Here is a 57255-nt window from a genome sequence, read left to right on the forward strand (position 1 = left end):
TGCTAATATTTTTTCACGCTCTGGAGTAGTCATCTCTTTATAGTCGTGATCAACACGAACAATGGTCCCTTCAGCAAGTGAGTATACAGGTGTATTCTTCGTAACCGGTACGCCAATCGTAGGTGTATAGAAGTCAACTCCTTCATGAATCCCATTGCGGTATGTTCGGGCTGCTCCCGGGATCGATGAATCACTTTTTTTCATCTTCGATCCTTTGATCGGAGTCTGAACAAATGAGAGGTACTCAGCCATCTCATCTGCACTCATCTTTAAGATCTTCTCTTTATTTTGGGCATATGATTTCGTATCACTTGAATCAGACGAGGGCTGGAATACTCCTTCTAAAAACGATTCTGGGAGCCAGAAATCTTTTTCCTCCCAACGCATATTTCCACCGGTAAGTGAATGATAAATTCCATTTCGCATATAGACTGGAACATTGCGCACCAACTGATAGTTATCTTGGTTTACTGTCAATTCAACAATACCGTCTACTTCCCTACTCTTCGCTTGAATCAACTTTGATTGAACGAGATTCGTTAATGGGTAGTAACTAATTCCACTTATCTTTTTTGATGGTAGACTTTTCATCTGTTGTACGGCAGGAATCAATGTTCCCTCGCTTTTCTTTGACGAATTTCCCGAATCCGCTGTCTTAGCTGTAGATTTAGTAGTAGTTTGCTTGGATGTTAACCAAGCATAGTTATTGGGCGGGAGTAGTACAAGTAGAATCGTCAATAAAACTGCTGCTATATAAATAGATGGCCTTTTCATCAATATCTCCTTTTTTATATACATAAGTTAAAGAAACGAACAAGCGTGTGGAGATCTATCCTACACGCTTGTTTTGTAGATAAAAATAAAGTAACACTGCATCGATTAATATCCAAATTACGGTAACACAATATCATTCACTATCATAGCATAGCGAACAAATCTGCTCTAGTGTCCAATATGTAACATATCACGATCAAAATACCTCACTCCACTGCTGAATAAACGCTTCTAAGACCGCTTCAGTTTGCTGATAATGATCTAAGTCTACATGTTCCGACAACATGGATTCCAGCTCTTGGTAGTATTCAGTGCTCTGCTTACTTGCGAGCGCTTGTAGGCGTTGAAACTCTCTCTGCCAAGCTTGCTGAAAATGAGACCTACACTTCTCTTCCATCGCGGTTATCTCTGGAATCACGATTTCCGCTAAACGCTGTTTCATCGATTCCCTCATTTGAAACCGCTCTTTCTTTTCAAAGAAGGCTTTGGCATTGCGGTAATAGGACAATTGCTTCCCAAAGTCAGATACACTTATATTCTCCATAACTCCTATTAATTCAGGCATAGCAAAAGAAGCAGGAACCTCTGTACTCCACTGAAAGCCGGCAGGATAAGTCAACACTATCTCACCTATGTCACGAATTTGTTGCTCCAGACGAATACGCATCCAGTTCTCAATACGAAGGGTAGTAGCACGATATTCTTGTAGCAAATCATGTTGCAAGAACTGGATCAGCTCTAGTAAACATGCATGCAGTTGTCCCTTGATATCTCCTAAGTCTTCGCGCAAAGAACCTGGATGAAAAATTGCCTGGAATTCGTCTTGAAAACGCAATAACCAACGCTTCTGGACATAGTAAAAGAGTTCATGGATCTCCTGCTGCAAGGCTTGTTGGTCGGTTCCAGTCTCATAATTAGTGATGAACTCCTGAACCTGTATTCGTTCTTTCTCTAATTCGATCTGGCGGCTTTGCTTTTCTTTAATCCCGATTTGAGTGGTTTGGATGATCTGTTTGGTCATTTGAAGTGCTCTTTTTACATCTTGAAAAATGTTGTACAGAGAAAGGTTCATCAAATCATGATGAACAAACTGCACGAATGCTTGTTCAAATGGTGCAAATCCAGAATCCTTTAGAAATGCGTGTGCTGGTACTGAGGATTGCTCGCTAGACTTTTCCGATAATCCCCATAAGCTTGAAATAGCAAACATCCTAGGCTCACGAATCCCAAAGGTTAATAGCTGACGCTGTAAATACGTTTGAACTTCTGTCAATTCCTCTTTCGACCTTGCTAAATCAGCGGCATTGGTGATAAAAAACATCTTATCCATTGCAAAGGAATCCTTGACTCGTCCCAGTTGAATTAAGAACTCCCGATCCGCTTTGGAAAAGGCATGGTTATAATACGTAACAAATAAAATCACATCGGCACTCCGGATATAATTAAACGCAACTCCTGTATGTCGTGAGTGAACCGAATCTGCCCCAGGCGTATCAACCAATGTGATCCCTTGTCTTGTAAGTGGACAGTCATAATAGAGATTTGCATACTCGATGAAACAAGATTTCTTTTCATTGGCCACGTACTCTTCCATCTGCTGTAACGAAATTTGAATCTCACTTCCCTGATGGAGTGTAAACCACTCGATTCCCTCTTGAAGCGCTTGTAAAAAAGGAATCACTGTTTTCTGACTCGGAGTCATATTCTTCATTTCTAGTAGCAAAGGAATCTTCTGTATCGCTTGGTCAAGATGTAGTGCCTCTTTATGAAATAAACGATAGATTGCCGCTAGCTCTGCAAGTAGCATTTCAGCCGATTTTACTTTTAGTAACACCTGACCATGTACATTTCGATCGTCAGGAGGACAGATTTGATTTATTGTTGCTGTCATGGGCCTCGGGGAAACAGGAAGAATTTTAGCTCCAATCAAAGCATTGGCAAAAGAAGACTTACCTGCACTAAATGCACCAAATAAAGCAACGGTAAACTGTTTCTTTTCAGCCCGTCTACGCTTACTATGGATTTCAGCTAAAACCGTCCGTACTCCGCGAATCTCTTGCAAAGACTCCTCTATTTCGTTTACACACTGCAAAAACAATCCGTTTCGTTCACTGCTGTTTGTAAACGAAAACAATTTCGAAAGGGTAGTATGTACTTCTCCATGCTCTTCATCCGCTATAGGCTTTACTTCTTTGACAATGGTAGGTACGTCTTCTTTCATTACCTTTTGCCATACAGAGTCTGCTGACGAAGATATTGGCGCTCCTTTTTTCCGATCTTCTATCCATGAAAAATCAAGAGCCTCTCCCAAATGAGGCTTTAACCACAGTTCTTCAAGTAGCGTGCGCTCTCTAGTAAGCTCTAGATCCATTTGATCCAGAACATCCTTAGCCTTCTTGACTCGTTGCAAAAAACTCGCTTCTTCGTTTATTTGATCCTGTTCGGTTTTGATTTCTTGCTTTAATCTGGGAATCATCAATTCATTCTGCCAACGAAGAGCCAAGTTTCGCATCAGTCGCTTCACTTGATTCGCTACGTCTTCTGTATAAATCAATACGGTATTTCCGGTTAAGCCAGTCCCTACCTTGTATACATCCTCCAATAACGACTGATTCCACTCAAGCTTCTCTGTCATAATTTGTTGACCTATCTGCTCATGAAATACGCCCTGTTGCTTGCAAAACTGGATGATATAATTACGTATATGTAACTCTAACTGTGTATGCACCGTCTCCTGTAACTTCGTAAAAAATGTCTCCGCTCGACGCTGCTTCTCTTGCTCCGTCTTGCCAGCAGAAAATAAGAAACCTACCTTAAAGTTTTCTTGTAGAGATTCCAGATAATCCCTACCTAACTCACGTACATCGGAAGGCATAAGATATGCGTTTTTACAAATCTCATCTATCCCTTTGACAAAAGATAATTCCACCTCTTCTAATCGACGTGACAACCTAGCTTGCCTGTCGCGATACTGTTGAATCTTTGCCTCTATCTCGTCATCCGAAACTCCACTATCTTCGATGATCCCCCTCCACGAGCTACGTTCCTCCTGTCTATCATCTACCAATTGTCCCAAATACTGCTCCATCAAATACTTTGCCTCTGTCTCTACTACTTGCAGCCCTAGCTCTGCGCGATGCTCAATCCATTTACCTAAATCCGATTTTAAAGAATCTAGCTCATTATATTCATGGTTCAAGTCACGCAAGGAAGTATAGTAGATTCCTTCTACTTGAAGATCCCAGTTTTCAAACGTCTGCTGTACACTTTGTTGATAGTTTTCAAATGATAGCTCCTGATCGCGATGTTTATCAATCTGATTAATCACGATATAAATCTTCTTATTACGCTCTGCCAGTCCTTTTAGAAATTGTAAATTCCCTTCAGATTGTACATGGTTGTAATCCATCATAAACAAAATGAAATCCGCCATATGTAAAGTTGATTCTGTCGCAATCCGATGGGCATCATCCGTAGAATCCACTCCTGGTGTATCTAGAAGGGAGACCCCTTTTGGCAAAGAAATCGACTCCTTCGAAATCTCTACCGCCACGATATCTTCACCATTTTTACATAACTCTCGTAAGTCTTCATCCATATAAGAGCCAGCAAACGTATACCTTTCACCACTCGTTAAGACAAGTGTTACTTGATTTGCTCCATTTCGGATCTCAACTACGTTAGCACTGGTTGGGATCGGACTGGTTGGTAAAATCTGCTCTCCAAATAATTCATTCATCATGGAAGACTTTCCAGCAGAAAAATGTCCACAAAAAGCGATGCTAAATTCTTGATAGAACCACTTATGCATCAAGTCTTGTAACTTACTTGCATAATCAATTTGACCCTTCTCACTCATTCTTCGAGACACGTATTCTAGTTGGTATAATATGCTCTCATGTTGTTTTTTCATCATCAATTTCCAAACTCCTAGCAAGCGATTCTTTTCTCTCTATCTTAAAACAACTCACGTTTTAGGCCAATAAAAAAAGAGGGAAGATCCCCTCATTCAAGTATGTATGATTTCAAATAATTGCATACCTATTATACCCTATGACATTTTCTCACGTTGTAACAAAAATAAAATCGTATCAAGCTTCTCTTCCATTTGACGTAGTCGTGTATAAATTGATTTTTGGGATTGTGTTTCCAAATGGATGCCGTCATTGGCAACTGCTAGCGGGATATCTTCTACTAGCGTGCTCCGAATTTCGACATAACGTATCTCTTCTACTACTTCTACCAACGCATCTGTAATCAAATGGAAATATCGATTCCTTAACCACTCTGCCGCAAATGCACTCGATGTTTCCAAAACAAAGGTGTTCTCTTCGACAGTGGGATGAATGCTACAAAACCATGCTTGATAACTGGGCTGACTCACTTTTTCTTTAATGATCGTAAGAGCCTCGGCCCATATCACTCGAGCATCTAGCGAGGTTTGTAAATCTGTCATAGATATAACTGTCTGATTCATATTCATCCACCTTTCACATCTCCCAATAGCAGTTTACCACTTTTGGTAAATAATTGAACAGCAGTAATTTGGTATAATGTGAAAAAATTTGCCGAAAGGAAAAAATACATAGGAAAAATCCTTGTAATCACTGGGTTTCCTTTGACAAATTTCCCGAAATAAAATGTTATACTTCGCTATCACACCTATTTTTCAGAATACACAGACCACCTATAAATCTTCTGTACATCCTAAAATTTTCCTATTCATCTATCATCCATAAGTTTTCCGGTTTCATCCTGCACTCCTAGGGGTAAAGCCCAGATAACTACTTTCCTGTACATAGATTAAGTAGGGACAAGCTCCATCAATTGTAAGGGGGAATCAATTCATGCGTGAACGATTTGCAGATCAAGAAGCGATTCATTATGTACGAAATCTAGTATCACACAATAAATTGGATCATCAGTTGCCATTACTTGGAGAAGGCCTGAGCGGCAAAGTATACAGTCTCGAAGATTATGCGATCAAGGTCTACAAAGACGACTACAGTGAAAAAGACGACTCGTATATGTTACATCATCTTCAAGATCACTCTGCCTTTCCAACACTCCACCATCACGAAGACAAATTTATGATTGTGGATCGCATTCAAGGTAACACCTTGGCAGATAGTATCAAAGCTGGCGAGAAGTTATCAGAGAATCAATTTGCGCAAATTGAAGACATCGTAACAGATCTATACGATCACGGGATCGTTGCCCAAGACCTTCATCTCAATAATATGATGATAGATCACGACAGCAACATTAAAGTAATTGACGTGGGTCGATTCTTCCACACCGATTATCCTGAACTGTATCAAGATATTCTAGAAGATCACTTGAATCTCACTCAATATCACATGGGCTTCTTCTCTTCTATTAAAGACAAATTAAAAAAGAAAAAGTACTATGGCTCTTCTTCCCATCGTCGTTACCGTAAGCATTCGTCCTCTGACTACCGCCGTCATCGTCATCACAGCTCCTCATCCTCACATCGGAAACGCCATTATTATGGGTCCTCCTCTTCCCATCATCGCAGACATAAACGCAAAGGCTTCTTTAGCTTCTAACGTGAAACAGCCCCCCAGAGTCAGGTAGCCTTGGGAGGCTGTTTTTTATAAATCATATTTTTTTATCTTCTTCAATAAGGCGGTATGGCTCATTCGTAATTGTCTGGCAGCTTGGCGAATGCTACTATGCTGTTCCAATGTACTTTTAATAATTCTTCTCTCCGTCTGCTCCACATGAGGCTTTAATCCAACCATCTCAATCATTTCACTTGGGTGCAATCCCTTTCGACTAGGTGATATCAAAACTCGATGAATTTCATCCTCGTGATCCGGGCACAGATAGACACTACGTTCCATTACATTTTGTAACTCTCTTACATTCCCTGGCCAGTCGTGCAGATATAGCTGTTGGCGGGCGTACTCTGATAAATGCAATACCGGTCGTCTCACCCATTCGCATGTTTTTTTCAAAAAGTAATTCGCCAGTAATAGGATTTCACATTCCCTCTCTCTCAGTGGGGGAATCTCAATCGGAATCACATGCAATCGGTAATACAAATCCTCACGGAACTTTCCCTGCTTCACCCATTCCCCTAACTTTCGATTCGTTGCCGTAATCAAGCGAAATTGTAACGGGATGACTTTATTACTCCCAATTCTTCTAATCGATTTTTCTTCTAATACCCTCAGTAGTTTCGATTGCAAGTGAAGAGGAATCTCCCCCACCTCATCTAAAAACAAGGTACCGTTACGAGCTGTTTCAAATAATCCCTTCTTCCCCTCTTTAGAGGCGCCTGTAAAAGAGCCTGCTTCATAACCAAATAACTCACTTTCAAGCAATTGCTCTGGAATCGCCGCACAGTTGATCGGGATAAAGGGACCGTTTGCTCTTAAGCTTTCGTAGTGAATTGCCCTAGCAAACAGCTCCTTTCCTGTCCCACTCTCTCCAGATAAGAAGATCGTCACATCGCTTTTAGCTACACATCTGGCTGTCTGAATACAATTTTTCATTCCTTTGCTCTCATGGATAATCTCTTCAAAATGCGTCATCTCCGAGCGTTGCACAGATTGAATCCACTCATTTACTTGTTGCAGATCACGAAACACCACAACCCAACCTTGGGAATCATCATATTTTTCTGACATACAGATCGGATAAAAGTCTGCAACGACTCGAATTACTTGATTTCCTTTCATATATATGGTCAAAGGAGAGGTTTCTTTTTTCATCAATCTCTCACAGTCTGCCTTCTTCATCCCCCATAAAGTAGGTAATTCCATTCCTTTGTATCCTTGTTCATCTATTTGTAGGAGAGTCTCCGCGGCTCGATTCATCGTGTTCACTCGCAGATACGAATCGACGAGGATCACTCCATTACTAATCGTAGCAAGTGTTGTCTTCAGTTCATTTGCATGTAATTCAGAGGGTAAGAAAGGAATTACATGTACCTTTCTTACTCCCGATGTCTGAGTAATATGACGACACAGTTGATCCTGTAAGGTAGCAGGAAGCGAATTGGTCTTTAGATAGATAAAATGAGGTCTCACTTCCATCTTGACAATGTCTAATTGAAATGATAGAAATGATTCCATGACATCATGGGTAATCCCCAACCGATTTTCGGTCTCAATCTGAAAAGTCATCATCTGCATAGGAGATCATCCTTTGAGTCGAATTTTATAACTATTGTAACAAAATTTGACTCTATTTCGCATGACCTTCTATCTTTCCATCGCTTGACAAAGATCTCCGATAATATCTTCTACCTCTTCTATTCCTACCGAAAGCCGAACAAGTCCATCGCTAATTCCCATCTTCCATCTCTCTTCTTGCGGTACACCCGAATGAGTCATCGATGCCGGATGCTGAATCAACGTATCTACATCACCCAAGCTAACCGCTAAGCGACATAAATTCAATCGATTTAGCATGTGAACAGCCGCTTCATAACCACCTGTTAATTCAAAAGCGATTACACCGCCGAATCCCTTCATTTGCTTCTTAGCTAGTTGATATTGTGGAAAGCTTGGTAAGCCGGGGTAGAATACGCGACTGACAAATGGATGAGACTCTAGAAATTCTGCCACCAACTGCGCATTACAATTATGTTGTTCCATTCGAAGCGCCAGCGTTTTTAGCCCTCGGAGCAATAAAAAAGCATCCATAGGAGCGAGAATGCCCCCCAAATCTTTTTGTGTCGTCATCTGGATTTGTTTCATCATATCACGGGAGCCCGCAATCACACCTGCCACTACATCCCCATGACCCCCAATATATTTCGTTGCACTATGGATGACAATATCACATCCATATTCAATAGGGCGCTGTAGATATGGGGACAGAAAGGTATTATCCACTGCTGTATAGATCCCCTTTTCCTTGGCAACTTTTGATACCATTGCTAAGTCGATTAACTCCATAGTTGGGTTGGCTGGGGTCTCTAGGTAGATTAACGTCGTATTAGGGCGAATTGCCTTACGAACCTCTTCCTCATCCCTCATCTCGATCAAGGAGACCTCGACTTGATAGCGTTCTTCCATCAACTTTAATAAACCAAATGTACATCCATACAGACTACGCGAGCAGAGAATGTGATCTCCAGTCCTCACTATTCCCATCAGAGAAGCTGATATCGCCGCCATACCAGAACCAAATGCTAATGCTGAATCGGCTCCTTCTAATAAAGCAATCTTCTGCTCCAATAACTGTACCGTTGGATTTGCTAAACGAGTATAAACATATCCCTCTTCGAATCCAGAAAAACGATTGGCACCCTGCTCCACACTTTCAAAGACAAACGTAGATGTCTGGTAAATAGGAGGTACCAATGAACCTATCCCCCCTGCTACTTTTGTCCCATCACCATGAATCGCTTGTGTAGCAAATCCCCACTCTTTTGGCACCATTTCCGTTAACAGCTCACTCATTATGATTCCCCTTTCGTGGTTGATCCTTTTCAACATAGAATGATGCAAGAATCATGCCAAAGGGAAACGCACGGATCATCACGAATATAGGTAACTATAATGGTTTGATTCATTTCCAATGGTAAGAAAAGATACCACATCAAAAAATTGAACATAAGATGGTGAAGATCATGACACAGTTTTTTCTAGGATTAGGCTCTTTTATTGCTGTGATTTATCTCATAGCAATCTGGTTTCAACACCAGAAAATCCATCACATTTTAAAAGCACTACCCATTCTCTGTTGGAGCCTTGTAGTTGGGATAACGCTCCCTGATGGAGAACCTCTTGGCTACTATCTATTAGCTGGACTTCTATTTTCAGCTCTAGGTGACTTATTTTTACTTAATCATGACAAACATTTCCTAAAAGGATTAGTTAGCTTTTTTATTGCACATGTGGTGTATGTAGTAGGGTTCACCTCTATCTCAACGAGTGAGACCTCCTTTTTATGTCTGGGAATTTTGCTATTGATCGCACTTCTTTATATGGGTTTTCTTCGTCGAATAATCATGGAGGAGTACTCATCAGTTTCATTTTTTCTATCTGTTTGTGCATATATCCTTATGATTACAGCGATGGTTTATACGGCTTGGCTTACATCTCAGTATTGGCTCATAGTAGGTTCTCTGCTCTTTTATATATCAGACTTTACACTCAGTTGGAATAAGTTTGTCCGTCCGTTTAAGAAAGCAGACGTAGTAATTATGGTTACTTATTATGGAGCTCAAGTTAGTTTGGTTGTTGGGTATCTCTGCTTCTAATAGATTAGGAGGTAGACGCATGATTCAATCACATGGCGGTACACTTGTCTCAAGAGAACTATCTAGTGAGGAAAGGAAACAGTGGCTCCAAAAAAAGGGAGAGTATCCTGTCATAAAGATCTCAGAACGTACGTTCTCAGATCTTTATTGCATTGCCACAGGCGTGTTTTCACCCCTAACTGGATTTCTTACCGAAGCTGACTATGATAGTGTTCTTACGGATATGCGTTTAAGCAGTGGACTTGTATGGTCAATTCCGATTACCTTATCCATCCCGCCGGAGCAAAAAAATGAGATCTCTTCTTCTGAATATGCCTTTCTCCAGCGAAAAGATAAAACCATAGTGGGAGTAGTCGAGATAGAGAGCATCTATCAAGTAGATCAACAGAAGGAAGCACAATCGATCTATCGTACAACGGATCCCAATCATCCTGGAGTTTGTAGTTTATTGCAGCAAAGCTCTCTCTACTTAGGCGGTTCGATCTGGCTATGGGAACGCCCTCAGCTCGATCCTTTTACAAACTATCATCTCACTCCTTCCTATACACGAGGCTATTTTCAAGAGAAGCAGTGGAACACAATCGTAGGGTTCCAGACTCGTAATCCGGTTCACCGTGCCCATGAGTATATTCAAAAAGTGGCCCTTGAAACGGTGGATGCTCTATTTCTCCACCCACTGGTTGGAGAAACAAAAGCAGACGACATACCCGCAGAAGTACGGATGAAAAGTTACGAGACGATTCTCAAGCACTATTATCCTACAGAGCGTGTGCTTCTTGGTGTCTTCCCTGCCTCTATGCGCTATGCAGGTCCACGAGAAGCGATATTCCATGCAATAGCAAGAAAAAACTATGGCTGTACACACTTTATCGTTGGACGTGATCATGCTGGGGTGGGAAGCTATTACGGAACATATGATGCACAACATATTTTCAAAGAGATCTCATCTGATGACCTCGAAATCAAACTCTTATTTTTTGAACATAGCTTCTACTGTCGACGTTGCTTGGGGATGGCTTCATATAAAACATGTCCTCACTCTGATGAAGATCATGTGATCTTATCTGGTACCAAGGTACGTCAGATGCTAAATACAGGTGAGGTCCCACCGCCAGAGTTTTCCCGTCCCGAGGTAATTCGTGTTTTAATGGATGGATTAGCGAATCAATAACCGCTTTTGTTTGTCTGAAGGACATGTATCTGCCTCTACTCACAAATTAGTCAGATACATGTCCCTTAATCCACCCCTAAAAAAGAACAGCCCTAACACAAACTGTTTGGGCTGTTCCATAAGTCGTTTTACATAACCAGCAATCTCACTGTTTCATCCTTGGATCAAATATATCACGTAAACCATCACCTAATAAGTTAAACCCAAGTACCGTCAACGCGACAGCAACTCCTGGAAAGATCATCGTCCATGGGGCCAGTTGGATATATTGGCGGGCGTCTGCTAGCATCGTCCCCCACTCAGGCTCTGGAGGTTGTGCTCCTAGTCCGAGGAAGCCAAGTGCCGCTGCCTCGATAACGGCCGTGGCAAAACCAAGCGTTCCTTGCACCATAATCGGTGTCCAACAGTTAGGGAGAATATGAAAAAATAAAATACGACGATTCTTCATCCCCATTGCCCGAGCGGCTAGAATATAATCCTCTGATTTTACACTAAGCACTCTCGAACGCATGAGCCGACCAAACGTTGGAATATTAATAATCGCAATTGCTAAAAGGGCATTGCTCAAACTTCGTCCCAACATGGCTACAATGGCAATCGCGAGGAGAATGCTTGGGAAAGCAAGGAGAATATCAAAAAAACGTGAAATGATCGTATCTCTCCATCCTCCATAAAATCCGGCAACCAACCCGAGGAGGCTCCCCACCATAATCGATCCCGAGATAGCAAAAAGTCCCACCCATAGAGAGATTCGTGTTCCATAAATCACACGGGTAAATATATCACGCCCCATTTCATCCGTTCCAAACCAATGTTCCACAGAAGGCGCTTGTAGGAGTGCCTGACTTCGAGCTGTATATTCGTAAGAAGTAATAAACGGAGCGAGAAGGGCAATAAGTAAAAAAGATAGTACGATGACACTTCCAATCACCGCAGAACGGTGTCGCAAGAAAGCTCGCACGAAATCACGAAAGGGTGACTCCGCGATTTCCTTATCTGGAGCAATCGGAGGCTCAGGCTTCGTAAATGGTACTGGATGCGTATGTGTGCTCAACGTCTAGTCCCCCTTCCCATATTGGATCCGCGGATCAACCCATGCGTATAACAGATCAACAATTAAATTAATCAAAACGAATATCGTAGCCAAAATTAAAATTCCCGATTGAATAACCGGATAGTTCCGTGCATTAATCGCATCGAAAATATAACGACCTACACCAGGCCAACTAAAGATAGTCTCTGTGAGTACAGCCCCACCTAATAGAAGTCCTAACTGTAGACCAACAACGGTTAACACAGGGATAAAAGCATTCTTCAGGGTATGCTTATAAATAACCCAAAACTCACCTAACCCTTTTGCACGAGCCGTTCGGATATAATCGGAACGCATCACCTCGAGCATACTCGAACGGGTCATCCTCGCAATAATCGCCATGGGAATCGTCCCTAGCGCTACAGCAGGCAGTATTAAATGTAAGAGAACATCCTGAAAAGCATACCAATTCCCCTGAATCATGGCATCAATGGTATAAAAGTTCGTGATTGTATTAAATTCCATTCGTGGATCAAGTCGTCCATTAGAAGGGAATAAACCAAGCTCCTGAGCAAAAAACCATTGTTCCATTAAACCCAGCCAAAAAATAGGCATCGATACGCCTATGAGGGCAATTAGCATAGCCGTATAATCAAACCACGAATTTTGTTTCCATGCAGAGAGGATTCCGAGATTTACGCCAAAGAAAACAGCAATCAGCATGGCAACCACTGCTAACTCCGTTGTCGCCGCCAAAAATGGTTTTATCTCCTTGGCAATCTCTTGTTTGGTTATGAGGGAAGTTCCCAAATCCCCTTGTAAGATGTCTTTTACATAAGTGAAATATTGAATATATCCTGGCTTATCAAGTCCTAGGTTTTCGCGAATCTCTTGTATCTGAGCTGGTGTCGCTTTATCACCCACGATCGTTCGTGCAGGATCACCTGGAATCGCATGAACCACTGCAAATGTAATAATCGACATTCCGATCAACACGGGGATGAGCATAATAATTCGCCGGATTATATAGGAAATCATGAGTGGTTCCCCTCTCTTTTCCGTATAAAAAGTGACATTGCATGTCATTGCAATGCCACTTTTTATGCTTGTTATTTTCCGATAGATACGTTCAACAGTTTGTCAGACCCAGTTGGATGCGGAATCCACCCCGAAATCTCTGCACGGGCAGCTTCTGGAACAGTGGCATGAACCAATGGTACCCAAGGAGCATCTTTCTTAATGATTTCTTGTGCTTTTTGGTAAAAATCAGTCCGAGCTTTTTGATCCGTTGATTGCTGAGCCTTAATGAGGATATCATGCAAGGCATCATTTTTATAAAAAGCAACGTTTCCTGCATCAGGAGTACGTGTATTATCTTTATCTAGCAGGACGTAGAGGAAGTTATCTGGATCCCCATTATCTCCCGTCCATCCGTAGAGAGCCATTTGATGCTCCCCTTTTCCTACACGGTCTTTATAAGTCTGCCAGTCATACGTGACAATCTTAGCCGTAATGCCGATTTTCTTTAAATCCTCTTGCATAAACTCAGCCACTTTTTTCCCATTTGGCATATAAGGGCGTGGTTCTGTCATCGCATAAAATTCCACTTCAAAGCCGTTTGGATAGCCTGCTTTTTCGAGGAGTGCCTTCGCTTTCTCTAAGTTGTATTCATAGTCTTGAGTCTCTTTGTTAAATCCCCACACTACATCGGGCATCGGATTCACTGCTGGTTTTGCATATCCCGCAAAGAAACTATCAATGATGCCTTTTTTATTCGTTGCAAGGTTAATCGCTTGACGCACCTCTGGCTTATCAAATGGCTTCTTCATCGTATTCAGTGCCAAATAACCAACGTTCATCCCTGGACGCAACTTCAGCTGCAATTTCTTATCTGCTTCCACTAACTTCGCATCATCAGGATTCAAACCATCCATCATATCGATATCTCCTGATTTCAAAGCGGTAAAACGTGCCGCGTTATCAGGAATCGATTTAAAGATGACTTTATCCATCTTAGGTAAGCCTTTTTCATAGTAGTCAGGATTTCTCGCAAGCGTAATGCTATCATTCTTCTTCCACTCAACGAATTTAAACGGCCCTGTCCCTACTGGTGACTGATTAAATTTGATACCCTCTGGGTCCTTTTTTATTGCTTCTGGAGAACCGATTCCAAAACTACTCATCGCTAAGTTATTGAGGAATGGACCTTGTGGTACAGCCAGTTCAAACTTAACCGTATTTGCATCGACCGCCGTAACCGCTTTCATAACATGACCTTTATCTCCTTTGAAGCCACCAAACATGTAACCGTAGTAAGGGAAATCTCCCTTATGGTACGGATTTTTTTTATCCATCCAGCGTTCAAAGTTGAATACTACGGCTTCTGCATTAAACGGAGTTCCATCGTGGAACTTGACCCCCTGCTTCAAGGTAAATGTCCACGTCAATCCATCCGGCGTTTTTTCCCATTTCTCAGCAAGCCCTGGTACTACTTCCGTACTATCATCTTTATAATCAACCAAAGTATCCAAAATCTGCTTCGTAACCTTTAAGGACTCCCCATCCGTTTGTTGACTTGGATCTAGGCCAACCGAATCTGCACCACGTCCATAAATGAGTGTTTTGGACTTACCACTTCCCGCATTCGGGTCTTTCCCACCACAAGCAACCAAGAAAGAAGTAGCAAGTAGTGTCACAGAAAGAGAAAGAATGAGACCACGTTTTTTCATACAGAAACCTCCTTAGAATAGTGATACAGCATCAATTCCAAATCTAGGCCCGTCACCTCCTTGATGAAATGCAAGCTTACTATGTATCTACAAATGGCAGGCTGAAAAATGACCTCCACCCTGATCCGTAAACTCTGGGCGCACTTCTTTGCAAATATCCATCACATGTGGACAACGCGGATGAAAAGCACATCCCTTAGGCGGATTCGCTGGGCTGGGTACATCTCCCGATAAAATAATTCTCTGCTTCTGGAAATCTGGATCTGGTACAGGAACAGCTGAAAGCAATGCTTGCGTGTATGGATGAAGCGGCTTCTCATACAACTCATCCCGATCTGCTAACTCCACTAAACGCCCTAGATACATAACGCCTACTCGATCACTAATATGCTTTACCACACTCAAGTCGTGGGCGATAAACAAATATGTCAGCTCAAACTTTTCTTGCAAATCAGCCATTAAATTCAGCACTTGCGATTGAATCGACACATCCAGAGCAGACACAGGCTCATCCGCGACAATTAGCTTCGGTTTTGTGGATAAAGCTCGAGCGATGCCGATTCTCTGCCGCTGACCACCGCTAAATTGGTGCGGATAGCGCATTGCATGAGATTGATTCATTCCAACCAGATGTAGGAGCTCCTGAACTTGTTCCTTCCGTTCCTGTCCATTCCCCATCCCGTGAACAATGAGTGGCTCTTCTAAGATATTGAATACTTTTTGCCTAGGATTTAGAGAAGCAAATGGATCTTGGAAAACCATCTGCAAATCACGACGTACCTTCCGCATCTCTTCCTCACCCAAAGCAAGCAATGATTTCCCCTCAAATGTAATCTGACCCGATGTCGGCTCATGAAGACGTAGGATCGCTCGTCCAGTGGTTGATTTTCCGCAACCACTCTCCCCTACCAAACCTAACGTCTCACCCTTTTTAACATAAAAACTAACATCATCGACGGCCATAATCTCACCTGTTTTTTTGCCTAATAACCCTCCCCGGATGGGAAATGTCTTTCGCAGATTATGTACTTGTAGCAGCAACTTCCTTCACCTCCTGATGCAAAAAGCAACGACTAAGATGACCTTCTTCCACAGCAATCAAATCAGGAGAACTCTCACGACAAATATCCATCACATACTCACAACGCGGAGCAAAACGACATCCTCGCGGCATCTGATGAGGATTAGGCACCTGACCCGGTATAGAATAGAGACGATCTCTTTTATCCTCTATCTTCGGAATCGAATTCATCAAACCCTGCGTGTATGGATGCTTTGGATTACGAAACAATCGAAAACGGTCCGTCTGCTCTACGATTTGTCCCGCATACATCACTACAATTCGGTCACACATCTCTGCAACGACTCCTAAATCATGTGTGATGAAAAGAATGGATGTCTCAAATTCTTTGTTTAGATTTTTCATAAGATCAAGGATTTGCGCTTGAATCGTAACATCTAAAGCAGTAGTCGGCTCATCCGCAATCAGTAGTTTCGGATTTAACATCATCGCCATTGCAATCATCACCCGCTGGCGCATTCCCCCAGATAGCTGATGAGGATAGTCATCCAATATTCCTTCACGGCTAATCCCCACTTGTTGCAACATCTCTAGGGCTTTCTTACGCGCTTCTTCCTTACTCACTTTTCGATGGATACGCACTACTTCCATTAACTGATTTCCTACTGTAAAGAGTGGATTTAAAGAAGTCATCGGCTCTTGGAAAATCATCGCTACCTGATCCCCACGAATTCTACGAAGCTCTTTCTGGGAAATCTTCGTAAGATCCATTCCCTCAAACTGAATCGATCCTGCCACAACTTTCCCAGGTGGCTGAGGAATCAGGCCCATAATTGCTAAAGATGTAACACTTTTCCCACATCCAGACTCTCCAACCAAACCGACTACTTCTCCTCTTCCTACTTCAAGGCTGACACCGTCAACCGCTTTTACGACCCCTTTGTCGGTAAAAAAATGTAATTGTAAATCGGCAATCTCTAATACTGTCTGGGTCACTGGATCACCTCGTTTATTCGCTAACACACAAAACAATAAAATGTAAATATAAAGATAATAGATAAAAGTATGTATATGACAAATATTAAAATGATATCTATTGTTCTATATATTATCACAATAACATTCTTACTTTCGACAATTTTTTTTATGAATCTCCGTTGAATTTGGTTAAAGTTAACCATAATATACACAAGAGCTATCTACACATCTTCAGTCCCATGCTCTAGAGAGGCGATACTTTGAAGTTACGTGTCATGACCTTTAATATCCATCATGGTAAAGGAACCGATCGCAGAATCGATCTACAACGAATTGCTAAAATCATCGCCGATCATCAGTGTGATGTAGTTGGTTTAAATGAAGTAGATTGCTATTTTTCAAAAAGAAGTCATTATGTAAATCAAATAGATTGGCTGGCCAAGTCACTCGGCATGAACTATGCTTATGGACATGCTATTTCCTCACCAGCCAAGAAAAGAGTAGAACATAAACGATATGGAAATGCGATCTTATCGCGTTATCCCATCTCCTTCGAGCAAAATCACCTATTCCAATATCCAACTAGACTGATGGAAAATCGCTCCTTGCTAGAGTCACACATCCAACTTCCTAGTCAAACATTACATGTGTGCACCTCGCACCTTAGTCTAAACCCCTGGATTCATCGCAAGCAGGTTAACTATATTCTCCATCATTGCTTAGAACACTCATTACCCACTATCGTAATGGGAGATTGGAACATGAGGCCGAAATCGAAACCATGGAAAAAGGTTACATATCACTTCACGGATGTCTGCAAAGCAAACGATCCCACTATGCGATATGCAACCTTTCCTTCATTACGCCCTAGAACCCAACTAGATTATATCTTTGTCAGTCGTGACCTCTTTGTTCAAAGTGCAGAAGTGGTTCAAAGCAATCCCCTTGCTTCAGACCATCTTCCCCTACTCACAACAATATCCCTCAGCCACTAGTTACATGTTGGAGCAACTGCAGTCGTTGATCCTGTCCATACATAGGCATCACTAACCCACTGTCCGTTACCGATGCGATCCCATATATTCGTGGTTTTCGATCTACCTGTGAAAGTCGTACCTGTGGCCGTACATGCTATAGTTACAATCTCTCCATCATTCTTCGTGCCCACGATCGGATAGTTACTTCCCGGTCCAGATCTCACATTCAGCGTGCCACTCCCCACTACATCCACAATCCCTTGGTTCTGGTCAAGTGCTCCGTAATTATACAATCCTTGACCTGGATAACGAACGGTACTTCCATGCATCGCGTACCCTCCATAGGCGGAATTACCCGACCAGAATACCCAACCACCGATCTCACGCCCATTTATCGATACATATGCATTATTGTAGCGGAGTGCAAAGTGTACGTGTCTTCCTGATGCATATCCCCCACACGATACATCTGTGCCCGTATACCCGAGGAATGTACCTGCATCCACCCATGACCCATTCGGCCGGATATTATTCCACAAATGATAGTAATCAGTGGCAAAACCGTTCGCATGAATAATTCGAACCCAACCCTGTCCACTTCCACACATAGTATATGCATTTCCTGAACCCGCTGCCAAAACTTGTTGATTCCCCCCTGCTAGATCTAGGGAGCTATAAGGAGTATTTTGTCCACTATAACCATGCGGTCCACCTGTTAACGTCCAAGTAGCCCCTAAAGCAAAAGGCAACCTCAATTGATCTTGATCCCCCATAATCTTGACATCACTACTACGATTAGCAAACACCTTCTTTTCATTGCTATTCACGACCGTACTAGGCGCATCTTGTAACCAATTCTGGAATAATTGACTCCCCTCCAAAGCCACCTTCCATTCGGCACCTTCCATCTTCGCAACATAAATCCAACCCTCTGGATACGCCCCTTTTTCCTTAGGTGCCTCAATGACAGCTGTACCAAACACCCATTTCTTGTCTATGTCCTTTCTCTGAACATTTACCTGCGCACGACTCTTCACATCCGAGACAGAGACAGAAGCTTTTTTTTGCTGAGTCATCTCTTGCGTAACCGCCTCTGTCAATTTTGAAATATCGTCTTCGCTTATTTTAGACGTTGTGACATTTTCCCAAACAGGAACCGCTACAGTCGGCATCAACACTAACAATAAAGCAAGCCCAATGCACCAATACATCCATTTCTTCCTCATCTGATTTCCCCCTAAATGATTAATCTTATTAATTTTAAAATTCATTATATTGATTATATTGGCAAATGTTGTTGTTTTTAATTCATCTATTTTTATTTATTACTTTCAAACTCGCATGTAAGTAAACGTATAAGAACATACTACAAATGCCATTTAAAGGGAGGAAACAACATTGGATATACAAAGAGCAAAAGAAATAATTGCTTCCCCGGAAACTATACTTGTGAACTACAATGGTAATTCGATCTGGATTGACCAGGTAAGTGAGGATGGCGTTACAGCTACCGTTCATATACAAGGAGAACATCAAGAAAAACAAAAAGTTAGACTTTCCGATCTAAGTGAAGTCAATCATTAGTTTGATCTATAAAGAAGGGAACGGCCAGATCAGCTGCCAGTTCCCTTCTTTATTTTTTCAATCTGCATCATAATCATTTTAATAATTATAATTAATTTCTCTATATTTGATGAAATTAGATAAATATAATCACACAACAAAGAATTATTTACGCGCGAAAACCTATAAACAAACTAATATTTATTCATAAAATAGTATATTAATCAAATATAAATCACATTAAAATGTTTTATTTATGTTGTTAAATAAAATCATTGAATATATATGTGAAATTTAATATGATTATTTAGTGCAACTCGCCCATAATTAAATAAATTTCTATAGCATTTTCTATTGTTCTTTACTAAATAACTATCAGAGGTGATAATATGAAAAAATTTGGCCTAGCTTGGCAAATTTTATTTGGGCTGGTTGTTGGTGTAATAGTAGGTGCCATTTTCTACGGAAACCCTACAATTGAGACATATCTAAAGCCGATTGGTGACGTCTTTATTCGACTAATTAAGATGATCGTAATTCCAATCGTCATTGCCAGTATCGTAGTGGGTGTCGCTGGAGTTGGGGATACGAAGAAGTTGGGAAAACTAGGCGGTAAAACCATTCTCTATTTTGAGATCATTACCACCATCGCTCTCGTACTCGGATTGCTACTTGCTAATATTTTCCAACCAGGTGCCGGCATTAAGATGGATGTACTGCAAAAAACAGATATTCAAAAATACGTAGACACAACCCACCAAGTAGGAAGTCATGGGTTTGCAGATACATTTGTAAATATCGTTCCAAGTAACCTGTTCGAATCCTTAGCAAAAGGCGATATGCTCGCTATTATCTTCTTCTCCGTCATGTTCGGACTTGGTGTTGCCGCCATTGGAGAAAAAGGAAAACCCGTTCTTACCTTCTTCCACGGTGTCTCGGAAGCTATGTTCTCCGTGACCAATCAGATTATGAAGTTTGCTCCGCTCGGTGTGTTTGCACTAATTGGTGTAACCGTTTCTAAGTTTGGTATTCAGTCCCTTATTCCACTTAGCAAACTCATTATCTTGGTATATGCCGCAATGATCTTCTTCATTGTAGTTGTACTGGGAATCATGGCACGCATCGTAGGCATTAACATCTTCCACTTATTCCGCGTCTTAAAAGATGAAATTATACTTGCTTACTCTACAGCAAGTTCTGAAACCGTTTTACCAAAGCTAATCGAGAAGATGCAGAAGTTAGGATGCTCGAAGGCCGTTACATCCTTTGTTATTCCAACCGGTTACTCATTTAACCTTGATGGCTCTACTCTTTATCAAGCGATCGCAGCACTATTCATCGCTCAATTATATGGAATTCATATGCCAATTAGCGCCCAAATCACACTTCTTCTCACACTCATGGTCACTTCTAAAGGAATCGCTGGAGTACCAGGTGTATCCTTCGTTGTATTACTAGCTACTCTTGGGGCAGTCGGAATCCCAGCCGAAGGACTCGCTTTCATCGCCGGTGTAGATAGAATCATGGATATGGCCAGAACCGTCGTAAACGTATTTGGTAACTCCCTAGCCGCCATTGTTATGTCCAAGTGGGAGAAAGAATATGATAAAGACAAAGAAACAGCTTACTTGAAGGAATTAAATATCATTCCATCCAAGTAATGCATTCATATTTCACTACAAAATAAAGACGCCATTTATCCTCTATTAGGGAAACGGCGTCTTTATTTTGCTTTGTTCACTCATCTATCGATAGAATAGTAAACAGCTACCCAAAAACTTAAACAGCAAACAACGAGTTCTTCATATCTGGAAATAACCGTAGCGATGATTGATTTATGTATATTACCAAACCAGTACATACGACTCACAAATGAGCAACTTTTAATCGAGTAGGAGGGGGTGATTAACCCCCGACCTCTCACACCACCTAGCATGCGGTTCCGCACTAGGCGGTTCATTTAAGTCTGACGAGTCCAGTCATATTTTTGCTCCATGGTGAATGATTTTGAACGAGAGGTAATTTCTCTGATCTTTTCCTTCGCTCTTTTAATACTCTCCTTGGCAATACGTATTTTAGGTTGGTGGTGATGAGTAAAGCTGAATCCTAGAAACTTTCGTTTCCAGGGCCTCCATACCGAACGAATCTATGCCCGCGCTTTTCCAGTTCTTTATCTAATACATCTAGCATGATATTAGATAATAATGGGCTTAATGGGCCACCTTGTGGGACGCCTTGTTCATTGGAAACTCGTAAGCCATTAACCATAATTCCAGACTGCAAATACCTACGAATCAGTTTCAATATTTGCTTGTCTGTTATCTTCTTTACAAGTAAGCTCATTAATTTGTCATGGCTCACTTGATCAAAGAACTTCTCAAGGTCTAGATCTATTACCCATCGATAGCCTTCCTCTATATATCCCCTGGCTTTTCTAACTGCGTCATGTCCACGTTTTCCGGGACGGAACCCGTAGCTACAATCTGAAAAACCCGGATCAAATAAAGGTGTTAGAATTTGAGCGATTGCTTGTTGTACGAAACGGTCGAACACAGTAGGTATACCTAATAACCGAACGCCACCGTTCGATTTCGGGATTTCGATTCGACGGACGGGCAACGGTTTTGTAGGTTCCATCTTCGATGGAAGAACGGATAGAAGTCCAATGTTCCTGGATGTGTTCTCGTAGGGATTCTACTGACATTCCATCCATCCCATGGCTACCCTTATTCTTTTCCACTTGTTTGAGTGCTTTCAAGAGAGTTTCTCTTGAAAGTAGCCGTTTCATTAACATCGATATAACCTTCCTCGTGAACGCTTCATTCTATTTGTGCCATTCCTTACTCCACCCTCCAAGAGTCCCCCATGGACTTTACCACTTCCTCCTCTAGGCAAGCCTATTATAGGTTGTCTGTATCAATGTAAAGAATGAACGCTTAGTGAATCGTTCTTCCTAAATGTTCAGCCCTTCCCTTTTCAAGTATCCTCTACTCAGGTACTATGGCATCTGCTGACTTCTGCATGTTCAGCTAAACCTTTCGATCTAGGTTACCCTGTGGACATGGCTTGCCATGCAGATCTCCCCGGGTAAGAACGCAGTCTTTCTCTCCATCTATCTGTCTCATCTACTCTCATTCGCCTTCGGTAGCAAGGACTTTGTCTTGCTATGCAGACTCATCCAACGAATACTAGCCTTGTATGAGATTCGTGTCCTCAGATCGGAGATTTGCTGACGGCTTCCTTCAGATTCCACCTCACGGTGGACACCCTTGCCTTAAGCTAATGGCTACTGCTACCTTCACCATTCGGGACTTTCACCCTATAGACTACGCCCATGCCGGGCGCACATATAAAAGACCGCTAAGAAAAATCTAGCGGTCTTGTTTTCGAACAAGTCAAAACTCGTACACACATTACTTTTCTCTCTTCTTTATTCTACTAGCCATTTTAGCACCCATTTTAATAGATGGAATTTCAATGAAATAGTAGCAAAGACTAGCAACTAATAATGAAACCACAAAACTTAGCAATAAAATGGAACTGGTTGGTATCAAGTTAGCCAATAAATGTACCATGAACAGAATAATGGGGAGGTGTACTAGATAAAGACTGTAAGAAATTTTCCCTATGAAATGAATCGGCTTCCATTTTAAGACGTTTGTTGCTCTGATAGAAGCTAAACTGATACTTATGAATATGACTGATCCAATAGCTGTAAACCAATCATCTATAATAAAATTATGAGCAAAAGAAACATTGTAAAACAGGAAGCTATATGAATAGAAGCAAGCCCCTAGTAAGAACAGAAACCCTTTAAATAACGTATTTTTCTCTTCTAACCAATCTACAATAGTCTGGTAGTATTTAGCCAATAACGCCCCTACCATAAAGATTCCAATATAATGAATCGTATAATCTAAGCTTGCTACTTCTACCATAACGGAAAGAAATACTGCAAAACAAAGTACACTCTTCCAATTAAGTCGTAGCACAAGCATCATAATGAACGGAAAAATGATAGAAATTCTCATTTCATGAATAAGCGACCAAATAACGGGGTGAAAATCTCTTGTATCATAATTTCCTATGAATAAAATATGATTCCAGATATCTTGTATTGCTATTTCTTTATTCCATCCACGTGAAACGAAATCACTACCACCCTGTACCACCTCTCCAATGAAAGGAAATGCTAATAAGAAAGCAAAAACCAACGTTACAATGTAAGGAACGTATATTCTGAAAAAACGCTTTATCACATATGGAATGTATTCTAATTTAAAACTCTCTCGATAATAAGGTAAGGCTAGTACAAAACCACTCAACACAAAAAATAAAATGACTGCCCCATGTCCATCAAAAAAAATATGTAGTGGACTATATTTAACTATATTCAACCAAAAATAATCCGTATTTTGACTCGTGTTTGGCTCAAAATATGGAAAAATATATAGCAGATGACTGAAAACCACTGTCAAAGCAGCTATACCGCGTAAAGAATCCAATTGTACTAAGTGCCGTTTCATTTACTGACTCCTAACTAAATATACTATTTCGAAGTACCACCAACATGTTAATACATCAATTTAAAAAACGTTGAGAAGGTACTATTTGGGTCGATTAAATTCCATTTTCATATTATACTTTTCTCATCATGTATAAATCTATCCTTTTATGTCGGCGAATGTTACCGGTCACATAACCTCTATTCCATACACCTCTAATGACTAGTTCAGTAGCCTCTATTGTAAACAAGCTAATTCTAGTGCAGAATATCAAACTCAATTCTAATCCTGAGCGGATGGCGCGGACGGCACTACGGGACCTCAAGGACCAGCAGGGCCTACTGGACCACTTAGCAGTGATATATTCCAAGCTTTTTCTATAATTCCTGGTGTTACTACAACAACTAATAATGGTGTTACCTTTACTCAACTTGTAACAACTTCTCCTGCATATACTTTTACTGCTCCTAGTAGTACCATTACTATAAATCAAGCTGGACTCTACCGATTCGATTTTTCTGCATTCGGAAAATCCACATCGTCGGCCACAGGAACAGGAATGGCATATGGAATAGGTATAAGTGGTGGATTCGCCGTAAGTCCACGATTTGGTGCCGAAGCACCAGCCACAGGAAACAATGTTCTAGTTAATGGTAATTCATATCAAACAGTAGCTACTGGAGCAGTTGTCCGATTATTAAATGCTGTCACAACATCAGACATCCTAGCAGGCGGTTTTGACGGAAGCTTTGCTGCCAGTGCAACAATTTCGATTGAAAAATTATCCTAGAGCGTGCTGTTCTTTAGTTAAATGAAAAAATGGAAGTATTAGAAGCGATACTCATAGTTAATAAAACAAAGCCTTTGAGAGGTTATTATTTCCTTTTGTAGGCTTTTTTGTTAATTGTGTTGAAAGAGATTTTCAAAGCAGTTCGAATGCAATCTTAAATAATATTCAATACACATGCTACCTTCTCAATCGCCTCTTTCTTAACCCGATAGTAATTCCGCTTACTCCAACCATCATGTTCTTAGTAGCTCCTTCAATACGCAAAAAAATGGGGATTAATTCAAAAGAACCCCACTGACGAGGCCACAAGGTTCTTGAGTAGTACAGAAAAAGAACCTCTATATATTGCTTACCTCCTTGCCATCTTCACAGGTATGCGTATGGGGGAGATTCTCGGATTAAGGTGGCAAGCTGTCGATTTTGAGAACAAAACATTGAGCATACAGCAATCCTTAGCTAAAACCAAAAATGGGCTGATATTTCAGGAACCAAAATCTAAAGGATCTAAAAGGCTGATATCAATAACTGATGACGTAGTCCAAGCCTTAAAAAAACATAAATTAGAGCAATCAAAGCAAAAGCTACAACTAGGAATGTCATATGGGGATTTTGATTTGGTTGTTTGCACCAGCCTTGGAACCCCCATGATCCCCGAAAACCTTAGACGGCACTATAACAGAATGATATCCGAATGCGGAATTAAAAAAATCCGTTTCCATGACTTACGACATACCCACGCCAGTATCATGCTACAACTTGGAGAACACCCAAAAGTGGTTAGTGAGAGGTTAGGACATAGCCGTACAAGTGTAACTTTGGAAATATACAGCCATGTAATCCCAGGTATTCAAGAAAAGGCGGCCGAAAAATTTAGTCATGCGTTGTCCAAAAAAGGATAAAAAATATCAATGTGGTCAAAATGTGGTCAATCAAGGTTTTTTTGCCCTAATCGTAAAAAAGACAAACAAAAAACCTTGATTTCTCAAGGATTAACGTGGTGGGCAGTACTAGGATCGAACTAGCGACCTCTTCCGTGTCAGGGAAGCGCTCTCCCACTGAGCTAACTGCCCTAGTCTATCTAGGTTTTTATGGTGGGCCCAACAGGATTTGAACCTGTAACCAACCGGTTATGAGCCAGGTGCTCTGCCGTTGAGCTATAGGCCCGTATGTATTTACGGAAAATGGCGGAGCTGACGGGATTCGAACCCGCGATCTCCTGCGTGACAGGCAGGCATGTTAGGCCTCTACACCACAGCTCCACATTGGTTGCGGGGACAGGACTCGAACCTGCGACCTTCGGGTTATGAGCCCGACGAGCTACCACTGCTCCACCCCGCGACATTATGATTGATTCATATTTTTTCTAACTTGTTTCAGCGACAATTAATACTATACAACAGAATGGATAATCACACAAGTACTTTTTTAAAATTTCTTAGTGTCTCCAGATGTATTTCACACCAAAACGCCCTTTTCTCGAGCGAAATACTTCCACAGTATCAGGGCTTTCGTACCCGTATAGCCACCAATCTTCTTGCATTCGTGTCGCTAATACTTTTGCTTGAAAACGGGATTCATATAATTTTGCGCAATAAATCCATTGATCCATCTATATCTCCTCCTAGCTGTAGTGTAACTCAGATAGTGGGAAATATTCCTAGTGATACAGCTGTTTTCATTTAGCAAATCTAGACTAACGCACAATTTAGGTGAACGTCCAAACGGGCTTATAGAGATTAACATAGTATATACAGAACAAGCAAGTCACTTGTTCCACCAAATTCCCTCCTCAAATGGCAACCGAGTACAGGGCAGTACTCGGTTTTTTTATTTTGTTAAGATCATTGAAGTATCACCATATATGGTACACCTTCATCCTACTATGAGATCAAACGGATTAATATGTGTCTATGGCTGAATCGCATTCTTCGTCTTCATCACGAATTCGATGGGCTAATCTCCCAGCAGCAGCAGCAGCAATCGCACAGACAATGTCATCTAAAAATGTATGACAATGTTCCCCGCTCTGATTATCTAGACTTTTGATAATGCCTATCTTTTGTTTATCTAAATATCCAAAGGTAGTAAGAGCAATGCTTCCATATCCAAATACGGATCCTAAAGCTAATGTCTCATCACAGCCAAATAACCCCTCATCGGCTTTGACAATACTTAGTAGCGGTTCAGAAAGTATGTTTTTCTCAGCTAAGGTATCTAGTTCGACTCCAACTAGAATCGCATGTTGTAATTCTCTTTTTTCTAAAACAGCCATTACACTTTCCAGACAAACCTCTTTCCGAAGGTCCGCTTTATAAGGGACTTGCATCTCATAGACGATCTCAGCAATAGCCTCCAAAGGAACTCCTCGCTCCGTTAACTTATTCATCACAGCTTGATAAACCTCACTACTATGAACTCTTCTACCCATTTTTCATTCTCCTTCCAACATGGTAAATCACTATTATTCAAACGAACACGATAGGTTTCCTTTTTATTTCAAAATTCCTCACCCATCTTTTCAAAGAAAAGGGGTAAAATACAGAAACAGGAGTGATGTTCATGCGTATAAGTGTAAAAAAAGTGGAATCTAACGACGAATTAAATCAAGCTTTTGAAATTCGGCATAAAGTATTTGTATATGAACAAGGGGTTCCTGAGGATCAGGAAATTGATGAAAAAGAAAGTTCCTCCATACATTTCTTAGCAAAATTAGATCACAAAGCAATTGGCACTTGTCGTATGAGATGGTATAAGCACCATGTAGCCAAAGCAGAACGTGTAGCAGTCCTACCTGAAGGACGTGGAACAGGGGCTGGTCGTGAACTAATGCTGGCATTAGAAGAGTATGCTCGGCACCAAGGGGCCCAGAAAATCGTCCTCTCTGCCCAAACACATGCCCTTCCTTTTTATGAGAAACTAGGGTATACCGCAGAAGGTGAGGTGTATCTAGATGCGGGTATTGACCACAAGGATATGCAAAAAAAGCTTTCCCTATGAGCAGGACAAGCTTCTACTTCACATAACAGAACCAAAAGAAACAGCCTCCAACAATACAGTAGGCTGTTCCTCTATTTTTGACCTAATACATGGGCGTTCGGTAACTCTTCTTCCATTAATGTCATAGGAAACACGTTTTCAATATGAGTAAAAATACAGTGGTTTTCACTCATTTGAATCGTTCCTCGAACCCAAAAACGCTCATCTGACCAAATCGCAGGGAAAGCACGAAGTTGTACAGGTACCCATCGTTCACCAATCAACAGGACAGGACCTGTCCCTGAAATTGCAAGCATGAACATATTTTGTATCATGGTTCCTGTATGGTCTGTTTCCCCTGTATCAATTGCGTGTTCCGCTAACCAAGTACGTGCCTCAATCGTTGTAGGCAATTTATGAATTAAAATAGAGTAAACTTTTTTGAAATGAAGATATATATTAGAAATGCCTTGGTTATAGAGCCATTGAAACAGATTTTTCAAGGTATTTAAGAAGATCTTAGAAGCCATTGGAGTAGCTTTTCCACTATCCAAATACCAAATGCTAAAAAAATGAATGAAAGCTTCCTCATTTAGCATAGACCATTGAAAAGATTGTCCAAATCGTTTGGAGAGATAGTCAAACAGTATCTCTAGCGATTTACTGTAAAATTGTTGGGTTCTCTTTTGTAATGGATTAACCTGCGAAACGTAAAACTGCTCTAACTGTTGCATGATTTTAATCGGCAATCCTGGTTGTTCAGACATATACTCGACATTTGGCCAGAACAGAGTTTCACGGATACCGTCCACCATCTCAGGCGTTGATGCTGGTGCTAACTTCTCCGCCTTTTCAAGCTCTTGAGCGCGTTTCATGGACCATCCAAGCACTTGCCATCCTTGTTCACGTTCACGAGTTGCATATTTTTGTTGTTCTTGGTCTAGGTGGTTAAATTTCTCTAGTTGCACGAGTATCTCCCCTCTCATCTCATGCACAAAAGATGTATAAGGGCCAAACAGCTCATATCGATTTCCTAAACGTATTAAGCGAGTAAAGACAATCCGTTCACGAGGCACCTCTGCACCTCGTATCACTTCATACTCAACCCCATCTAATAGAGATCGAAACAGCATGCTTTCTTCCCTTATGTCGATCATTTCATAACATGTGAGTTTACTATCCAAATAGCTTGTCAGCACTCTTTCCTTCTCTGGTGTTCGGCGGACTGTTGATGCCCACAGCTCAACCGGTCGCTTATTTTGGACACAGGGGGCGTCAAGTAACAACCAATAATAAAAGGAAAAGGAAAAAGATTGTGGGACTGGTTCTTGTAGAGGTAAGTGCAATAACTCTTTAAAACGATGCCCCCACTTACTATGCTTTTCCATTTTCCAATACGGATGAAACCACTGATTTAGGTCTACGAGTAATTTTTTTGATAGATCTCGGTCGCGTCCTTCTCGCAATCCCTCAGCATGACGAATCGTGACTACACGTTCACAGCACTTTTTGTACTTTTTCCCACTTCCACAAGGGCAGGGTTCATTTCGACCTACCATTCATACACCTCGGATGAATTATTCCTTTCCTAAGTATATCGAAAAAGTAGGGAAATTCAAAGACGAATTTGATAAAACTTTCCATTTTATCTTTTCAAAAAAGAAAGAACCTGCAATTCTTCTTTGCAGGTTGCATAGTATTGAACTCCACTATGTACGGTCTTAATCTAGGATGTACACCTTTTTATCTTTACGTCCCCACTTTCTACATTCCGCTTCAGAATTAAAATATACATCAACAATATTTCCTTTTACGGCACCACCTGTATCTGCTGCAACCGCCATTCCATAGTCTTCAATGAACAGCTTTGTTCCAAGTGGAATTACTTTTGGATCAACTGCCACTAGTCCAACTCTAGCCACTTTCCCTGAAGCCGTCTTTGCACCTTTTTTGGAAGTGTAGGCGGTGGTTTCGGCCATTATCATTTTCTTATACGACGTTCCGTTTGGTAAGGAACCACCACCTGCAAACGCGGGTCTCGAATCTTCCTCTTCTTTCGTTCCAATCTTAAATACTGCTTTTACAGGATCGATTTTTTCGATCAACTTGGAATCAGAAGCTGGCTTTCCATCCTTCATCATAGGCTCACCATTTTTATAGTAGATGGTAACTTGATAAATCTCTTTTCCTAGCTTTCCAGGGGTAACCTCTTTCTTCTCCCCTTTTGCTAAGGTTTTATCTTTTTGTTCTTCTGTATCGAACTTAATCTCTTTTTCTTCTTTTTTGACTACTTGCTCAATTCTGTCAACTGAGATCTGCATTCCATCTTGAATTTTTGCATCCAATGCTGTACTTACTTCGTCCCATTCACCTAAGGCGATTTTTTGCTCCTCTAAAAACTCACGAACCGTACCTTTCGCGGTCTCTTTCTCACCTTCGGCTTTACCACCTATAGTTAGGCTGACTTTACATCGACAATTCAAGCTAACGTTGGTAAGATCTTTGGTCAATTTTTGAGTCCAAGGAACACTAGGATGGTACTTTTGTTTCATCTCGGCTATCTTGAAACCTTCATCCTCCAAAGCTTCAGCAACTGTATCATGAAAGCCTTTTGAGACGACTTTCTTACCATCGCTAAAGGTGATGACTACTTCTTTCTCCATCGCATTTACCACAAGTGTCCCGGTTAAACTGAGGGCTACTGTAGCTATTCCGGCTAGAAGAAATTTTTTATTCATCGAATCGCTCCTTTAGTGGGTTTAACGTGTCCCATTATAACAGACTATTTTCGTTATTTCTATGCAAATTGGCTAAATAGGAAGTATTTTCTAACCCTCTTCCCTTATCGGCAAAAAAGCCGTCACATATTGGGCGACGGCTAGTTAGGATTCATCTTGCTGCGATAATGGGGGTGAATCAGGTATTTCATTCTGTTTATGCATAATGGCATTTGGCCCATAAATAGATATATTCAAAACTCCTCCGGTTATGCGGGAAGATATCAAAATAGGTTCATTGAATTGGTTACGAAACTTAAAATCATAGCCTCCCCATGACACGGTAGCATCCCGGTCTTTAGGGACATACGCCACATGCTTGCTATGGCTATAGCGTTGCACAATTTGCAGTCCTGCTTGATCAGCACTATTAAATAAGGTGGAAGAAGTTTGGCAGATCCCTCCCCCGACTCCTTCGCTATACTCTCCTTTTACAATGATACGAGCAGGACGATAACCGCGTTCGGTTGTCCGAATGCCTACGATTTCATTAAATGAAAAGGTTTCTCCTGGTACGACGATTCTATGGTCAATCGCATTCGTAGACAGAGAAATATTGTGTGATCGGTTTTCATTATCAGGATTAAAATAAGTCCGATATGAACCTAGACGCTTCTGCTTCAAGGTCAACACTTTTTGTTTGGTGATCTGTGGCTGAAGTATTTTTAATGGTAGTTCTTGAGGCAGATTAAGAATTTGATGGACATTTTGTAGAGTCTCCTCAATCGCTACATAATCAACTTGATAACCAACTTGATCTGGTATCAGTTTTCTATTCTTATAAAAAGCAGATACAGGGTCTTTTTCAACTTGTGGAGCAACTTCAGTTCGAATCCAGCTGTGAATGAGTTCATGGTCTAATGAAGTAGGGTCAATTCCGTCAAATCCTATGTCACCCAATTCTAATTCCCAGACTTGATTCTCATGATGAAATATCATCTTTGCATTCAGTTGATGTCCTGCTTTTGGAGTTTTCTCCTCTTGTGGAGATGCCTGTTTTTGACTTGCTTGCATGGGAGTACAAGACAGTATGAACAAACACATAGTGGATATAAACGTGATCAGAATTGGTTTCTTCATCTGATTCTCCTCCTTCCTCCAGTAGTCTGCCCAGAGATTCGCCGAATAATAATCACAATCCCGTCACATATTCCTATATATGTGATATTATTCACATTTTATAATGTTTATAGATCCATTTATTGTTTGAAATCAAGATCTTTATTTGTGAAATATTGAACATGATAGCATTGTTTCAATAAAAGGAGGCCTATCAATGGATGCTGTTTTTTGGTCACGAATTCTCACAGCAGAAACACTTTCCTTTCATATTATCTTCGCCACGATCGGAGTCGGTGTTCCTTTATTTATCTCATTAGCTGAAGCATGGGGGATCTGGAAAAAAGATAATCACTATATCATGTTAGCAAAAAGATGGACCCGCGGCTTTGTTATTACTGTAGCTGTCGGTGTGGTAACGGGAACCTGTATTGGACTTATGCTTTCTCTGTTATGGCCCCAGTTTATGCAACTAGCAGGCAATGTAATCAGCCTTCCGCTATTTATGGAGACATTCGCCTTTTTCGTCGAAGCTATCTTTCTTGGTATTTATTTATATACATGGGATCGTTTTAAAAATCCGTGGATCCATTGGGCTAGTTCCGTCCCCATCGTGATTGGATCCTCTATGTCAGCTGTATTTATCACGATCGTAAACGCATTTATGAATACTCCAGCTGGGTTTCGTCTAGAAAATGGAAAAGCGGTCGATATTGATCCGATTGCCGCTATGCTCAACCCTGCTACACCTAGTAAAGTAGCACACGTCTTATCCTCTGCATATCTAACATGCGGCTTCTTACTTGCCTCCATCGCCGCCTATCACATCCTCAAAGGTAGAAATCATGTTTATTATAAAAAGGCGCTTCGTCTAACGATGATCACTGGATTTATCCTCGCTATCGCGACTTTTGCAGCTGGTGATATCTCTGGAAAGTTTTTAGCTAAGCATCAACCAACTAAATTAGCGGCTGCCGAATGGCACTTTGAAACAGCCAAGCAGGCTCCTTTGATTTTCGGTGGTGTTTTAAACAAGGAAACACAAGAAGTGAAGTATGGAATCGAAATACCTTTTGCCCTTAGTATCTTGGCTGGTAATTCTCCTAATCATGAAGTGAAAGGTCTAAATGATATTCCCCAGGATTTATGGCCACCACTTTATATTCATTATCTGTTTGACGGCATGGTGTCAATCGGATTTTATCTCTTGCTTGTCTCAGCGGTTTTCGCAATTGAATGGTATCGAAAAAAAGGGAATCAGTGGAGTCCATGGCTTTTGCGAGGCATTGTCTTAGGAGCTCCCCTAGCTTTTATTGCTATTCAATTGGGATGGATATTCGCAGAAGTAGGTCGGCAACCGTGGATTATTACCGGGGTCTTAAGAGTTGATAAAGCTGCCACTACAGCAGATCACGTTTCCTCTACTACCTGGGCTTTTAGTGCCTTATTCCTCGCTCTCGGGATACTCACATGTATCGTATTATATCGCTTGTTCAGACATAACCGCGCAGAGCAAGAATTAGCGAAACGCTACGGATTATAAGGAGGAAAATCATCATGTCACTCGAGATGATTGGAATTACAGTACTATGGACATTTTTGTATGGATATCTAATCATAGCCTCCATTGATTTTGGTGCTGGTTTCTTCTCTTATTACAGCATGAAAACGAAAAAGGATCACATTGTGAATACGGTGATCGAAAGATATCTCTCGCCTGTTTGGGAGGTGACGAATGTATTCTTGATTTTTTTTATTGTAGGGATTATTGGATTCTTTCCTGATACAGCCTATTACTATGGAACCGCTCTTCTTATTCCAGGAAGCGTCTTCTTGATACTCCTTACCATCCGGGGTTCTTTTTATGCCTTTGCTCATTATGGAGTTCGAAGCAATCGCATTTATATGTTTTTGTATGGAGCTACTGGATTGCTGATTCCCGCAAGTCTATCCACTATTTTAACCATGTCAGAAGGAGGATTTATTAGGGAAACAGATTCTGGAATTACGCTATCGATCGTTCAATTATTCACAAATCCTTATTCATGGGCGGTTACGTTTTTAGCCATCGTAAGCGTTTTGTATATTAGTTCATCCTTCCTTACTTTCTATGCTAATCGAGCGCAAGACACTCCTGCTCGTGAATTACTACGCAAATACGCGTTAGCATGGAGTGGGCCCACTATCCTAGCCAGTCTTTTGGTTTTCTGGGCTCTTTCTCACCATAACCCACGCCATTTTCAGCGAGCACTTGAGATTGGTTGGTGCTTTGGGCTATCCCTACTTTGCTTTATAGGGGCTGTATTTCTAATTTGGAAACGAAAATGGTTCGGACTTGCCTTTGTGCTAGTCATGCTCCAGTTTGGGTTTGCTTTCTTTGGATATGGAGCTTCTCATCTCCCGTATTTATTAGATCCCTATATTACCATTCAGGGCGCCGTTACCAGTCCTGTCCTCGGAAAAGCATTAGTCATCACTTTTCTCGCTGGGCTGTTGGTATTAATCCCATCACTTGGGCTCCTACTTTGGCTATTTTTATTCAATGCCAAATATGTACAGGGTGAACATGAGGAAGGATATTTATAAGAATGATCCTACCTGCTTATTATGAATGAATTAAGACCCATTCATCTGTCCACTACAATGAGTGAGCTATGACAGGTTTATGGGTCCAAAAGGTATTATGAACAAGAACACTTGTCTACAAAATAGCGAAATAGCTTCAAAGAATGTTCATCATGAGTCATTGCTTCAGGGTGCCATTGAACCGCTAAGGCAAATTGATCACCTTGGTATTCAAATGCCTCCACGACTCCATCAGGGGCATAAGCGGTTGCTTGACATGTACCCGGTAAGTCTTTCACAGATTGGTGATGAAAGCTATTGACATCAATTTGACACTCATCTAAAATTTCTGCTAATTTTGATTGCGGGTCAATTTGGATCTTATGTGTAGCAACATGCCGATCTGCTTCTTGGGAATGCGGTAAATCGGTAGTTACTTGCGACGGCACATCTTGAATCAGCGTTCCACCTAGTACAACATTAAGCACTTGAGCTCCTCGACAAATGGCTAATATGGGCTTTCTGCGATTCATAAATGCTTTCGCGAGTTGGAATTCATATTGATCCCGAGTATCACAAACCAAATCAAGTGTTGGATGAGGTTCTTCATGGTAGTGAATAGGATTAATATCTCCGCCACCTGATAAGAGTAAACCGTCCAATCGATCAGCTAGTTCCTCTGCCAATGTTTCATTGACAATGGGTGATAATAAAACAGGGATTCCACCAGCAGTAGCAACCGAGTTCGCATATGCCCTTCTTATTTTGGTAAACTCATCTAATTCGATAAATGTTGTAATCCCGATCATTGCAGACATCCGCTACATCCCCTTATGAAGTAATGAATAACATACTGGATTTATAAAATTGTATGTTCATTTGGCATAATAGGCAACAAAAAACTCCAGGCGCGATATCTGGAGTTTTTTATCTTTAATGATTGTCGTTATCAGCGGTTACTCGATCGTCAAAAAGGAAACGGATGGAGTAAATTCCCGCAAGACCTACTATGGAGTAGATGATTCGGCTAAACATAGAGGTTGCAGGAGTTGGGTCACCACCAAAGATGGCAGCTACAATATCCCATCCAAACACTCCTATCAGAAGCCAGTTGAGCGCGCCAATAATGACTAATAGAAGGGCAATTTTTTTCATACTAACCATGTTCCTCCTTTGTGAGTCACTATTAGTATGAGAATGCAGGCAAATATTATACAGAAAGGTTCTTTTTCTATTTCTACACTTGTACGTTCAAAGCTGCCTCTGCTTCTTGCTTGCGCTTGTGCTCTTCCGCTAATTTATCAATTTCTTTTTTCAGTTCTGCAACCATTTCCTTCTCAGGAATCTTACGAATAATTTCTCCATGTCTAAATAGGAGACCTTCGCCACGTGCTCCCGCGATGCCGATGTCCGCTTCTTTCGCTTCTCCAGGGCCGTTCACTGCACAACCAAGGACGGAAACTTTAATCGGTGCTTGAATATTCGAGATGTACTCTTCTACCTCATTGGCAATACTAATTAAATCAATCTCAATTCGGCCACACGTTGGGCAAGAAATTAACGTAGCCGCATTTGCTGCTAATCCAAATGTTTTTAATAACTCGCGCGCTACTTTTACTTCTTCTACTGGATCAGCACTGAGTGAAATTCTCATGGTAGAACCAATTCCTTGAGAGAGAATCGCACCTAGACCCGCCGAGCTCTTTACTGTTCCAGAGAATAAAGTCCCTGATTCCGTAATTCCTAAATGCAAAGGATAACGGAACGCGGCAGCTGCTTTTTGGTAAGCCTCGATTGCTAAGCGTACATCCGATGCCTTTAAGGAAACAATAATATCTTGGAAGTCTAGATCCTCTAAAATCCCAATATGATAAAGGGCGCTTTCCACCATACCTTCAGCGGTGGGATATCCATATTTGTCTAGAATCCGCTTCTCCAAAGACCCTGCATTTACTCCGATTCGAATGGGAATTCCACGTTCTTTAGCCGCCTTAACAACTGCTTCTACTTTTTCACGGCGACCGATATTCCCTGGATTAATACGAATTTTATCAATTCCACCCTCTATAGCTCTTAAAGCAAGTTTGTAATCAAAGTGAATGTCCGCTACTAAAGGGACGGTGATTTCTTTTTTTATCTCTTTAATAGCATCAGCTGCACGTTGATCCGGTACAGCCACACGAACAATTTGACACCCAGCTTCAGCAAGACGATTAATTTCGGCTACCACTTTTGGGACATCATGCGTTTTACTAGTAGTCATACTTTGAATAACAACTTGATCATTTCCACCAATTTGTATATTTCCAACCTTTACAGGTCTTGTTTCTGAACGATGATACACGATGTATTCGCTCCTTTTTATAAAGCTTTTCTAGAGAAAGTATATCATAGCTGTCAAACAAAAAAGGAGCTAAACAGCTCCCGATAATGGATAACTTTTTACAATTTACGATGGCTTCGAACCTTCTGTTGGCTTTTGTGATCGATGACGTCGTTCTAACTGCTTCTCCACGAAGAGCTTGGTTCCAATCGGGACGATCCCAAACCATTTTTCTAGCCAAGGTTCTTTTCGCTCTAATCGCTGTGCTTTTCGTTCCGTTCGCGGAGTTTCCATAAACCATAACATCTGCTTCATCATATAGGTAATCCAATCTCTAAATGACAACCTCATCACCTCATCCCTAGCATGACCTCCTAATCATTCCTTTAAACAGGGAGCTAATGCCAATGGGAGAGGATTTCGGTTGTGATTGCTTCAGGTGAACGGTCATCTGTCTGAATCCGGTAGTCAGCAATCGTTTCATAAAGGCTCTTTCTTTCACTCCATATACGTCGAATTTTTTCGGCCTTATCCCCTTGCAAGAGAGGTCGATTTACATCTAAATCCAACCGCTGAATAAGAGTCTCCACATCGGCTATTAGATGAAACACCACTCCATTCGCTTTCTTCATCCGTTTTCTATTCTCGGGCCGAAGTATAACACCCCCGCCTGTAATGAGAATATGTGGCTGGGGTTGCTTCAAAAAATGCTTTAGAGCTTGCGATTCCAATTCGCGAAAATAAGACTCGCCCAACTGCTCAAATATGCTTGGGATCGATTGATTTTGTCTCTCTTCAATCCAGTGATCAAAATCAATAGCTGGATACGGAAGATGCTGAGCAAGATGTTTTCCAACGGTGCTTTTTCCAGTCCCCATCATCCCTAACAAGATTAGATGTTTTTGATGTAGATTCATGCTGTGTTCGCTTCTTTCTTTGCGAGATTACTTATCATCTCTTACTTCTTTTATTTTTCTGCCTGTTTCCAGATCAATCTGGACAGTTATCGTTTTTCGAACTCCTAATTTACCTGTCGCTCTTGCTTGTAAGATTCCCGTTTGACCTTGCTCTAAATCCGAATCTGAACTGGGTAATAGTGTTACCTGAATTGCTTGCTCCACGCTCGCCTCTTGCCAACTCCATTTAGACTCATCTAAACGCTCTTTCCAATTTGCCAACACTTTATCAATCGCTCCAGTGGCTGCATATCGTGCCTTTACTCTCTCAGAATCTAAAAAGTCCGCTTGTTGAATCGCGACTGTTTGCGAGATGTATGCATGGACAAATTGGAACACAAGCCAAATAACCATCATCACAACGGGAATCATAAAACCTTGTTCAAGGTTACTCTTATTTCTTAGCATATAGTAACATCTCCATAAATCGAGACTGTTTTTTTGAATTTGAAGCGAAGTGAACAGACATACGAATGCCTTTTCCTTCCCGTATCCAGTTGCATTTTTCTATTTGTGTTGCTAGGATCATCGTGCCCTGAAAGGTGGATTCATTCTGCTTTTTAATGCTACGAATCAAGCGATTGTTTTGACAACGAACCCGGATCTCATCCCCATTAACCTGTTTGGCGATCAAATCATTTTTATTTACTTGTAAAGAATAGGACCCTCGTAATTCTTGATCAATGTATTGATGCATAGCCTGGCGTTCTCTCATCAAAATCTGATGTTGCTTTTGGCTTTCCCCTCTTGTCTCAGCAAAATGGATCATAATGAAAAGTACGGGAAGAATGATCGCAATGATGATTAATGTAAAAACAGTTTCCACATATGTGAAACCTGATTGTGAGGTTACAATCCTTTTGCAAGCCGATACGTATGGAGAGTGTAATCGTATTTTTTTGAGTTTGTTGAAGTGGATGTCCACTCGACCTTCACCTCCAACTCAAGAAGGTGATCCGACTCATGCTTCACCCAAGTATGGAGACGAAACTCCTGCTTGGTCTTATTTGGACTATGAACCTTCTCTACCTGGTGTCCAATCTTTAGTTTGGAAACAGGGCTGGCTAGCACATGTTCCATTTTGTTTTGTGCGATTTCCCTTGCATACTCATGAGATTTCACTTTTGACTCATTAAAAGTTTCGCTTCGGAAGATCGGAACAACGAATCCGATTACAGTGCACAAAATGGTACACGCGATAATCGTTTCGATAAAGGAGAAACCTGATTCTTTCATCTGTGTTCCTCCATGATGACCCGACCTGACCCTACTTGCACCTTCCAGACAGCCTGGTATCCCCTCTTACAGGTTAATGTAAGGGTACCTCCTACTGCTTGTCCCGTCTGTCTAAAAGTCACTTCATTTTTAGGAAGATGATGTGTAAATTTACACTGCGTCGGGATCGCAAGTTCTTTCCTCAATACATTGGACTCGGGCTGTTGTAACTGAATCTTATCTGGTAGCACAAGAACACGCCAACTCTTCTCTTGGCTAACAGCCAAAGAACGAGCTAGACTGAACATTTCTCGTACCTCCACACCAAACTGTTGCTCTATCTTATTTTGACTCATAGTGGAAAAAGATGGGAGGGCCAGGGTGCAAAATAGAGATAGTAGAAACAAAACAAAAACCGTTTCCATCAATGTAAAACCCAATTCGTTTCCTAACTGCTCTCTCATCATTTTTGACAAAACACCCGCTTCTCCAGTGGTAAATCAGGCTGTATTGTATAAGTTCCCTTTCCATTTGGACAAGTAGGGGCCGCGTGAAGGTACCCATCTTTTACTAAGACTTGGACACTGTTCGGATAAATACCATTCTCTAAATAATACTGCTCCGCCTGAGTCCAGATCATTCTCTGGTTTGCCAAATCGGCTTTTTTCTTCGCCGACTCACCAGCTGCCCTTAAATTAGGAATCGCGATTGCTAAAATAATACCGATCACAAACAACACAACTAGCATCTCAACTAATGTAAAACCTGACTCTCTTGAGTATAACCTCATACCAGTCACCTCTTTCTTCTATAAGCTCTGCACCATCTGTAGCATAGGAAGAAATAGTGCCAATACAGCCAGTGCTAATAAAAAACCAAGACATGAGATTAAGACGGGTTCAAGTAGTTTAGTAAACCGCTCGATCTGCTGTTTCATCGTTGCTTCCACCATACCAGCCAACGATTGAAGCGTTTGATCTAATTTTCCTGTCCGCTCCGCAATTGCTATATATTGAGTAAACGTTGGAATGGTATACAGATTTAGATATTCCTCACATGCCTGTTCCAATGTTTTCCCTTCTAGTAGCGCATCTCTCACAAAACCGATGCGCACAGCAATAATTCTCCATGGGGCGCGAAGATGTAGGCATTCGATCGCTTGAAGTAACGGAACCCCAGAGTGTAAGAGAGAACCTAATTGTAGTGCCAAATAATGTGTTACGCGAAACTTCATCCAGGCTCTGAGACCGAACACTCGAAAGCTCAGGCGTTCACCATAAGATCTCATTTGTTTTGGGCTCCGAATCCCCAGATATACCAAGAGACCGATCAGTACCATTAGCATAGTCCCAATGATCGGAAGGACGATCCCTGCTATGTCTGTCAAGGTAAACAGCATCTTGGTTAGCCAAGGCAACTCAAGTCCCATTGTAGTGTATAGTTCCTCAAAACGAGGAAGAACGGTACTAAGTAAAAAAATAAATGAAGCAATTACTAAAACCATCACAATCGCTGGATAGGTACACGCTTGTCTGATATCTTGGGTGATCTTTGCCTGCGTCTGATAAAACTGTTCACACTGTTTAAGACCCCGTTCATAATCTCCATATTGCTCTGCCGCCGCCACCAGTGAAACCATAAAAGGAGGCAAATGGCTTTTTTGTAGTGCTTTTGAAAAGGATGCACCTTGTTCTAAATGGTTCGTGACGGATCTGCCTACACTAGGAGAAAGTACTTTTTGTTGAATTAATAGTTCAATGCTCGTTACAAGAGGGACCCCGCATTGTAATAAATGCCGTAGTTGACCGCTAAATTGAGCTAGTTGATTGAAGGTCCAGTTGGATCTCTGCCACATCATTCATCACCCGCAACATTTCTTCATAGGTAGTAATTCCACTTGACACTTTTCGACGAAAGCCTTCTGGCAAGAAACGAATTCCTTTTTGACGAAAATGATTCCGGTATCGTTGAATCGTACGACTCTCAATAATAAGCCGACGAAAATCATCATCCGCTTCTAGCACTTCAAATACGCCTGTACGTCCGTAGTAACCTGTATGATGACATTCCTGACAGCCACTTGCTTGGCAGTACATACAGCTTTTTCGGATTAAGCGCTGGGCAACTACACCCGATAATGCATTCGCAACGCGATACGGCTCAATGCCCATATCCATCAATCGCACCACCGCTCCAATCGCATCCGCTGTATGGAGGGTTGTTAAAACTAAGTGACCGGTCAATGCTGCTCGTATCGCAATTTCGGCCGTCTCTAAATCACGAATTTCACCAATCATAATGACATCCGGGTCCTGCCGAAGGATAGCTCGTAGCCCAACACTAAAATTCATCCCTGCTTTCGGATGGACTTGTACTTGATTAATTCCAGGAATCTGCACCTCCACAGGATCTTCTAGAGTGATCACATTTCTGGCGGAGTCATTCAAGCATTGCAGCATGGCATATAAAGAAGTACTTTTCCCAGATCCAGTTGGTCCTGTCACGATAACCAGACCTGTATATCGTTGTAAAACCTGCTCTAATCGTCCTAATTCTTCTGGATCCATTCCTAAGTGATGAAGTTGAATCAATTCCTTTTTTGTTTGTAAGAGACGTAAAACGGCCTTTTCTCCATATAAAGTGGGTAACAATGAAACACGCACTTCTGCTGCCATCTCATCTAAATGAATCGTCATAGCACCATCTTGCGGCAAACGACGCTCACCCAAGTCTAGCTGACTCATCACTTTTATCCTTGATAACAGAGCGGGCGCGTGTTCAACCGGAACACGATGGGTCTCGAGCAAGAAGCCATCTACCCTCTGTCTGACACACATAAAGTCAGGAAATGGCTCTAAATGGATATCGCTTGATCTACGTACCACAGCATCTCCTAACAACTCCGTTAAAAATTGGACAACATCCATGTAAGTCCCTCTTCACATTTATTATTTTCAGTAATTTTTGATTTTTTTCGACTTACTTCCCCTAAATTCCTCCTTTTTTAGGTAGATAAGTTAAAAATAAGAAACCACATTCAGGGTCGATTGTCGTTTCCTGAATGTGGTTTCTTATTACACCATTCTTCTATTATGATTTCCCATAACTTTTTTCCATAGAACGCCAACTAATATAACGATGATAGCCAATGCGATGGGAATAAGGAACTTGAAGGTATCTAGCCCTTGCAAGAAGTATTTCTCAATTAATTTATCTCCTATAATCAGACCACCAGCAGTATACCCTAAAATAGCCGATCCCACATAGGTGAGCCATGGCAACTGGTTCATGATCTTGGCAATCAAGCGACTACCCCACATAATAATCGGAATACTGAGGGCTAGTCCAAATAGAACCAAATAAATATTTCCATGGGCAACGCCAGCAACTGCTAAAACATTATCTAAACTCATCACCACATCTGCAATCACAATCGTCTTAATCGCACTTCGCAGATCTTGATGACTTTCCACATGTGTTCCTTCGCTATTATCCTCTACAAGTAACTTTACCGCGATCCAGAGTAGCAACAATCCACCAATCGACATAAGGAATGGAACATTTAGCACATACGCAGCAATTGCCGTTAACGTGGCACGAAGTACAATGGCAGTACCTGCACCAAATAAGATTGCTTTCTTCTGTTTATCTTCAGGCAAGTTTCTCGCAACCATTCCGATCACAACAGCATTATCACCACTCAAAATAAGGTCCAAAACGATAATATTAAAAAACGAAAGCCAAAACTGCGCGTCCATCATTCAACCCCTTTTCTAGATTGTTCCTCTCCACTTTAACACGAAATAGTTTACTTACCGAAATAAATATATACCTCACCTTAGAAGAAAGATACCTCTTCTTCATTTTGCGCAGAGAAATCGATGACCTCTACACCCTCTACTGCCTCTTGAACAAGTTGTTCTACATTCAATTTAATCTCTAGGCGTTCACACACTTCTACATCAGGCCTTGTTTTAGGTGCTTTCGGGGTAAAAATGGTACAACAATCTTCATACGGCAAAATAGAAGTCTCATACGTATTGATTTTCTTAGAGATATCAATGATTTCGGTTTTGTCCCATCCAATCACCGGGCGTAAAATGGGCATATTGGTTACAGCATTGATCGCAGTCATACTTTCTAGCGTTTGACTCGCAACTTGCCCCAAGCTTTCACCCGTCACTAATGCAAGTGCGCTATTCTTCTTCGCTACTGCTTCGGCAACACGTAACATAAAACGCCTCATAATAGTAATCGTATATGATTCATAACAATGCTTATTAATTTCGGTTTGTATCTCTGTAAATGGAACTACATGCAGACGGACTCTTCCACCAAATCGGGTAAGCTGCTGTGCCAAGTCCATTACTTTTTGCTTCGCTCGCTCACTTGTAAAGGGATAACTATGGAAATGAATCGCATGAAGTTCCACGCCACGTTTTAAAGCCAGATATCCAGCAACAGGGCTATCAATCCCTCCCGAAAGTAGGAGAAGAACCCGTCCACTCGTTCCAACAGGCAGTCCACCTAATCCAGCAATATCATTCCCATATATATATGTATCCTGCATAGAACGAATCTCAACATGGACAAAAAGATCTGGATTACGAACATCCACTTTATAACGAGAATTCGTATGAGCCAGCAAGTGCCCACCTACTAGCTGATTCATTTCTTGAGATCCAATAGGGAATCGTTTATCTGCTCTCTTACATCCTACTTTAAAGGTTTTTACACGATCTCCTTGACTCTGTAGTAAATGGAGCGCTGCTTCTTTTATCACTGTTAGATCTGTTTGTACACGCAACGCCGGACTAAATCCAACGAGTCCGAATATATCTTTACATTCTTCTATAATGGGATCAGCTGGATTATCACCCAGTTCGATAAAGAGTCTTCCAAAATGCTTACTTACCTTAATTCCGTCAAAACGCTCTAACTTTTGGCGAATATTACGTACCAAACGTTCTTCGAAGTCTTTTTTATTTTTCCCTTTTAAGGATAGCTCTCCGTAACGGAGCAGGATACAATTCACATTCATTTTCTCCGCACCTTCATCACTTGTTGTAAATTTGGAACCACACGTGCCAATGCGTACGCACAATCCATTATATCTTGTTCCTCTGTTTGATAACCCATGCTAACTCGAATCGAACTTGTGGCGGCTTCATTCGAAAGCCCCATCGCACTTAGGACCCGACTCGACTTTTCATTCTTAGATGAACAAGCTGATTTACTAGAAACCAGTACGTGTTCCTGTTCCAATGCATGAACTAACACTTCTGACTTCATCCCCGGAAAAGATAAATTAATAATGTAAGGAGCTCCACCGACTGGAGTCTGATCTCCATTTACCATAACATGATCTAGCTTGTCCACGACCTCTTTGATAAATCGGTCTTTCCATTGTTGAAACTGGTTCATCCGTCTGGCTTGTCCTTCGATTGCTAGGATGGTTGCCTTTGCTAATCCAGCAATTCCGGGTACATTCTGTGTACCACTTCGCATACCACTCTCTTGCCCTCCACCGATTATTAACGGCTTAATCGTCACTTGCTTTCTCAGGTACAGAGCCCCTATGCCTTTGGGACCATGTAGCTTATGAGCAGACAATGAAAGAGCATCAATCTTAGCCTTACGAACCGATAACGGAATTTTCCCATAGGATTGGACTGCATCCACATGGAAAAGTGCCTTTGGATACTGTTCCAACATGACACCGATCTCTTCAATCGGTTGCACTGTGCCCACTTCGTTATTTACATGCATCACCGAGACCAAGATCGTTTCATCCGTCATCGCTTTTTTTAAATCATGTAGATGAATACGACCTACCTTATCTACAGGTAAGTACGTAACACGAAATCCTTTTTTCTCTAGATAAGTGAACACTTCAAACACCGAAGGATGCTCCACCATTGTGGTAATGATATGCTGACCCCTTCCTTGGTACTGTTCCACGATGCCACGAATCGCCATATTATTCGCTTCCGTACCACCTGATGTAAAAAGAACCTCTTGTGGGGTTGAATCAAGTGCCTCAGCGACCACTTTTCTGGCTTGTTCAACTAATCGTTCTGCCTTCACTCCCAAATGATGCAAAGAGGAAGGATTCCCATAACATTGCTCTGTGACATCTGTCAGCATCTTCAGCACTTCTGGATAGACTGGAGTGGTTGCACTGTTATCAAGATAAATCACACGAGCACTCCCTTTACCTTAAAATAGCTTCAAATATCATAACACAGTCATGTCCATTCGATAAGGTTTGTCTCATAAAGAGTATCCCACATTTTACATTTCAACACTCAATAAAAAAGACAGGCAGATGCCTATCTATAGGATCTTCTTGCCAATCATCAGCCAAATGGCAATCCGCTATTACGAATTTCGTTTTTCTTAGTAATAGGATCTGCTATCTTGGGGGACTGGTTCCCACTTCCCTTTTGGTATCCATGTCGCCACGCAAATAACAAATGTTTTGCTAAATTACCAAAGTTATCGGTCTTTTGATGGATAAACATGTAAAGATCTTTTTCTAATGGATCCGATATATCAAATGTAACCGTCAGCATTTTTTGTGATGAGCCTGAAGGGGCTGATTGACGACCATTCATAATGTTATCAGCGCCCTTCCTACCTCATAGTATCCACGGACATTGGCTGTTTGTGGATCACTCATGGCAAAAGCATATCGAAAATGGGACTGTATGTACGGTTCTAGATGTAGGGCAACACCACCGATTAATAAAACCACATCATCAGAGTTCCAGCTTTTTGACACATGAGCTGCAATCATATCAGCCATTTCTCTTGCATTAGATTCTCGAACCGTTTCCCAACCAACGGGGATTGTTCCTGATTCTCGATCAATAAAAACCTTATCTTTAAATGTTACATAGTTCGTTGTTTTTGCGCCAACATCTACAATTCGCACCAAACCAGCACGAGGTGCGGAAAAAAAGGCTCCACCACCCTCGATGGTAGTATATACCCGTTGTACATAAAAGCGCTTCGTCTGTCCGTTCACCGTTACCTCATGATGACCTTCTAACAGCTGCCGAACCGATTCCCGCTCTTTTTCCGTATAGTTGCTGATGGGTAATCCCGTTACCAAATCAACCGTTCCCTGAGCTCCAGACAGATGGATCCCTGTCAAGGCAAGAAGAAGTGTCTCTTCTACTGCTTTGGTTTCTTGCATGGCTTGCCGAGTAAACTCCCCTTCTCGTTCTGCCAAATTCCCTACAAACCAATTCTTACCTTGATACTGAAGTTCTATATCACCCTCAAGCTCTTGGCGATAGTTACGCTTTCGCCAACCACTCACTTTACTAGGAAACATAAACGTGCGATTTTCGGTTCGTACCTTTACAAAGCTTCTACCGCAATCAATTGCTACTAACATCGCTATCCCCCTCCGATTTCATGTATATGAAACGGGGGCAAGCAATATGAAAGATTGATTTTATGATGTCTACTCTTTAAAGACGGCAGGAGCCTAGTCCTCTTTTTTGTAGATACCGCTGATGATATTCCTCTGCACGATAAAAAGCAGTAGCTGGCGTGATTTCCGTTACAACTGGATTTTTCCATTTTCCTGATGCATCTAGCTCCGCTTTCGAAACTTCGGCCCATTCTTTTTGTTGCTCAGAATGGTAAAAGATTGCAGACCGATACTGAGATCCTACATCTGGCCCTTGCCGATTTAATGTAGTCGGATTATGATTTTCCCAAAATACTTGTAAAAGAGTCTCATATGAAACTACGTTTGGGTCAAATTTGACTTCTAACACTTCAGCGTGCCCTGTTTGGTCTGTGCAGACTTCTTGATAAGTCGGAGAAGAAGTCAATCCCCCCATGTAGCCTACTGCCGTATGTGTAACTCCTGGAATCACACGAAACGCTTCCTCCACACCCCAAAAGCATCCTGCTCCAAATGTTGCTTTTTCTAATTGCGACATGGAAACAACCCCCTACTCATATCCTCTTACGACCTCGTCTAGTTTCCCTGTGTTTGGATCAATTACTAGTCCATGGACAGGTATATTACTAGGAAACAGCGGATGATTGCGGATCATTCTTACGCTTTGCATAACCCCTTCTTCCACCTTTCCGCATCCACACAGCCACTTCTCCACATCCACACCTTGGTCATAAACCGAATCAAGATCTTCTTGCTTGACCCCCATTTGTTTAATCCTCTCTAGCACCGTACCTGATTCTAAGCCAATCATGCCACAATCATGGTGGCCGATTACAAATATTTCTTCTACAGCTAATAGACTCACACCGACCAAAATGCTTCTCATCACCGATCCATATGGACTCGTAATCAGAGCACCCGCCGTCTTTACCACTTTCGCATCTCCATTTTGAAGATTCATCGCTTTAGGTAATAATTCTAACAATCGGGTATCCATACACGTAACAACTAATATCTTGTCCCCCGGATATTTCCCCGTTTGATAAGGCATATATTCTTTCCTTCGTACAAACTTGTCATTATAGGCTAAAATCCCTTCTAACTTACTCAATCTTAACACCTCTCCCATTAGACTGAATGTTTTACCTAAGAAAAATACTTTGTATTCATTATAACAAACTAACTCCTCCACAGCTCGCCTAAGTAAAGCATTACATGAGGCGCACTTCTAAGGATATCCTAATATTTGGATACTTAAAAACAGCACCATCTATGTTTAGCTAGCCCATCCCAGGGAATAGAAAAGCATGTTCGTCAAATAGACAAAAAGAAAAGGTTGTCCCCATTAATTTTTTTTAGATATACTAAAAACATTAGTAACGATCTAAAAAAGGTAAGGAGCTGATTAACTCTTATGACAGCGCGAAAAAAACTATGGCTAAACATTCTAGGATACTTCTTCTTAGTATTAGGAGTTATCGGTTGTGTCCTTCCCTTTCTACAAGGAATCCTCTTTATTCTAGTAGGTCTGAGCATATTATCTCAAACTTCCCCTTGGGCGGCACGACTCTTACATCGTTTCCGCACAAAATATCCAAAAATAGCAGAGAAGACAGATGCCTTTCTTCTTAAATTATTTCCTAAAAAAAAAGGAACATCCAAAAACTAAAGAAGAAAAAAGACAAAACCTCCAACTAAGCGCGAGGGTTTGTTTTTATTATGCTTTCACCCTCGCAACCCCAAGCCCATCTCCAATCGGAAATAAAATGGCCTCCAAACGCGGATGGGACGATAGGATTTCATTTACCTTTCGCACTGCCGCAGGAGCAGGGTTTCTGGCATCTTTTTCATTAAAAATCCGTCCGTTAAAAAATAGGTTATCACAACAGAGAATCGCCCCTGGATCAGCCAATTGCAGGACTTTCTCAATATAGAGAGGATAATTAATTTTATCGGCATCAATTACCATAAAGTCAAATCTCTCTTTATTACCGATTAGCTGATCCAATATCACCAATGCATCTCCCACCAAGATAGAGACCTGGTCCAGCAAGCCAGCACGTGATAAGTTTTGACGGGCAAAGTCCACATGTTCTTCTTTTAGCTCTAAACTTACCACCTCTCCACCAGTCCCCATTCCTCTCGCTAACCAAATGGTACTATATCCGCCCAGTAACCCAATCTCCAAGGCACGTTTCGCACCGGAAATCTTAGCCAAAAGATAAATGGCCTTACCTACTTCTGGTGGTATTGAAATAAGTGGTAGTCCATTTTCCACTAATCCAGTGGTGACTGATTTTAATAAGTCATCTTCTTGTACATACAACTCTTGAATATAAGCTTGTTCTATTTTCTTTTGTTCCATATTTCACTAGTCTCCCTTGTTGCAACAAAATACAAAAATCCCACTGCACCAAGACTAGCACAATGGGACGACTCTTAGCTATATATCATCATAGGTAAAATGAGGGTAGTGAGCACCAAAACCACTGCACCCATTCCAATTCCATACCACCCCAAACGATCATCGTACCGAAGAGCCAACACTCCTAGTACAATCCCGATCGGCGCTAAAATAAAAGGGATGATAAAAAAGGAAAGGATTGAAATCAAGATAGAGGCGATGCCCAATTTAGCAAGTGTTGGGGTACGCGGTCCTTTTGTCTCCTTTAAATCATCCGAGACCCTATCATTTCGAGTACGTTCCGTACGCACCGAATAGCCTGGTGGTGAAATTCCTACTTCTTGTGCAATCTCCACATCATCATGTATCGAAAGATCAGTCTTACTATCTGGCTCAAATGATGTATCTGATCGTGGTTGATTATTATTTTCAAAATGATCCATTCGCACATTCCTCCCTTTCGATATTGTGTCCACATCGAAAAGGAACTATACGAAGGCAAAGTCTCATTTTTGTATTATTCCATCTTTAACGAAGTACTCTTTTTTCAAGCCTATCGATACGTGCTAACATTTCTCTAATAATCTCATCATATTCGGATAAATCAGGGACAGCCATCTGCTCCCTTCTCGAAGACGTCGCCCCTCCTCCCTTAGAAAGTTCTCTCTTTAACTGTTCATTTTCATGTAGAACTTCCTCATAATCACGTACAATGATATCCAAAAATTCATCTACTGCTTTTGCATCATAGCCACGAAGTACTGTTTTAAAATCTTTATTAATAATATCCGTAGGTGTGATTCGTTTCATCGCTCTCCACTTCCCTCGAAATTTGTATAGTACTTATTATAACGAAAACAAACAAATCAACAACTTCAATATAAGAACAAATTAGAAATAAAAAAGACTAGGCCATTAGTCCTAGTCTCTGTTAATCCTCACTCAGGAGAGAGTGAAAATCGCTCTATAATATTTTTTAGTTGTTGATTGAAGTCATTCATTGGTTTGTTGTTGCGAGCTTGCTCCGTTATATCGGTTACGGTTTTCACAAAATCTGGTTGAACCGACAGATACACGCTACGGATTTCAGGTCTGGCTTGCCTCACTACATCCGTTACTCTCTTTCGCATCATCGGAGTCATCGTAAAATGAGTAAAATCTTGCTCCATACGTAAACCTACATAAGCCGTTTCTCCTGTAAGGAGTACTGTAGCATCTTTCACCTTAGGAAGGTTTTGGATTTTCTCCTCAATCCCCTCATCTTGTTGAAATGCTGGATTCCTCCCTTGATTCGTATTCTCAGGGGCTGAAATTTTAATAGGATTATAGTTTGGATCGTTCAAGTGATTTGATTCTTTCCTGGAGTAAACAGCGCATCCTATTGAACTCGACACCAAAAAAACACTTAGTACAAATACCTTACCAATACGGGGCAGTCCCATGTTCATTCCTCCATTTATTATCCTTTGCGCTTAGTATGAACAGGATGGAGGCACATCATGAGCCAATCAGGTGACAAACTTTGTGTTTGACTAGAAGATTTTGGTATAATCGTTTCTATATAGTTTTCATTAAAGGAGTCGTGAGTATGAAGCGTGGGAAGCCAGACTTTTGGCTTATATTGGTAATCTTTCTGTTAGTAGGCTTTGGACTCATCATGGTGTTTAGTACAAGCTATTATAAAGGATTAGTTGACTATCAAAATTCATATTATTTCTTTCAAAAACAATTAATGTTTACAGGATTGGGATTTCTCGCCTTTTTTATTGCAATCAATATTCCCTACACCTTTTATCGAAAACACATTGGGAAATTTCTACTGATCACGGTACCTTTGCTTATTTCTGTCTTTTTTCTTGCCAGAGAGATTAATGGATCACAACGGTGGCTTATATTTGGACCTGTCTCGGTTCAACCTTCCGAAATTGCAAAAATCGTTATGATTATCTACACGGCATCTATTATGGTGAAAAAACAAAGTGTCATGAATCAATTTTCAAAAGCGCTATTCCCTCCTCTTGTCGTAATCGGCTTCATCTGTGGCTTATTATTGGCTCAGCCACATTACAGCGGAATGATGATTGTTCTAACCACTTGTTTGGCCATTATTTTTTGCTCCGGAGCTAGAGTACGACACCTATTTGGGATGTTCGCAACGATTATCCCTGTAGCATTGGGCGTTCTATTTATAAGGGACTACCGAATAGATCGGATTATGGCGATTTGGGACCCTTTCAAGTACGCATTAAGTGAAGGAATGCAAACTGTATACTCGTTATATGCAATTGGTCCTGGAGGGCTATTGGGTGCAGGCCTGGGGAATAGCATTCAAAAGCTAGATTATCTACCAGAGGCACATACGGACTTTATCTTCTCCATCATTGCAGAAGAACTTGGCTTCATTGGCGGGCTATTTATGATCCTCTTGTTCCTTACCTTAATCATTCGGGGTATCTTAATTGCAGCAAGAGCACCTGATCAATTTGGTACATTACTTGGTGTAGGCATCGTCACGTTAATTGGAATTGAAGCGATTTTTAATCTAGGTGTAGTCACAGCTTTACTACCAGCAACTGGAATCCCACTTCCCTTTATCAGCTACGGAGGCTCGGCACTCATTATTAAGCTGTTTGCAATGGGAATGCTACTAAACATTTCTCGTTATTCATCCAAAAAAGCGAATACAAAAACCGTTAAAGAAACACCTTTAAACACATAAAAAAGCTCTCCAGCCTCGGAGAGCTTTTTTATCGTGGTTCAATTACTGCTTCTACATCACCGTATACAAAGCACTGACACGCTAAGCGATTCCCCTCAGTCAGGCCCTCGTCACCAATATGATGATATTCACGCTCAGTCGGTTCACTCAAATGATCGCTCCCAGAGGTGATTTTCACATAACATTTAGCACAATTTCCTTTTGTACATTTGAAAGGAATTGGAATGGATTCCGAAATCGCTTCTAATAAAAAATTACTTCCCTCTGTCGCCTCATATTGAAACAATGTACCATCGGACATAACTTGTACTTTTGGCATGATAGCTCCCCCAATGAAAAGCCCCATCACCTGTTGTGATAGAGCTTATCTGCTATTTTGTATGTATTGATTTTCTTTGATTTGCACGGTACAAGTACCAAATCAGCCATATGATGGCTATCGGAATGACAATAAAAAGCGCCTCTTGACTATATTTATGAAGGTAGTTAAAAGCCACTTCCCAGTTATTCCCCAATATGTGTCCCATACCAATAAACGTAGCACACCAGAAAATCGCACCTGTATATGCAAATAAGGCAAAACGAGTAAATCGCATTCCAGAAATCCCAGCAAGGTACGCCGTTACGTGTCTGACTCCTGGGATAAAATATCCAACGAATAATAGCCAATTTCCATATTTCCGAAACATAAGTTGAGCAAAAATCAATCGCCTTCTAGTGATAAAAATACGAGGTCCATATTTTTTTAAAAAGGGATAACCAAACCTTGAACCTAGTATATAACTGATGGTTATCCCAGAAGCTGACCCCGCTAAAGCGCTAAGAAACGTAAGGGACAAGTTTAGCTTCCCAGTCGTAGTGAGATAACCTAGAAATGTCATCATAATTTCGTCGGGCAACGGAAGCCCCACGATTCCAAGTACCAAAAACAAAAAAATACCTATGTATCCATAGTGTTGTAGTAGGTCAGCCAGTTGTTGTTCCATGAAAGCACTCCAATTTCCTATAACATACAAGATAACTTACAGATAACATAACACAAACTCATTTCGCATTCCACTAAGGGGAAGAAAGAAATCCCTTATACCTCTTTCTTTTCCAACAGATTTGTGACTAATGTGATACCATTTGCCTTCATATGGTAGAGAAAGACTATATCGAAAAAGTCGGCATTATGGGCAAACGCACCTATTTCCTTGGCTACATCAATTGGAAGATCGTACGTTCTTACATGGGAAATCGGTACAATTACCTCTACATCGGCATTCTGTTGATTGGCAAGTAACCGAATTCCCATCGCATTTTGGTAGATGCAAAGATCTGTGCAATCTCCTACCATGACAAATGTACTTTTGGCGTTTCGATCGAAGATCTTTTTTACGGTTTCATGAAAAGGGATTCCCTCCTGATTTACACCAAATAGTCCATTTGTTGCATTTTTGGAATACGTTTGGGCACCTGGTAGATCTTGATAGGATCGAAGTTCGTCTACAATCTCCGCCTCTACGGTTCCATGTACACAGTGAGGGACAAATGAATTAAATTCCACTGCCTGTTCTGGATGAGCATCATGGAGAAAGATTAGATTAGATGGTAAGAGACCCCTCTCTAATAAGGAGTCAGTTAGTTGTTTGACGGGTTGTACCATTTCTCGAACTCTCGAACTTGATAAAGGACCGACGTCGCAAAAACCTTTGATAATGTCTACATACACTAAATACAAATTCTCTACTTCCCCTGCTCTGGTCAAAAGTTCATCAACGGTCCAAGTAGGGGACTGCTGTACATTGTTTTGGATATAAGTTAGGAATTCGTGATGTGTGTTTATATTTGTCAAAGAAATTGGCTCCTTTCTAGATTCCAGCTATAAGTACACACTTCATCATAAAGATACCACTTTCTGAGACTACGTAAACACGTTAGCTAGGGGCAATGTATCTCTCTTGCTTCTAACCATCTAGAAAACAGTGACTTGAAACTACCAATGAGTAGATCAAGTCACTGTTTTCTCTATAGATAGTCAGTTAAATTTTTCACTTGTTCCATGTCTAAACGCTTCGTCACCGCCACAAGTAGGCGGATCAAGTCTTGTACGTCTTGCTTGCTCACCATAGAAGCATGGCTATGTATGTAGCGAGAAGCGACACCGATGGATAAGGAAGGCAAGCCACGTTTATAGAGATGGAATCTCCCTGCATCAGTTCCACCACCTAACATAGTATCTACTTGGTAAGCGATCCCTTCTTTTTCAGCTGTTTCGATGACAAGGTCACGAAGTCGTACGTTTGGGATCATGGTAGCGTCTAAAAAGGTAATGACAGGTCCTTTACCCATTTTCGCTTTAGTTAAGCTCTCCATACCAGGACCATCTTGAGCAATCCCTACATCAACGGCGAATGCCACATCTGGCTCTAAAGCAAAAGGAGCTGTGGTAGCACCACGCAAGCCTACTTCTTCTTGAACAGTAGCACCTGCTAATACGGTATTGGAATGGGGCTCATTTTCAATTTGCCGTAATACTTCCAAAGCTACATAACATCCCATCCGATTATCCAATGCTTTCGCCAAAATAGTATCGTCATCGGGCAGGATTTCAAACGGACAAATCGGAATGATGGGATCTCCCACCTTGATTCCCCATTCTTTTAGCTGCTCGTCACTATGAGCCCCTACATCAATAAACATCTCACGCATCGGGTATACTTTATTTCGCTCTTCCGGTGTTAACACATGGGGCGCTTTCGATCCGATGACACCTGTAAAAGTCCTTTTTTCTGTAACAATCTGCACACGTTGTGCTAGTAGAACTTGACTCCACCAGCCACCCAACGGAACAAACCGCAAGTAACCACTACTAGTGATCTCAGACACCATAAATCCGACTTCATCTAGGTGGCCAGCTAATAATATCCGAGGCCCCCCAGAAGTCCCCTTTTTTTCACCAAATATGCTTCCTGTATTGTCAGTCTTTATCTCAACCTTCGATTTCATCTGCCGAAGCTCTCGTTCCATAATGCGCCGAACTTCCTGCTCGTAACCAGAAACGCCTCGTGCTTCTGTCAATTCCTTTAATAGATCCATCATCTATACATTCTCCTTTATTCCAAAGTCACTAATAGTAGATTGTGTTCAACTAGTGTGGGATATACAAAGAGATAAGATTTAAACATAACGCGAAAAAACGGCCTAAGGAAAATCCCTAAGCCGTATCTTTCGTAACCGTCCCATTCTCAAATGGGGTTCAATTATAATATTAGTTTACAAGCTCAAATTGGAAAGCAAACAATAAGCCGAGTTCTGTTCTCCTAGTGGTAATCGATGGCTTGTTACATCTCCCACTGTTGGAGTGACAATCATCTATCTAGGCCTACCATCGCTAGTAGGCTCAAGCGACCTACCCGAAATCACTGCGGGCAACAGCTACACTTACGTGTTGATTTCCTATCAGGTCTTGCTCCAGATGGGGTTTACCTAGCCAACATGTCTCCATGTTGCTGGTGCGCTCTTACCGCACCGTTGCATCCTTGCCTGTGAGGTATACACCTCCATCGGCGGTCTAACATTTCTGTGGCACTAGCCTTAGGGTTGCCCCCACCAGCCGTTAACTGGCATCTTGCCCTACGGAGCTCGGACTTTCCTCCCGTGGGACCTTACGGTACTCCACCAGCGATTGTCCTGTTTACTTTCCAGAGAACATTAATTATACATTTATTTCTTTCCATTACGCAAGATCTTTCTGACCCTCTACTGGAAAGAAAATGGGTTTGTATCGATTTGTGAAAGTTGAATCGTAATTCGGCTACCAAATGCATCCTGCAATCGATCTACTACTCGTTGCATCGAGACATATTCAATATGATGTCCTGGATCAACCAATGCAATCCCTTCTGTGAGCGCATCCTGTGCCGTATGAAAATCGATATCACCCGTAAGGTATACATCCGCTCCTTGCCAGACAGCATCTCTCATATAACGGGAACCGGCACCTCCTAATAGGGCTACTTTTTCGATGATGCGATTGGAGTCTCCTACAAATCGTAGATGTGGGATATGATAAGCACTTTTTACCAAGTCAATAAATGCTTGTAATGTCATTCTTTCAGGTAACGTTCCGATCTTCCCCATACCAACTGGGCTTCCCGGCGAATCAAGAATATATAAATCGTAAGCTATCTCTTCATACGGATGTGCCTTATGCATGGCAGACAGAATCATTTTCTGCTTACTCTCTGGGAGAATTGTTTCTAAGCGCACTTCAGCTACTCGCTCCAAGATACCTGGTTCTCCGATATATGGCTTCGTACCACTATGCGGAAGAAACGTCCCCGTCCCTGCTGTTTGAAAGGAACAATGACTATAGTTTCCTATCTCACCTGCTCCTGCTTCGCCTAAAGCGTGCTCCACTTCATCCACATGTGACTCCGGCACAAATACGACTAATTTCTTTAGCCGATCTTGTTTATGGTGGACCAAAGTACGACACCCTTGTAGGCCCAATTTCTCTGCTAGAACCGTATTCACGCCCTCTTCTGCTGCATCCAAATTCGTATGAGCGATATACACCTGAATATCGTGCTTTAGACATTTTTGTAATAAGCGCCCTGCTGGGGAGTCTGTACAGATTTGTTTCATCGGTTGATAAATAATGGCATGGTGCCCAATGATCCAGTTGACACCTTGTTTGATTGCCTCATCAACCACCTTTTCCGTAACATCAAGAGTAACTAAAACACCTTCTACCTCGGCATGGATCGACCCCACTTGCAAACCTATGCGATCATTTTCTACAGCTAACTTAGGACTTGCAAACATCTCCATCCATCTAATTAATTCTGCTCCTTGGATAGCCAATTCATCACCTGCTCCCAAATTTCCATCTCTTTTTCTAATTCCCTACGACGCTGAATCGCCTGTTCAGATTGTCCATTTGACAATTGCTTGTAAACCTTTTTCATCTGCGCTAACTCTTCCTGCATCTTCGCATGCAATAAAGGATCACGATTTCGCCATAAAAGCGGACCAATTCGTTCTAAGATAAGCCGCGGAATGGATTGATTTTCGTATACACCTTCGGCTCCTCTCTCTGCAACGATCATTTCATAGTAAATCTCCGCATCGTATACGATCTCTTCATGAACCAACTTCCATTGATTCGACACTAACCACTGTCTGACCCGATGTCCTCCAATATTCGGTTGTAAAACAAGCCTCTTTACAGATTCCAACTTTGATTTATCTGCATCTAAAATCGAGGTAATCAGAGCTCCTCCCATACCTGCAATCACAACCTGATCCACTTCTCCATCACGCAACACTGACAAGCCATCACCTAAACGCACATCAATTTGTTGATCCAAACCATATGCTTCGATCCGCCCCGCAGCATTTTCAAAGGGCCCTCTGTTCACCTCTCCTATAATTCCTTGTCCAAGAAGACCTTTCTGTGCAATGGCTAGTAACAACCAACCATGATCCCCTCCGATATCCGCCACTCTACTATGTGGGAGAACCCATGAGGCAATTTGCGCCAGTCGCTCGGATAGATGAACTGGTTCACTCATATGTAAATTTCCTGCTTCCACGTTGCAAGTCACTCCTATTACACTTCGTCTGCTTCTGATATGAATGGGTCTATTATAACGCAAGTGATCAGATCAATGTACCTTTTCTAGGCGTTGTTCATATGAATATATAAAAGGATTTTAAAGGAGACGTTTCATAATGCCAACATGTAATAACCTGTTCAATGTCAGAATTGTTGCGGTCAGTAGTACGGGCACCGTAAACCTTGGCAACTCAGTTCAAGTCAACCCTTGTAATAACTCCGTCAGCCTTGGGGGAGCAGATCCTGTAGGCGATTTCTCTGTAAATGCGAATAACGAACGAAGTATGTATATAGATCCTGATTTTGCTAGTCAACTCGGCCGAACATTTCTCTAGTCGAAAAAAAGTCTGCTTCACATTGAACTGCACCCCAATTGTTGGACATGAAATTAAAATCCAATAGTTGGAGGTGCTTTTTCTATGGCTAAATATTCATTAGAAATAAAATTGAA

General features: G+C 41.4%; 60 protein-coding genes, 4 tRNA genes, 1 other RNA gene and 1 pseudogene (1 of these 66 cut by a window edge). 14 read left to right on the forward strand and 52 right to left on the reverse strand.

The features are described 5' to 3' along the window. The 3 genes from BT147_RS05290 to BT147_RS05300 all read right to left on the reverse strand — a co-directional run. A protein-coding gene (locus BT147_RS05290) for a M23 family metallopeptidase (protein ID WP_072331843.1) crosses the window boundary here: on the reverse strand, nt 1–774 show its 5' portion. It extends 333 nt beyond the left edge of the window; only the first 774 of its 1107 coding nucleotides appear in the window; the start codon lies at nt 772–774; the stop codon falls past the left edge of the window. Between the two features lie 196 nt (nt 775–970). Further along, complete coding sequence (locus tag BT147_RS05295) at nt 971–4690, reverse strand: dynamin family protein (RefSeq protein WP_083426394.1); 3720 nt, start codon at nt 4688–4690, stop codon at nt 971–973. Between the two features lie 135 nt (nt 4691–4825). Then, nucleotides 4826–5251, reverse strand: coding sequence for a DnaA N-terminal domain-containing protein (locus tag BT147_RS05300; RefSeq protein ID WP_072331846.1), 426 nt, complete (start codon nt 5249–5251; stop codon nt 4826–4828). Between the two features lie 370 nt (nt 5252–5621). On the opposite strand from BT147_RS05300, the gene BT147_RS05305 reads away from it, so the two are divergent. Next, the gene (locus tag BT147_RS05305) at nt 5622–6344 is read left to right on the forward strand and encodes a serine/threonine-protein kinase (protein ID WP_072331849.1); all 723 of its coding nucleotides are present in this window, start codon (nt 5622–5624) and stop codon (nt 6342–6344) included. 45 nt (nt 6345–6389) lie between these two features. On the opposite strand, the gene BT147_RS05310 is transcribed toward BT147_RS05305, so the two are convergent. After that, a complete protein-coding gene (locus BT147_RS05310; RefSeq protein ID WP_072331851.1) occupies nt 6390–7937 on the reverse strand; it encodes a sigma 54-interacting transcriptional regulator in 1548 nt (515 codons plus the stop codon). 69 nt (nt 7938–8006) lie between these two features. Then, nucleotides 8007–9212, reverse strand: a complete 1206-nt coding sequence (gene megL, locus BT147_RS05315) for a methionine gamma-lyase (RefSeq protein WP_353640705.1) — start codon at nt 9210–9212, stop codon at nt 8007–8009. 170 nt (nt 9213–9382) lie between these two features. On the opposite strand from megL, the gene BT147_RS05320 reads away from it, so the two are divergent. Then, entirely contained in the window at nt 9383–10015 is a 633-nt protein-coding gene (locus BT147_RS05320; RefSeq protein ID WP_072331854.1) for a lysoplasmalogenase, read from the forward strand. Between the two features lie 19 nt (nt 10016–10034). Beyond that, nucleotides 10035–11186, forward strand: coding sequence for a sulfate adenylyltransferase (sat, locus tag BT147_RS05325; RefSeq protein ID WP_072331856.1), 1152 nt, complete (start codon nt 10035–10037; stop codon nt 11184–11186). A gap of 145 nt (nt 11187–11331) precedes the next feature. Here the strand turns inward: sat and BT147_RS05330 are convergent, their stop codons facing one another. From BT147_RS05330 to BT147_RS05350, 5 genes are all read right to left on the reverse strand, one after another. Further along, the gene (locus tag BT147_RS05330; RefSeq protein WP_072331859.1) at nt 11332–12240 is read right to left on the reverse strand and encodes an ABC transporter permease; all 909 of its coding nucleotides are present in this window, start codon (nt 12238–12240) and stop codon (nt 11332–11334) included. Nucleotides 12241–12243: 3 nt separating this feature from the next. Next, the gene (locus BT147_RS05335) at nt 12244–13257 is read right to left on the reverse strand and encodes an ABC transporter permease (RefSeq protein ID WP_072331862.1); all 1014 of its coding nucleotides are present in this window, start codon (nt 13255–13257) and stop codon (nt 12244–12246) included. 71 nt (nt 13258–13328) lie between these two features. After that, nucleotides 13329–14948 carry an ABC transporter substrate-binding protein gene (locus BT147_RS05340; protein ID WP_072331865.1) on the reverse strand — a complete coding sequence of 540 codons (1620 nt, stop codon included), beginning with the start codon at nt 14946–14948 and terminating at the stop codon, nt 13329–13331. An 87-nt stretch (nt 14949–15035) separates the two neighbouring features. Then, entirely contained in the window at nt 15036–15989 is a 954-nt protein-coding gene (locus tag BT147_RS05345) for an ABC transporter ATP-binding protein (protein ID WP_072331868.1), read from the reverse strand. Continuing rightward, nucleotides 15970–16965, reverse strand: coding sequence for an ABC transporter ATP-binding protein (locus BT147_RS05350; protein ID WP_072331871.1), 996 nt, complete (start codon nt 16963–16965; stop codon nt 15970–15972). The genes BT147_RS05345 and BT147_RS05350 overlap by 20 nt, the downstream gene beginning before the upstream one ends. Nucleotides 16966–17207: 242 nt before the next feature. Between BT147_RS05350 and BT147_RS05355 the strand changes: the two genes are divergently transcribed. Next, nucleotides 17208–17942 carry an endonuclease/exonuclease/phosphatase family protein gene (locus BT147_RS05355; protein WP_083426397.1) on the forward strand — a complete coding sequence of 245 codons (735 nt, stop codon included), beginning with the start codon at nt 17208–17210 and terminating at the stop codon, nt 17940–17942. Here BT147_RS05355 and BT147_RS05360 read toward each other — a convergent pair. After that, nucleotides 17939–19150 (reverse strand): peptidoglycan DD-metalloendopeptidase family protein, encoded by a 1212-nt coding sequence (locus BT147_RS05360; protein WP_286119107.1) that lies wholly within the window; start codon nt 19148–19150, stop codon nt 17939–17941. The genes BT147_RS05355 and BT147_RS05360 overlap by 4 nt on opposite strands. Nucleotides 19151–19322: 172 nt before the next feature. On the opposite strand from BT147_RS05360, the gene BT147_RS05365 reads away from it, so the two are divergent. Together BT147_RS05365 and BT147_RS05370 are read left to right on the forward strand one after the other, a co-directional pair. Next, nucleotides 19323–19508 carry an H-type small acid-soluble spore protein gene (locus BT147_RS05365; protein ID WP_072331874.1) on the forward strand — a complete coding sequence of 62 codons (186 nt, stop codon included), beginning with the start codon at nt 19323–19325 and terminating at the stop codon, nt 19506–19508. Between the two features lie 368 nt (nt 19509–19876). Further along, nucleotides 19877–21148, forward strand: coding sequence for a cation:dicarboxylate symporter family transporter (locus tag BT147_RS05370; protein WP_072331877.1), 1272 nt, complete (start codon nt 19877–19879; stop codon nt 21146–21148). A gap of 317 nt (nt 21149–21465) precedes the next feature. Here the strand turns inward: BT147_RS05370 and BT147_RS15020 are convergent. Continuing rightward, nucleotides 21466–22281 (reverse strand): annotated as a pseudogene (locus BT147_RS15020) (reverse transcriptase domain-containing protein); the annotation flags it as partial. Between the two features lie 619 nt (nt 22282–22900). Then, a complete protein-coding gene (locus BT147_RS05385) occupies nt 22901–24013 on the reverse strand; it encodes an acyltransferase family protein (protein ID WP_072331883.1) in 1113 nt (370 codons plus the stop codon). Between the two features lie 538 nt (nt 24014–24551). On the opposite strand from BT147_RS05385, the gene BT147_RS05390 reads away from it, so the two are divergent. Both BT147_RS05390 and BT147_RS05395 read left to right on the forward strand, forming a co-directional pair. Then, the gene (locus BT147_RS05390; protein WP_072331886.1) at nt 24552–24782 is read left to right on the forward strand and encodes a hypothetical protein; all 231 of its coding nucleotides are present in this window, start codon (nt 24552–24554) and stop codon (nt 24780–24782) included. A 314-nt stretch (nt 24783–25096) separates the two neighbouring features. After that, nucleotides 25097–25681, forward strand: a complete 585-nt coding sequence (locus BT147_RS05395) for a site-specific integrase (RefSeq protein ID WP_072331889.1) — start codon at nt 25097–25099, stop codon at nt 25679–25681. 96 nt (nt 25682–25777) lie between these two features. Here the strand turns inward: BT147_RS05395 and BT147_RS05400 are convergent. The 6 genes from BT147_RS05400 to BT147_RS05420 form a co-directional block, all read right to left on the reverse strand. Further along, nucleotides 25778–25852 (reverse strand) — tRNA-Val (locus tag BT147_RS05400). 19 nt (nt 25853–25871) lie between these two features. Next, nucleotides 25872–25946, reverse strand: a tRNA-Ile gene (locus BT147_RS05405). A gap of 18 nt (nt 25947–25964) precedes the next feature. Continuing rightward, a tRNA-Asp gene (locus tag BT147_RS05410) sits at nt 25965–26041 on the reverse strand. Between the two features lie 4 nt (nt 26042–26045). Then, nucleotides 26046–26120, reverse strand: a tRNA-Met gene (locus tag BT147_RS05415). A 97-nt stretch (nt 26121–26217) separates the two neighbouring features. Continuing rightward, nucleotides 26218–26391 (reverse strand): hypothetical protein, encoded by a 174-nt coding sequence (locus tag BT147_RS15425; protein ID WP_176786549.1) that lies wholly within the window; start codon nt 26389–26391, stop codon nt 26218–26220. 288 nt (nt 26392–26679) lie between these two features. Then, nucleotides 26680–27210, reverse strand: a complete 531-nt coding sequence (locus BT147_RS05420) for a phosphatidylglycerophosphatase A family protein (RefSeq protein WP_072331892.1) — start codon at nt 27208–27210, stop codon at nt 26680–26682. Nucleotides 27211–27341: 131 nt separating this feature from the next. On the opposite strand from BT147_RS05420, the gene BT147_RS05425 reads away from it, so the two are divergent. Then, the gene (locus tag BT147_RS05425) at nt 27342–27779 is read left to right on the forward strand and encodes a GNAT family N-acetyltransferase (protein WP_072331895.1); all 438 of its coding nucleotides are present in this window, start codon (nt 27342–27344) and stop codon (nt 27777–27779) included. 71 nt (nt 27780–27850) lie between these two features. Here the strand turns inward: BT147_RS05425 and BT147_RS15225 are convergent, their stop codons facing one another. From BT147_RS15225 to BT147_RS05440, 3 genes are all read right to left on the reverse strand, one after another. Beyond that, nucleotides 27851–29317 (reverse strand): YecA family protein, encoded by a 1467-nt coding sequence (locus BT147_RS15225; protein ID WP_143187925.1) that lies wholly within the window; start codon nt 29315–29317, stop codon nt 27851–27853. Nucleotides 29318–29479: 162 nt separating this feature from the next. Beyond that, nucleotides 29480–30496, reverse strand: coding sequence for a resuscitation-promoting factor (locus BT147_RS05435; protein ID WP_072331897.1), 1017 nt, complete (start codon nt 30494–30496; stop codon nt 29480–29482). 144 nt (nt 30497–30640) lie between these two features. Continuing rightward, nucleotides 30641–31615: a VanW family protein gene (locus BT147_RS05440; protein ID WP_072331900.1), complete on the reverse strand. Its 975-nt coding sequence runs from the start codon at nt 31613–31615 to the stop codon at nt 30641–30643. A gap of 196 nt (nt 31616–31811) precedes the next feature. On the opposite strand from BT147_RS05440, the gene BT147_RS05445 reads away from it, so the two are divergent. Together BT147_RS05445 and BT147_RS05450 are read left to right on the forward strand one after the other, a co-directional pair. After that, nucleotides 31812–33137 (forward strand): cytochrome ubiquinol oxidase subunit I, encoded by a 1326-nt coding sequence (locus BT147_RS05445; protein ID WP_072331903.1) that lies wholly within the window; start codon nt 31812–31814, stop codon nt 33135–33137. A gap of 14 nt (nt 33138–33151) precedes the next feature. After that, complete coding sequence (locus tag BT147_RS05450) at nt 33152–34180, forward strand: cytochrome d ubiquinol oxidase subunit II (RefSeq protein WP_072331906.1); 1029 nt, start codon at nt 33152–33154, stop codon at nt 34178–34180. 95 nt (nt 34181–34275) lie between these two features. On the opposite strand, the gene BT147_RS05455 is transcribed toward BT147_RS05450, so the two are convergent. The 19 genes from BT147_RS05455 to BT147_RS05545 form a co-directional block, all read right to left on the reverse strand. After that, nucleotides 34276–34977, reverse strand: a complete 702-nt coding sequence (locus tag BT147_RS05455) for a gamma-glutamyl-gamma-aminobutyrate hydrolase family protein (protein WP_072331909.1) — start codon at nt 34975–34977, stop codon at nt 34276–34278. A 115-nt stretch (nt 34978–35092) separates the two neighbouring features. Beyond that, nucleotides 35093–35314: a DUF378 domain-containing protein gene (locus BT147_RS05460; protein WP_083426399.1), complete on the reverse strand. Its 222-nt coding sequence runs from the start codon at nt 35312–35314 to the stop codon at nt 35093–35095. An 82-nt stretch (nt 35315–35396) separates the two neighbouring features. Further along, nucleotides 35397–36503 (reverse strand): flavodoxin-dependent (E)-4-hydroxy-3-methylbut-2-enyl-diphosphate synthase, encoded by a 1107-nt coding sequence (gene ispG / locus BT147_RS05465; RefSeq protein ID WP_143187926.1) that lies wholly within the window; start codon nt 36501–36503, stop codon nt 35397–35399. 105 nt (nt 36504–36608) lie between these two features. Then, complete coding sequence (locus tag BT147_RS05470) at nt 36609–36827, reverse strand: YqzE family protein (protein WP_177239689.1); 219 nt, start codon at nt 36825–36827, stop codon at nt 36609–36611. 53 nt (nt 36828–36880) lie between these two features. Continuing rightward, complete coding sequence (locus tag BT147_RS05475) at nt 36881–37399, reverse strand: shikimate kinase (RefSeq protein WP_072331920.1); 519 nt, start codon at nt 37397–37399, stop codon at nt 36881–36883. Between the two features lie 27 nt (nt 37400–37426). Next, a complete protein-coding gene (locus tag BT147_RS05480) occupies nt 37427–37846 on the reverse strand; it encodes a hypothetical protein (RefSeq protein WP_072331922.1) in 420 nt (139 codons plus the stop codon). Further along, the gene (locus tag BT147_RS05485) at nt 37833–38264 is read right to left on the reverse strand and encodes a competence type IV pilus minor pilin ComGF (RefSeq protein WP_072331925.1); all 432 of its coding nucleotides are present in this window, start codon (nt 38262–38264) and stop codon (nt 37833–37835) included. Before BT147_RS05485 ends, BT147_RS05480 begins: the two co-directional genes overlap by 14 nt. Before the next feature lie 23 nt (nt 38265–38287). Further along, nucleotides 38288–38674, reverse strand: coding sequence for a hypothetical protein (locus BT147_RS05490; protein WP_072331928.1), 387 nt, complete (start codon nt 38672–38674; stop codon nt 38288–38290). After that, on the reverse strand, nt 38671–39129 hold the full coding sequence (locus tag BT147_RS05495) for a GspH/FimT family pseudopilin (protein ID WP_072331931.1): 459 nt from the start codon (nt 39127–39129) through the stop codon (nt 38671–38673). The genes BT147_RS05490 and BT147_RS05495 overlap by 4 nt, the downstream gene beginning before the upstream one ends. Continuing rightward, on the reverse strand, nt 39117–39443 hold the full coding sequence (locus BT147_RS05500) for a competence type IV pilus major pilin ComGC (RefSeq protein WP_072331934.1): 327 nt from the start codon (nt 39441–39443) through the stop codon (nt 39117–39119). Before BT147_RS05500 ends, BT147_RS05495 begins: the two co-directional genes overlap by 13 nt. An 18-nt stretch (nt 39444–39461) precedes the next feature. Then, the gene (locus BT147_RS05505; RefSeq protein ID WP_072331937.1) at nt 39462–40508 is read right to left on the reverse strand and encodes a type II secretion system F family protein; all 1047 of its coding nucleotides are present in this window, start codon (nt 40506–40508) and stop codon (nt 39462–39464) included. After that, the gene (locus BT147_RS05510; RefSeq protein WP_072331939.1) at nt 40462–41580 is read right to left on the reverse strand and encodes a GspE/PulE family protein; all 1119 of its coding nucleotides are present in this window, start codon (nt 41578–41580) and stop codon (nt 40462–40464) included. Before BT147_RS05510 ends, BT147_RS05505 begins: the two co-directional genes overlap by 47 nt. A gap of 147 nt (nt 41581–41727) precedes the next feature. Beyond that, a complete protein-coding gene (locus tag BT147_RS05515) occupies nt 41728–42411 on the reverse strand; it encodes a TerC family protein (RefSeq protein WP_072331941.1) in 684 nt (227 codons plus the stop codon). Nucleotides 42412–42491: 80 nt separating this feature from the next. Then, entirely contained in the window at nt 42492–43694 is a 1203-nt protein-coding gene (thiI, locus tag BT147_RS05520; protein WP_072331944.1) for a tRNA uracil 4-sulfurtransferase ThiI, read from the reverse strand. After that, the gene (locus tag BT147_RS05525) at nt 43691–44854 is read right to left on the reverse strand and encodes a cysteine desulfurase family protein (RefSeq protein WP_072331946.1); all 1164 of its coding nucleotides are present in this window, start codon (nt 44852–44854) and stop codon (nt 43691–43693) included. Before BT147_RS05525 ends, thiI begins: the two co-directional genes overlap by 4 nt. A 158-nt stretch (nt 44855–45012) precedes the next feature. Next, entirely contained in the window at nt 45013–45270 is a 258-nt protein-coding gene (locus BT147_RS05530; RefSeq protein ID WP_072331949.1) for a hypothetical protein, read from the reverse strand. Then, the gene (locus BT147_RS05535; RefSeq protein WP_072331952.1) at nt 45267–46058 is read right to left on the reverse strand and encodes a ParM/StbA family protein; all 792 of its coding nucleotides are present in this window, start codon (nt 46056–46058) and stop codon (nt 45267–45269) included. The genes BT147_RS05530 and BT147_RS05535 overlap by 4 nt, the downstream gene beginning before the upstream one ends. A 76-nt stretch (nt 46059–46134) precedes the next feature. Further along, nucleotides 46135–46614, reverse strand: a complete 480-nt coding sequence (msrA, locus tag BT147_RS05540) for a peptide-methionine (S)-S-oxide reductase MsrA (RefSeq protein ID WP_072331956.1) — start codon at nt 46612–46614, stop codon at nt 46135–46137. A 12-nt stretch (nt 46615–46626) separates the two neighbouring features. Next, the gene (locus BT147_RS05545; protein ID WP_143187927.1) at nt 46627–47187 is read right to left on the reverse strand and encodes a beta-class carbonic anhydrase; all 561 of its coding nucleotides are present in this window, start codon (nt 47185–47187) and stop codon (nt 46627–46629) included. A gap of 303 nt (nt 47188–47490) precedes the next feature. On the opposite strand from BT147_RS05545, the gene BT147_RS05550 reads away from it, so the two are divergent. Next, nucleotides 47491–47745, forward strand: a complete 255-nt coding sequence (locus BT147_RS05550; RefSeq protein ID WP_072331959.1) for a PGPGW domain-containing protein — start codon at nt 47491–47493, stop codon at nt 47743–47745. 48 nt (nt 47746–47793) lie between these two features. On the opposite strand, the gene BT147_RS05555 is transcribed toward BT147_RS05550, so the two are convergent. The 4 genes from BT147_RS05555 to BT147_RS05570 all read right to left on the reverse strand — a co-directional run bounded on the left by BT147_RS05555 (nt 47794) and on the right by BT147_RS05570 (nt 49922). After that, the gene (locus tag BT147_RS05555) at nt 47794–48441 is read right to left on the reverse strand and encodes an O-methyltransferase (protein ID WP_072331962.1); all 648 of its coding nucleotides are present in this window, start codon (nt 48439–48441) and stop codon (nt 47794–47796) included. Between the two features lie 74 nt (nt 48442–48515). Next, nucleotides 48516–48923, reverse strand: a complete 408-nt coding sequence (locus tag BT147_RS05560) for a DUF4190 domain-containing protein (protein ID WP_072331965.1) — start codon at nt 48921–48923, stop codon at nt 48516–48518. A gap of 85 nt (nt 48924–49008) precedes the next feature. Then, nucleotides 49009–49290 carry a DivIVA domain-containing protein gene (locus tag BT147_RS05565; protein ID WP_072331968.1) on the reverse strand — a complete coding sequence of 94 codons (282 nt, stop codon included), beginning with the start codon at nt 49288–49290 and terminating at the stop codon, nt 49009–49011. A 128-nt stretch (nt 49291–49418) separates the two neighbouring features. Next, nucleotides 49419–49922, reverse strand: a complete 504-nt coding sequence (locus BT147_RS05570) for a YhcN/YlaJ family sporulation lipoprotein (RefSeq protein ID WP_072331971.1) — start codon at nt 49920–49922, stop codon at nt 49419–49421. 146 nt (nt 49923–50068) lie between these two features. On the opposite strand from BT147_RS05570, the gene ftsW reads away from it, so the two are divergent. Next, nucleotides 50069–51199, forward strand: coding sequence for a putative lipid II flippase FtsW (ftsW, locus tag BT147_RS05575; RefSeq protein WP_083426402.1), 1131 nt, complete (start codon nt 50069–50071; stop codon nt 51197–51199). Nucleotides 51200–51227: 28 nt separating this feature from the next. On the opposite strand, the gene BT147_RS05580 is transcribed toward ftsW, so the two are convergent. The 7 genes from BT147_RS05580 to BT147_RS05610 all read right to left on the reverse strand — a co-directional run bounded on the left by BT147_RS05580 (nt 51228) and on the right by BT147_RS05610 (nt 56781). Next, nucleotides 51228–51518, reverse strand: coding sequence for a 2Fe-2S iron-sulfur cluster-binding protein (locus BT147_RS05580; RefSeq protein WP_072331977.1), 291 nt, complete (start codon nt 51516–51518; stop codon nt 51228–51230). 52 nt (nt 51519–51570) lie between these two features. Next, nucleotides 51571–52185: a DedA family protein gene (locus tag BT147_RS05585; protein WP_072331979.1), complete on the reverse strand. Its 615-nt coding sequence runs from the start codon at nt 52183–52185 to the stop codon at nt 51571–51573. 95 nt (nt 52186–52280) lie between these two features. Next, nucleotides 52281–53036 (reverse strand): isochorismatase family protein, encoded by a 756-nt coding sequence (locus BT147_RS05590; protein WP_072331982.1) that lies wholly within the window; start codon nt 53034–53036, stop codon nt 52281–52283. A 173-nt stretch (nt 53037–53209) separates the two neighbouring features. Next, on the reverse strand, nt 53210–54280 hold the full coding sequence (locus tag BT147_RS05595) for a M42 family metallopeptidase (RefSeq protein ID WP_072332024.1): 1071 nt from the start codon (nt 54278–54280) through the stop codon (nt 53210–53212). A gap of 190 nt (nt 54281–54470) precedes the next feature. Further along, nucleotides 54471–54885: RNase P RNA component class A (gene rnpB, locus BT147_RS05600), an RNA gene on the reverse strand. Between the two features lie 58 nt (nt 54886–54943). Beyond that, nucleotides 54944–56017 carry a Nif3-like dinuclear metal center hexameric protein gene (locus tag BT147_RS05605; protein ID WP_502688556.1) on the reverse strand — a complete coding sequence of 358 codons (1074 nt, stop codon included), beginning with the start codon at nt 56015–56017 and terminating at the stop codon, nt 54944–54946. Nucleotides 56018–56025: 8 nt separating this feature from the next. Then, a complete protein-coding gene (locus BT147_RS05610; RefSeq protein ID WP_083426405.1) occupies nt 56026–56781 on the reverse strand; it encodes a tRNA (adenine(22)-N(1))-methyltransferase in 756 nt (251 codons plus the stop codon). 139 nt (nt 56782–56920) lie between these two features. Between BT147_RS05610 and BT147_RS05615 the strand changes: the two genes are divergently transcribed. Further along, a complete protein-coding gene (locus BT147_RS05615) occupies nt 56921–57139 on the forward strand; it encodes a spore germination protein (RefSeq protein WP_072331985.1) in 219 nt (72 codons plus the stop codon). Nucleotides 57140–57255: the final 116 nt, after the last annotated feature.

The sequence above is a fragment of the Thermoactinomyces sp. DSM 45891 genome, from assembly GCF_900119485.1.
Lineage (GTDB): Bacteria > Bacillota > Bacilli > Thermoactinomycetales > Thermoactinomycetaceae > Baia.

What these genes read in the sequence shown, in the direction of transcription:
- BT147_RS05295 (WP_083426394.1), bottom strand. Translation starts at nt 4,690, where the DNA reads ATGATGAAAAAACAACATGAGAGCATATTATACCAACTAGAATACGTG.
- BT147_RS05300 (WP_072331846.1), bottom strand. Translation starts at nt 5,251, where the DNA reads ATGAATCAGACAGTTATATCTATGACAGATTTACAAACCTCGCTAGAT.
- BT147_RS05305 (WP_072331849.1), top strand. Translation starts at nt 5,622, where the DNA reads ATGCGTGAACGATTTGCAGATCAAGAAGCGATTCATTATGTACGAAAT.
- BT147_RS05310 (WP_072331851.1), bottom strand. Translation starts at nt 7,937, where the DNA reads ATGCAGATGATGACTTTTCAGATTGAGACCGAAAATCGGTTGGGGATT.
- megL (WP_353640705.1), bottom strand. Translation starts at nt 9,212, where the DNA reads ATGAGTGAGCTGTTAACGGAAATGGTGCCAAAAGAGTGGGGATTTGCT.
- BT147_RS05320 (WP_072331854.1), top strand. Translation starts at nt 9,383, where the DNA reads ATGACACAGTTTTTTCTAGGATTAGGCTCTTTTATTGCTGTGATTTAT.
- sat (WP_072331856.1), top strand. Translation starts at nt 10,035, where the DNA reads ATGATTCAATCACATGGCGGTACACTTGTCTCAAGAGAACTATCTAGT.
- BT147_RS05335 (WP_072331862.1), bottom strand. Translation starts at nt 13,257, where the DNA reads ATGATTTCCTATATAATCCGGCGAATTATTATGCTCATCCCCGTGTTG.
- BT147_RS05340 (WP_072331865.1), bottom strand. Translation starts at nt 14,948, where the DNA reads ATGAAAAAACGTGGTCTCATTCTTTCTCTTTCTGTGACACTACTTGCT.
- BT147_RS05360 (WP_286119107.1), bottom strand. Translation starts at nt 19,150, where the DNA reads ATGAGGAAGAAATGGATGTATTGGTGCATTGGGCTTGCTTTATTGTTA.
- BT147_RS05370 (WP_072331877.1), top strand. Translation starts at nt 19,877, where the DNA reads ATGAAAAAATTTGGCCTAGCTTGGCAAATTTTATTTGGGCTGGTTGTT.
- BT147_RS05385 (WP_072331883.1), bottom strand. Translation starts at nt 24,013, where the DNA reads ATGAAACGGCACTTAGTACAATTGGATTCTTTACGCGGTATAGCTGCT.
- BT147_RS05390 (WP_072331886.1), top strand. Translation starts at nt 24,552, where the DNA reads ATGGCATATGGAATAGGTATAAGTGGTGGATTCGCCGTAAGTCCACGA.
- BT147_RS15425 (WP_176786549.1), bottom strand. Translation starts at nt 26,391, where the DNA reads ATGGATCAATGGATTTATTGCGCAAAATTATATGAATCCCGTTTTCAA.
- BT147_RS05420 (WP_072331892.1), bottom strand. Translation starts at nt 27,210, where the DNA reads ATGGGTAGAAGAGTTCATAGTAGTGAGGTTTATCAAGCTGTGATGAAT.
- BT147_RS05425 (WP_072331895.1), top strand. Translation starts at nt 27,342, where the DNA reads ATGCGTATAAGTGTAAAAAAAGTGGAATCTAACGACGAATTAAATCAA.
- BT147_RS15225 (WP_143187925.1), bottom strand. Translation starts at nt 29,317, where the DNA reads ATGGTAGGTCGAAATGAACCCTGCCCTTGTGGAAGTGGGAAAAAGTAC.
- BT147_RS05435 (WP_072331897.1), bottom strand. Translation starts at nt 30,496, where the DNA reads ATGAATAAAAAATTTCTTCTAGCCGGAATAGCTACAGTAGCCCTCAGT.
- BT147_RS05440 (WP_072331900.1), bottom strand. Translation starts at nt 31,615, where the DNA reads ATGAAGAAACCAATTCTGATCACGTTTATATCCACTATGTGTTTGTTC.
- BT147_RS05445 (WP_072331903.1), top strand. Translation starts at nt 31,812, where the DNA reads ATGGATGCTGTTTTTTGGTCACGAATTCTCACAGCAGAAACACTTTCC.
- BT147_RS05450 (WP_072331906.1), top strand. Translation starts at nt 33,152, where the DNA reads ATGTCACTCGAGATGATTGGAATTACAGTACTATGGACATTTTTGTAT.
- BT147_RS05455 (WP_072331909.1), bottom strand. Translation starts at nt 34,977, where the DNA reads ATGTCTGCAATGATCGGGATTACAACATTTATCGAATTAGATGAGTTT.
- BT147_RS05460 (WP_083426399.1), bottom strand. Translation starts at nt 35,314, where the DNA reads ATGAAAAAAATTGCCCTTCTATTAGTCATTATTGGCGCGCTCAACTGG.
- BT147_RS05475 (WP_072331920.1), bottom strand. Translation starts at nt 37,399, where the DNA reads ATGAATCTACATCAAAAACATCTAATCTTGTTAGGGATGATGGGGACT.
- BT147_RS05480 (WP_072331922.1), bottom strand. Translation starts at nt 37,846, where the DNA reads ATGCTAAGAAATAAGAGTAACCTTGAACAAGGTTTTATGATTCCCGTT.
- BT147_RS05490 (WP_072331928.1), bottom strand. Translation starts at nt 38,674, where the DNA reads ATGAAAGAATCAGGTTTCTCCTTTATCGAAACGATTATCGCGTGTACC.
- BT147_RS05500 (WP_072331934.1), bottom strand. Translation starts at nt 39,443, where the DNA reads ATGAGGTTATACTCAAGAGAGTCAGGTTTTACATTAGTTGAGATGCTA.
- BT147_RS05505 (WP_072331937.1), bottom strand. Translation starts at nt 40,508, where the DNA reads ATGTGGCAGAGATCCAACTGGACCTTCAATCAACTAGCTCAATTTAGC.
- BT147_RS05510 (WP_072331939.1), bottom strand. Translation starts at nt 41,580, where the DNA reads ATGGATGTTGTCCAATTTTTAACGGAGTTGTTAGGAGATGCTGTGGTA.
- BT147_RS05515 (WP_072331941.1), bottom strand. Translation starts at nt 42,411, where the DNA reads ATGGACGCGCAGTTTTGGCTTTCGTTTTTTAATATTATCGTTTTGGAC.
- thiI (WP_072331944.1), bottom strand. Translation starts at nt 43,694, where the DNA reads ATGAATGTGAATTGTATCCTGCTCCGTTACGGAGAGCTATCCTTAAAA.
- BT147_RS05530 (WP_072331949.1), bottom strand. Translation starts at nt 45,270, where the DNA reads ATGAATGGTCGTCAATCAGCCCCTTCAGGCTCATCACAAAAAATGCTG.
- BT147_RS05535 (WP_072331952.1), bottom strand. Translation starts at nt 46,058, where the DNA reads ATGTTAGTAGCAATTGATTGCGGTAGAAGCTTTGTAAAGGTACGAACC.
- msrA (WP_072331956.1), bottom strand. Translation starts at nt 46,614, where the DNA reads ATGTCGCAATTAGAAAAAGCAACATTTGGAGCAGGATGCTTTTGGGGT.
- BT147_RS05550 (WP_072331959.1), top strand. Translation starts at nt 47,491, where the DNA reads ATGACAGCGCGAAAAAAACTATGGCTAAACATTCTAGGATACTTCTTC.
- BT147_RS05555 (WP_072331962.1), bottom strand. Translation starts at nt 48,441, where the DNA reads ATGGAACAAAAGAAAATAGAACAAGCTTATATTCAAGAGTTGTATGTA.
- BT147_RS05560 (WP_072331965.1), bottom strand. Translation starts at nt 48,923, where the DNA reads ATGGATCATTTTGAAAATAATAATCAACCACGATCAGATACATCATTT.
- BT147_RS05565 (WP_072331968.1), bottom strand. Translation starts at nt 49,290, where the DNA reads ATGAAACGAATCACACCTACGGATATTATTAATAAAGATTTTAAAACA.
- BT147_RS05570 (WP_072331971.1), bottom strand. Translation starts at nt 49,922, where the DNA reads ATGGGACTGCCCCGTATTGGTAAGGTATTTGTACTAAGTGTTTTTTTG.
- ftsW (WP_083426402.1), top strand. Translation starts at nt 50,069, where the DNA reads ATGAAGCGTGGGAAGCCAGACTTTTGGCTTATATTGGTAATCTTTCTG.
- BT147_RS05580 (WP_072331977.1), bottom strand. Translation starts at nt 51,518, where the DNA reads ATGCCAAAAGTACAAGTTATGTCCGATGGTACATTGTTTCAATATGAG.
- BT147_RS05585 (WP_072331979.1), bottom strand. Translation starts at nt 52,185, where the DNA reads ATGGAACAACAACTGGCTGACCTACTACAACACTATGGATACATAGGT.
- BT147_RS05595 (WP_072332024.1), bottom strand. Translation starts at nt 54,280, where the DNA reads ATGGATCTATTAAAGGAATTGACAGAAGCACGAGGCGTTTCTGGTTAC.
- BT147_RS05605 (WP_502688556.1), bottom strand. Translation starts at nt 56,017, where the DNA reads ATGGAGATGTTTGCAAGTCCTAAGTTAGCTGTAGAAAATGATCGCATA.
- BT147_RS05615 (WP_072331985.1), top strand. Translation starts at nt 56,921, where the DNA reads ATGCCAACATGTAATAACCTGTTCAATGTCAGAATTGTTGCGGTCAGT.